Here is a 42842-nt window from a genome sequence, read left to right on the forward strand (position 1 = left end):
CCCCCGCTCCGGCCCCGAGCGTTCCCCAGACCGACGGCGGCGCCGCGATCGCCAACACCATCGTCGGCGGAGCCGGCGCGGTGGGTGACACCGTCAACGGAGTGGGGGACACGGTCGGCGGCGTCGTCGGCGGAGTCACCGGCCTGGTGCCCGGCGTCCTCGGTAACGGCGGATAGGGCGCCGGTGTCCACGCTGCCCTCACCGCTTCCTCCCACGGAACTCGCGGAGCTCGACGGCCCCCAACTGTCCGCTCTCGCACTGGTTCTGCTCGGCAGCGACCTCGACGAGATCGTGGTCGCCCGAGTACTCGACATCGAACCCGCTAGTGCCCGTGCCGCCGTGGACGCGCTCCGCGCGGACGGCTGGGTCGACGAACGGGACACGCTGGTTCACGCGGACCGCACGCATCTCACGAAGACGCTCGGCGAGAACCGGCTGAACACGCTCGCTCGCCGCCTGCTCACCCATCACGTCGACAGCGGAACGCTCACGCTGCCCGTCGCCCGCGCGGTCGCCGCGACCAGCATACCGAGTGACGAACTGAGCCGATTCCTCTGCGCCCAGGCCGGACTCGCCGAGCCGGCCACCGCCGTCGCGCTGTATGCCGAAGCCGGCCGGGCCGGCAGGCTCGGCGACACCGCCATCGTCGCATACGCCGAGGCCTGCGCCCTGAACGGCGACCTCGACACCGCGGTCGGGCTGGCCGATTCGGTCCTCGAACGGTCCGGCACCGTCGACGATGCGGAACTCGCTGCGGCGGTCAGGATTTCGGCCGCCGGCGCCGCGTTCTGCGGCATGATCGATCGCAGCGCCGAACTGTACGCCTGGCTCGGCGCGGACCGGGCCGGCGCCGACGCCTCCCTCGCCGCCTCCGTCCTGGTGGTCGCGGGGCGACTCGACGACGCCGAAGCCGTCCTCGCGACGAGCGCGGGCGCACCCCCCACTGCCGCCACCGCCGGCGCCGCACTCGTCGCGACCGGACTCGTCCAGTCGGTGACCGCGTCCGCAAACGCGGCACTGAACTCACTGACGCGTGCGCTGTCGCTGCCCGGTCGCGCGTCCCGGCCACGGGTGCTGCCCGACTCCCCCGCCGCGATCACCGCCCTCGCCGCACTCCACTGCGGCGAACTCGCCCACGCCGACGCCGTCCTCGCCCGGGCACGGGAAGCCGAACAGCCCGGCAGTGTCACCGCGAACCGGCATCAGCTGCTCACCGCCTGGACGTCCATGGTCCGCGGCGACCTCGCCGCGGCGCAGTCCCGGCTCGACGGCCTCGACGCCGCGTCGATGCGGCAGCGCGATCTGCTGTTCGTCCACGGCCTGCGCGTCGGGCTCTCCCGGCGCACCGGCGACAACGCGGCACTGCTGCAGGCCTGGGCGGGCGCGCAGGGCGTCCTCGCCGAGTACTCGGTGGACCTGCTGAGCCTGCTGCCGCTCGGCGAACTGTGGCTGACATCGATCCGGGTCGGCGAACCCGCCCGGATCACCCACCTCGTCGAGGACGCGCAGTCGTTGCTGCGGACGCTCGGCGAGCCGGCGATGTGGGGATCGGCGCTGCACTGGTACGGCGTGCAGGCCTCGATCCTCGCCGAATGCCCCGCAGACCTGATGCCCCACGCCCGCGCACTCGGCGAGGCCGCCAAGGTCAGCACGTACGCGTCCGGGCTCGCCACCGCCGGTCGCGCCTGGCTACGCGTGCTGCAGGGCGACATCGACGCCGCATCCGTCGAGGACGCGGCCCGCACCCTCGACCGGATCGGTCTGCCGTGGGACGGTGCGCGCCTCGCGGGTGAAGCCGCGCTGCGCGCGTCCGACACGAGGGTCGCGACCACGCTCCTGCAGGTCGCGAGGGCCCTGCGACAGCCGACGTCCGCGGGCAACGGCACCGACTCCGCGGTCGTGTCGAGCCCGAGCACGCCGGGGTCGCTCACCGACCGCGAGGCCGAGGTGGCCGAACTGCTCGTCCAGGGGCTGACGTACCGGGAGATCGGGGCACGCCTCTACATCTCCGCCAAGACGATCGAGCACCATGTGGCCCGGATCCGGCGGCGGCTGGGCGCCGGGTCGCGGTCGGAGCTGCTGTCGATGCTGCGTGCGATGGGCCACGGGTATTCCGCCGACTCCTGACCCGTGAGTACTTATTAACCGCGGGTGGTTGACAAGTACTCACGGGCGCCGAAGGCGCAGCAGCGCCCCGTGTAACCATTCGACTGCGGCAGGCGACACACTGTGCATGGTGCGATGACGCACTCCCTCGAACCGTGCCAGTAAGGATCTTTCATGACCACCGGAGTCGGACTCACCGTCGGCGATTCGGTTTCCACAGCGGTGGTGACCGCTTCCGGAACCGATGTGAGGACGATCGAACACCCGTCCGTCCTGTTCACGGCCCCGGACGGCACGGTTCAGCTCGGCGACCCCGGCACGGAATCGACCGGCGCCGTCCGCGACTTCCTCGCCCGCGTCGGTGAGCCCGCGGGAATCGAGTACGCGGGTTCGCTGACCCGCGCCGAGGACCTCGTCGCGACGGCGATGTTCTGCCTGTTCCGGGAGGCCGCAGACGGACTGTCGGGGACGGTGAAGGTCACCGCGACCCATCCGTCGGACTGGGCACCGGAGATCGTCACGAAGCTGCGCGAATCCCTCGACTACATGGGTCTGGGCGAGGCGACTCTCATCCCGGAGTCGGTGGCGCTCGCCGCTTCACCGGAATCCCCGGCCCACGGCGCGGCACTACTGGCGGCCGGGCTGGCACTGACCGACGAGGACACGAGCGCCGACACCGAGTCGATTCCGGTCGTCGAGGCCCCGATGCACACCGCGTACTCCGCCGTGACGGCGGTGCCCGCAGCCGCGGCCGCTGCCGCCGACGCGTATCCGCCCGCCGAGACCGAGGCGTCCGCTCCCGCGAGTACACCGACGCCACCCGCCAAGCGCACGAACCGTCGGCCGCTGATCATCGCCGGTGTCGCCGCGGCCGCACTGGTGGTGGCCGGTGGGGCGCTCGCGTTCGCGCTCACCGGCAACGGCAGCACCGCTGTCCCGACGATCCAGGACGCCCAGACCGCGTCGGTGACGACGTCCAGCGCACGACCCACGCAGGCTCCACCCGCGGTCTTCCCGACGGCGAGCACGCAGGAGGTGGCCGTGACGACGGAGGGTGAAGCCCCGGTCCCGGTCTCTCCCCCGCCTGCACCGGTGGAGACGACACCCGTGTTCGTGCCGCCGCCTCCGCCCTCGACGACGCCGGTCATCACCCTCCCCTCGATCACCACGGTCCCGCAGACCACTACGACCACGACCGCCGCGACGACCACGACGACGCCGCCGGAGACGACCACCACCACAACAACGACAACAACCACGACGACGACGATGAAGGAACCCGCGGCCGCGATCACCACCACGACCACGCCCGCGAAGCCCGCTGCGAAAAGTCCAGGTCAGTGAGGCTTCGGTCACACCTCCCCGACGGGCCGACCCGTCCGTAGCTTAAGGTGGGGCGCTGATACCCACCCCAGAAGGAATCCTCAGTGAACGGATTCCGTGCAGAAGGGATTTCATGCGTAACGTGCTGGCGCACCGCGCCGCTGTTGTAGGCGCCTCGGCAATGCTTCTTCTCTTTCCGTTTTCCACTGCCGCCCAGGCCGACCCTGTTACGCAGCCCGACACCACTCAGCTGAGCGCCGACAAGTTGCCGGCCGAACTCGTCGAGGCCATCACCCGCGACCTGAAGATCAGCCCGCAGGAGTACCTCGACCGCGCCGCGAAGGCACAGGAGCTGGGCAGTTACGCCGAGGACTTCCGGGAGCAGCATCCCGACGACTTCGCCGGGGCCTGGATCGGCCTCGACGGTCAGCCCGTCGTCGCGGTCACCACGGACGAGGCCGCCGACGCCGCAGCCAAGGCCGGGTACGACACCCGCATTGCGCCCGTGTCCGCGAACGGCCTGGAGAAGACCCTCTCCGACGTGAACGGCTGGATCGCGGGACTGCCGAAGGACGTGGCTTCCCAGGTCAACTCCGCGTCGATCGACGTCCTCGAGAACCGCGTCGTCATCGACGTCGTCAACAGCCCCATCGGCCAGGCGTTGAACCTGCCGACGCTGCTCGCCAACGTCAAGGTCATGCTGAGCCCCGGCGGCGGCGGTCCGGTGGAGCGGGGCCCCCTCGCCGGTGACACCTACATCACCACCGCGGGTGAGCTGCCGAAGACGCCGATCTCGGAGATCTCCGTCTGCTCGCTGGGCTTCAACGCCGTGGACGACAGCGGCCAGGCCGTGAACATCAGCGCCGGACACTGCAACCCCGCCGAGGGTCAGCCGTCGCCGGTGTTCCTCCCCAACCACCAGAACGTCGACGACAGCCAGCAGATCGGCGCGTTCTCGAAGTCGTCGGTGGGCAACCCGGCCGACAAGCTGGACTACTCGGTGATCAAGCTCAACGAGGCAGGCGTCAAGGCCGGTCTGGACCGTCCCGCTGTTCGCGGCGCGAACGGCACCACGCTGGAGATCACCGGCACCGCCCGGCCCGTCGTCGGCGCCCCGATCTGCAAGTCGGGTCAGACGTCGTCGTTCACGTGTGGCGTGGTGGCGGCCGATCACGTCGAGACGCAGCTGTTCGTCGCCGACGGTTCGAGCCGTGTGGTCAACGGTTTCGCCGGCACGGCCTGCACTCTCGCGGGGGACAGCGGCGGCGCCATCGTCACCGGAACCCTCGCGCTGGGTATCACCAGTGGTTCCAACGCCAGTGGCGCCCCCAACTGCACGGAGGCGAATCTGGTGCTGGCACCGGAGGGTGGCACCGCCAGCCTGGGCATCCCGGTCGCGGACATCGTGGACACGATCGGATCCGGGATGCGCGTGCGCACCATCTCCGACTAGTTCTCCACCGCTCCACCCTGTGCCCGGTGTCCGTTGCTCTCGGACACCGGGCACAGGTGTAATCAGGCGTGGTGTCCGCTTTTTCCTGCTGCGTCGTCCGCCGAGAGTGTTACAGGTGGGAATAGACGGGGCGAACCCATATAGTCGACTCCGACTGTGTACGGCCTTACCTGTCGGGGGGTCGTATTCGTATGCGCCCGCGAGGCAACTGCGAACAAACAAACATCAGAAAGGCCCCCATGCGAAGCTCCATCGCACGTCGTGCCGCCGTGTTCGGCTCCGCCGCGCTGCTGCTCCTAGGTCCGGTCGCCGCCTCCGCTCAGGCCGATCCGGTCGAGCCCGGAGTGTCCGACCAGGCCGCCAAGCTTCCCGCGGAACTGATCGACGCTATCCAGCGTGATCTGTCGCTGAGCCCGGACCAGTACCTGGAGCACTCCGAACTGGGCCAGAAGCTGGCCGAGTTCGCGAAGATCGCCCGCATCCAGTTCCCGGATGCGTTCGCCGGAACGTGGCTCGACAATGCCGGCACCCCCATCGTCGGGCTCGCCGACGGTGCGGACAAGGACGCCGCCGTCGCCGCGGCCGAGAAGGCCGGCTTCCAGGTCAAGGATGTGGCCCAGAGCGAGAGCAGCCTGCAGGCTCAGGTCAAGTCGTTCGACGGGTGGCTGGACACCCAGCCGCCTGCCGTCGCGGATCTCGTTCGCGGCGTGGCCATCGACATCGTGAACAACGATCTCGTGCTCCGTGCGGACAACGTGGGCGGGTTGCAGCTTCCGGACTTCCTGAAGGGCGCACGCGTCGTGCAGTCGCCTGCCACGGCCGCTCCGCTGCCGTCCACCGACCTCACCCCCATCGCCGAACCGCTCCCCGCCGACGCCCTGCTGGGCGGCGACGCGTACGGCTCGCTCGGCGGCGGAGTCGGACTGCGCTGCTCGCTCGGTTTCAACGGCACCGACAGCTCGGGCGGTCCGGTGAACATTACGGCAGGACACTGCGACCCCAACCGGGACGCTGCCGGCACCTCGGAGGCGTCGGAGGCGTTCTCCCTGGTCCCGGGTGGCACCGGTCCGCGGATCGGCACCTTCGCCAAGACCAGCCTGGACATCCACGACTACTCGATCATCCGGGCCGACGACAGCGCCGCACACCGGTTCGAGAACAACGGCGTCCGGGTTCCCGGCGCAGCACCGGTCGCCATCACGGGTACGGCCGACCCGATTGTCGGCGCCCCGGTGTGCAAGTCGGGTCTGACCACCGGTTTCACGTGCGGTGTCGTCACGTCCGTCGCGCAGACCGTTTCGGTCGGTGAACGCACGCTGGCCGACAGCTTCTCGACGAGCATGTGCGCCCTGCAGGGCGACAGCGGCGGCACGATCGTGACCGGCACGCTGGCACTCGGAATTTCGAGCGCCTCCAACGTCGGGCAGTACCCGATCTGCCAGGTCGCGGACGTCGTCACGTTCGTCCTCGGCGAGAGCCCCGAGTTGTTCGCCACCCCGATCAACGAGGTGCTGGCCGAGAACCCGGGTCTGCGCGTGCGCACCTCGTAACGCACTCCACCTGCGACAGCGGCCCGCTTCCCATTCGGGAGGCGGGCCGCTGTCGTCGGACGCGCACTCAGGCCGCGTTGGGCCGGACCGCCCGGGCATCCCGCAGGGTGGTGCCCCACCATTCGATCTGGTCGAGCATGTTCTTGACCGCACTCGAGCTGACTGCCGGGTCCAGCGGCTCCCCGTGCTCGTCGAACACCGCCCACGCACCGTGAAAGCTGACACTGTCGCGGACCGTGACCGCGTGGAGTTCCGCGAACACCAACCGCAGCTGTTCCACCGCACGGACCGAGGCCGACGTCTCCACGCGCACGATCTACAACCACTTCGAGGGCAAGGAATAGTTGTTCTTCGCCGTGATCGAGGACAGCGCGACGCGGGTGGCCGACAGTCAGACGGACATGATCGACCGGCACCTCGGCGAGGTGAACGACCTCGAGTCGGACCTCGTCGCACTCGGCCGTGAGTGGGTCACGATCCCGACCCAGGTCTTCGCGGACCACTTCGCCACGGCGCCGTCCCCCTCGGCGAACGAGGTGTCGGCCATCGTCACCGACGGGGTCGCGACCTTCCTCGACGGCTACCGAGCGCGCGGGAACTGATCAGGCGGTGGGCTCGGGCGCGGGCGAAACGAACGGCGTGTTGATGGTGACGAGGTACTGGATTCCGAGGATCACCAGTGCGGCGCCGCCCACGAAGATGGTTCCGGCCAGCCCGCCGGCGGCGAAACCCGCCAGCAGCCCACCGAGGCACCCGACCGGCGTGCCGATCACGGTCACGGCGAACAGGCCGCACCCGACCGCGAGACCCACGGCGCCGAAGATCACACCGAAGATCAGGCCGCCGATCAGCGTCGCGTAACCGAGGTAACTGTTGAAGTCGGCGAGCGCCGAGTCGTCACGCTCTTCCTGTGTGTCGAATCCGTCCTGCGCAACCGATTTCAGGGACGACGCGACGTCGGCGGGAACCTGCGGGGTGAGCGTCACCGTCCGCCCGTCGAGGTCGGCGTCGATCGGATAGACGGCGTCGCCGACCCGAATCGTGAGCGGCAGTGCGGCCACCACCGTGCCGCTGTCGTCCACCACCTCGATCGCTTCCCGGGTGTCGGTGATCCGGAAGGCGCCCGCGTCGATCGACGTGACGACGGACTCCCCCTCGGCGTGCGCCTCGTAGCCGATGTCCGACGAATCCTGCTGCGTCAGTGGAGCTGTGTGTGCGGTCCCGGCGGAGATCCCGAGGGCCGCGACGACGAGGAACGCTGCTCCGGTGACGGCCCGCAGGTTCCGTGCGAAGCGGCCGCTCATGCCGTGGGTTCCGGTGCGACGAACGGACTGTTGATGGTGTTGAAGTACTGAATGCCCAGAACCACCAGGGCGCCGCCGCCGACGACGATGGTGCCGGCGAGCGCGACGAGGGGCGCGACGATCAGCGCACCTCCGATGCACCCGGCCACCGGCCCCGCGAGGCCCAGGAACGGAATCACCAGCGCAGCCGTTCCGGGGATGACGCCGATCGCGCAGCCGATCGCGCCGCCGATGATGGCGGCGACGATCGCGGTGATCGCGCTCGTGATCCCGAGTTGCTGCTGGAAGTCGTCGAGTGCGCGGTCGTCGCGTTCCTGTTTGTCCTGCGGTGCGGCGACGTCGTCGAGGGTGAGGCGTTCCGACACGGGAACGGGGGTCGCGGCCGCCGGATCCATGTTCGGGACGAGCCGCAGGACGCGAGCGGACTCGTCGACCGCCACGGCGAAGGGATGCTGCAGGTCGTCGACCCGGAAGAAGGTGGGAATGGAGGCGACGACGCGGCCGCCGTCGTCGACCACGTCGACGGTGTCGTTCGCGGCGTTGATCGAGAAGGCGCCGGCGTCGAGGGTGGCCACAGCGGCGTCACCGTCGCGGGCGGTCTGGTAGTTGATGTTCGGGATGCCCTGTTCCGCACCCGGCTGGGGTGCGGCGGCCGGATCCGCGTATGACGTGGCCGCTCCGACGCCCATCGCCGCGACGACGAGCATGGAGGTGGCAGTAAACCGTCGGAGGTTCATCGAGGTCCGTTTCGAGAGCAGCGCTGTGACGGACGAAGGTTAGCCTAAGCATGGGATAACCAGGCAGGTCACCTCCGCGGGTGTGACGAGGTTCACTTCCGCGACGCCGCACAACGACGAACCGCCCGCCTCCGAAGGGAGGCGGGCGGCGTCTGAGGTACTGCGGGATGCGGCTACTTCACCCACTTCGTGGTGCCGGGCGGTGCGTTCAGCGTGTTGATCAGGTCGATACCGGCGATGGCCAGCGTGGGGCCGCCCACCACGATCGTGCCGAGAAGGGCACCGATTCCCGCGCCCGTCACGCCGAACGGCAGGCATCCAAAGACCGCGACCGGCGTCCCGACCACGCAGCCGACAGCGAATCCCAGGATTCCGCCCACGATGGTGCCGCCGAGACTGCCGACCGTCATCGCGATGCCGAGCTGCTGCTGGAACGCCGACTGGGCCCTGGTGTTCTCGTCGATCGACGCCACGTCGTGCAGCGCGATGGGCGTGATCCGATCCTCGGGCGAGATCGGCGTCGCCTCGGCCTTGTCGACGCTCGGCGTCAGGCGCAGGGTCTTTCCGTCTTCGGTGATCTCTTCCTCGAACGGGAACTGCAATCCGTCGAACCGGTACGCAAGCGGGAGGGAAACGACAGTTGCCCCACCCGCATCCTTGATCGCGACGGACTTCCCGTCCGATGCGAGCGCGAAGGCGCCGGCGTCGATCGTGGTCACGACCGTGCGGTCCTCGATGTGGGACTCGTATCCGATTTCGGTGCCGGGTTCGGCGACGGGTTCCGCGACCGCCACCCCGGACCCGGTCGCGAGCACACCCACCAAAAGTGCCGAAGTCGTAACGAAACGACGCAACTTCATTCCATCCCCTTAAGGTTTCAACCCCATCCGTTGCTAAACAGTAACTTGCGGCTGTGACAGATCCCAATTGAGTCTCGCCTCGAGAAAAGGGGCTCGCGAAATAGTCTGCGTAGGGTTATGAAAAATTGCGCCCAGAACGGCAGCGGGATCGAATTCCAAGAATTGCACCAGTCAGGGATGTAGTTATTCCTACACAAAGCGGGGAACCGGTCGGTTTCTTCTCCGCGGCCCCACGCACAACTCGGCCCCGCCGTGGGAGACTCGACGGGGCCGGGCGCTGAGGCGAGGCGCTCTACTCGTCTCTGTCCGCGTAGATCGACGTCCCCGGAGCGGCGTTGTACGTCTCCCACAGCTGGTATGCACTGACACCGAGGGTGGGGCCACCGGCGACGATGGTTCCGACGACCCCGCCGATACCGGCCCCAGTCACCAGTCCGGCGACGCAGCCAGCGGGAAGTGTTGCTATACAGCCGATTCCGGCCCCTGCAATCGTTCCGACCAGGCTTCCGACCGTGACGGCAATGCCGACCTGCGCACCGAACTGGCCGAACGCCCTGTCATTCTCCTCGCGGGACGCGACGTCGCGGAACGGCAGCGAGGGAACCGCGGGCGCCGCCGTTGCCGGAACAGGCGCCGCAGGAGCGGGTGCTGCCACTGGCCCCGCGTGCGAGACTCCGGCAGCAAGACCCATGGCGGCCACGGCAATGCCTGCCGTCACTGCAGCTTTTCTCACGATCATTGATGCCTCATTTCAGGAGCGTCCCGACGAAGTACTGGTGTGATCGAAGTGCACTGCACGGCCCCCCGTGCGGCCGCTGGCCAGGGCCGGAAAACACGCTCAGAGTAACAGCGGAATCACGGCCGAAATGTTCATTGACGAAAAATTCATCACGCCCGCAAGTTACCGATCGGTAGCAAATCAAGCGGGTGTAATTCGCGCGAATTACACGAGATGAATTACGTCACTCGGCCTGGTTATCGAGAGGACGGACGTGCGTACGCGGAATATTTGCCATCGTTATCCGGCCGCAATGCAACCGCGTCGAATTCGTGACGAAAACGACCTCTGAAGCCCTCTCACGAAGCCGCTCGGACGGCCTCTGGCGGCTGCCGGCCGAAGTTAGGGCGACCTTGGGTGAGCGCCGCAATTCAGACCCTTTAACGTGACGAACAGAAAGTCCGATTGTGGCATGCACCACATGCCCTATCGGCGCCCGAGCTGCAGAGATCCCGCCGAACACCGGTATGTTACCCACAGGTAGACTAATTAAGTTACTAGCGGGTAACTTAGCAAGCGTTAGGATCACGAGCAGTCCCGAGGTGGCCGCCCTGCCGCCCTGAAACGAAAGGCCGCGACATGAATGCCCTGACGATCACGTTGGGCACCATCGGCGTGCTGCTGAGCCTCGTATGTTGGTTCTCCTTCATCACTGGCGCATTGAAGATGGTCAACGTCGTCCGGATCGGCCAGTCGGCCCCGGACCGATGGCGCCCCTTCTTCCCGCGCTTCAAGCAGATGTGCGTCGAGTTCATCGCGCACACTCGCATGAGCAAGTTCCGCACCGTCGGCTGGGCTCACTGGCTGGTCATGGTCGGCTTCATGCTCGGAGCCATCGTGTGGTTCGAGGCGTACGGGCAGACGTTCGACCCGGCGTTCCACTGGCCGCTGGTCGGCAACACCGCCGTCTACCACTTCATCGACGAGATCCTGGGTCTCGGCACGGTCATCGGTATCACCACACTGATCGTGATCCGCCAGCTCAACCACCCCCGCGTGCCCGCCCGGCTGTCCCGTTTCAGTGGTTCCGACTTCAAGGCCGCGTACTTCGTCGAGGCCGTCGTCCTCATCGAGGGCCTGGGCATGATCTTCGTGAAGGCCGGCAAGATCGCCACCTACGGCCACGCCAACCCGTGGACCGACTTCTTCACGATGAACCTCGCGAAGCTGCTGCCCGCGAGCCCGAACATGGTCGCGTTCTTCGCCTTCGTCAAGCTGATGTCGGGCATGATCTGGCTCTACGTCGTCGGCCGCAACATCACCTGGGGTGTCGCCTGGCACCGGTTCGCGGCGTTCGCGAACATCTACTTCAAGCGTGAGGACGACGGCGACGTCGCCCTCGGTGCGGCCAAGCCCATGATGTCGGGCGGCAAGCCCATCAACATGGAGGACGCCGATCCGGATACCGACACGTTCGGCGCCGGCAACATCGAGGACTTCTCCTGGAAGGGCTGGCTGGACTTCACCACCTGCACCGAGTGCGGGCGCTGCCAGTCGCAGTGTCCCGCGTGGAACACCGGCAAGCCGCTGTCGCCGAAGCTGCTGATCACGTCGCTGCGCGACCACGGTTATGCGAAGGCCCCGTATCTGCTGGCCGGTGGCCGCAAGGACATGGGCGGCGACGAGGTAGGCCTGGTGAACGGTGACGGCGCCGTGGACGAGGCCAAGCTGGCTGCGATCCCCGAGGCTGCACGCCAGGAGGCCGAGCGCAAGCTGGTCGGCGACACCGTCGAAGGCGAGCTGGCTCCGGTCATCGACGCCGAGACGCTGTGGAGCTGCACCAACTGTGGCGCGTGTGTCGAGCAGTGCCCCGTCGACATCGAGCACGTCGACCACATCATCGACATGCGCCGCTACCAGGTGCTGATCGAGTCGGAGTTCCCCTCCGAGCTGGCCGGCCTGTTCAAGAACCTCGAGAACAAGGGCAACCCCTGGGGTCAGAACTCCAAGGACCGTCTCAACTGGATCAATGAGATGGACTTCGAGATCCCGGTGTTCGGCCAGGATGCAGACAGCTTCGAGGACTACGAGTACCTCTTCTGGGTCGGCTGCGCCGGCGCCTACGAGGACCGCGCCAAGAAGACCACCAAGGCCGTCGCCGAGCTGCTCGCCACCGCCGGCGTGAAGTTCATGGTGCTCGGCGCCGACGAGACGTGCACCGGTGACTCCGCTCGCCGCGCAGGTAACGAATTCCTGTTCCAGCAGCTCGCCATGCAGAACATCGAGTTGCTGAACTCGGTCTTCGACGGTGTCGAGCAGCGCAAGCGCAAGATCGTCGTCACGTGCGCCCACTGCTTCAACGCGCTCGGCAACGAGTACCCGGAGGTCGGCGGCCAGTACGAGGTGGTTCACCACACTCAGTTGCTCAACCGCCTGGTCCGCCAGAAGAAGCTGATTCCGGTCGCGTCCGTCGGTGAGGACGTCACCTACCACGACCCCTGCTTCCTCGGCCGCCACAACAAGGTCTACGACGCACCCCGCGAGTTGATGGAAGCCTCCGGTGTCAAGCTGAAGGAAATGCCCCGTCACGGCGAACGGTCCATGTGCTGTGGTGCCGGTGGTGCCCGCATGTGGATGGAAGAGAACATCGGCAAGCGCATCAACATCGACCGGGTCGACGAGGCGCTGGGCACGGATCCGAAGAAGATCGCGACCGGCTGCCCGTTCTGCCGCGTCATGCTCACCGACGGCGTCACGGCTCGCCAGGAGTCCGGTCAGGGCGAGGGTGTCGAGGTCGTCGACGTCGCCCAGCTGATGCTCTCGTCCATCACGCGTCTCGAGCCTGAGAAGCTGAGCGAGAACATCAAGGTCATCCCCCGCGAGAAGCCGGCCGAGCCGGCAGGATCGCCGGCAGCAGCCGAGGCCAAGGCCGAGGTAGTGGAGAAGGAGCGCGTCGAGGAGGTCGAGGAGGCCGCCGCAACGCCGGCCGCCACGGACGCTCCGGCAGGCAAGGGCCTGGCGATGAAGGGCCTGGCCAAGGCACCCGGGGCGAAGGCTCCCGGCGCCAAGGCACCCGGCAAGGGGCTCGGCATGGCAGGCGGTGCGAAGGCTCCCGGCGCCAAGAAGGCTGCTCCTGCTCCGGCCGAGGCTGCCGGTACGGAGGCGCCTACAGCGGAGGCACCCAAGCCCAAGGGCCTCGGCCTCGCCGGCGGCGCGAAGGCACCGGGCGGCAAGGGTCTGCAGATGAAGGGTGCCGCCAAGGCTCCCGGCGCGACGGCCGCCGCTCCGGCTGCCGAAGCACCGGCGACAGAGGCTCCCGCAGCGGAAACCCCTGTTCAGGACGCCCCCGCGGCGAAGCCGAAGGGACTCGGACTCGCGTCCGGCGCCAAGGCACCGGGCAAAGGTCTGCAGATGAAGGGCAAGGCGAAGGCTCCCGGCGCGAAGGCCGCTCCCGCGGACGCTCCCGCCGAGCCGGCAGTCGCCGAACCCCAGGCTGCCGAGCCCCCGGCTTCCGAACCGCAGGTCGCCGACACGTCCTCCGCTTCGGAGGCCCCCGCTGCCGAGGCGCCGAAGGCTCCCCCGGTGGCGAAGGCCGGTGGGCTCGGTTTCAAGAGCGGCGCCAAGGCTCCCGGAGCTCGCAAGGCCGCGGCCCCCAAGGCCGCAGCTCCGAAGGCCGAAGCACCCGCGGCCGAGGCTCCCGCAGCTGAAGCACCGAAGTCCGAGGCAACCGAGACCGCGGCTCCGAAGGTCGAGGAGTCGAACGGCGACGGATCCAACGGCAAGGCACCGGAAACGGTGAAGGCTCCGCCACCGGCCAAGCCTGGCGGACTCGGTTTCAAGGCAGGCGCGAAGGCACCTGGCCGGAAGAGCTAGCCGACAGCAGTGAACAGCGGCGCCCCCACCGATCACGGTGGGGGCGCCGCTGTTTTCCGTGACGGCCCGCGTTGCGCACGGCGTAACCTCCGACATGATGACTTCGGGCGCCGATCTCACTTTTCGCCGCGCCGCCACGTACACGGTGGCGGTCATGGGCGGTGCAGTGGTCGTTGCGCTCCTCTCGGTCGCGTGGATGTCGATCGGGTCCGGTGACTGCGCCGAGTCGATGATGGAGTGTGCCGGCGGAGAAAAGTACGTCCTTGTCTTCGGCCCACCCGCGTTGCTGCTCGTGGGCGGGGTCGGAGCTTTCGTGCAGACCTACCGGGTCTGGCGGGCCGGTGGCCGGTGGCAGGTCTGGCAGGGAGCGGGCTGGATGTTGTTCGTGTTCATGCTCATCTACGCCTCACTGTCGGCTGGCGCTCTCACCGAGATCTGACCTACCGTGGTCCGGCTCCGCCGCGGCCCGGCGTTCCGCCGCCCATCGGCTGGGCGGGTGCCGGGTTCTGCACGGTGTATTCCTGCACGGTGCCGTCCTGTGAAGTGTCGTCCTGCGCAGTCTCGTCGGCGGACGATGCCTGTTCGACGGACGAGGTTGTGGTGGTCGTTGCCGAGGGCGGGTCGTCCCGGCCGACCAGTTGGGTTGCCGCCGCTCCTGCGCCGAGGAGGACGAGCGCGGCGGCGCTTGCCGCAACCATCCATCCGCGGATACCGGACTTCTGTGTCTTCCTCACCGGCACACTGGTCGGCGCGACGCGTCGGGTCGGCGCCTCGGCCGATGCGGACGGGGGCAGCACGCGCGACGACGCTGCCGCCACGATCGGTCGTGGCGCCGCCGTTGGTTTCACCCGCGGTCCCGGTGCCGACATCACCCGGGAACCCGACTGTTGGAGCGATGCCCGTTCGGCGATGGCCGCCGCACCGCGGGCGGACGCGGTCGCCGGCTCGGGTGACACGACGAGTGGGACATTCACGGCCGTCGAGAGCAGTTCCGTCACGAGCGGGACCGCCGCTCCGCCGCCGAGGAGGACGACAGCGTCGACTGGGGTGCCGGTCTCGTCGAGGCGTTCGAGTTCGCGGGCCACCGTGTTCGCGGCGCGGGTGAGTGATCCGCGGATGACTTCCTCGAATTCGGAACGCATGACGCGTATCTGGCGTCGGATGCCGGGAAGCTCGACGGTCACCACGGCAGACGTGTCTTGCGACAACCGCTCTTTCGCACTCCGGCAGCGGGCGGCGAGTTCGGTCAGCGCGCCGCGGTGGGCAGGATCGTCGACGTCGAAGTCCGGGTTCGCGTTCTGGACGAGCGCGACCACATGTCCCATCAGCAGCCGGTCGGCGTGGTCTCCGCTGAAGTCGGTGCTCCGCGTCGATCGGACCACGCCGAAATCAGCGCCTCGCCTCGTGGCCAGGGTCAGGTCGAGGGAATGGGCTCCGACGTCGCACAGCAGCAGTGTCGAGAATTCGTCGAGTTTCTCGACCCGGGAGATCCATGTCAGTGCAGCAGTGGTTTCGGGAATCATAGTGATCGTGCGATTCTGCAAGAGGCCCCATCGTCGGATCTCGTCCTCGAGTTCCTCGACGGCGTATCCCGACCAGGCTGCGGGAGCCGCGACCACCACATGGTCGGGCACCGGGGTGCGGCAACGAATGAGGCAGTCGAGCGCGGTGGTCACCAGCTGCACGGCCGGGGTCCGGGTCCCGTCGTCGCCGATCACCGGAACGGGATCGCCGACCCTGTCGATGAAGTCACGAAACACGATGCTGCCCTGAGGAAGCGGTCCGCTGCGGTGCGGGCCGAGGGTGGGTGCGCTGCTCGACGACAGCGCGAGGTCGGCCGAGTGCCGCACCACCGTGAATCCGTCGTCCACCTGGTGCGTCGGCGATTCACCGTGCATCTGTGCGGACACGAACGAGTCGGAACCCATACTGATCCCCATCGATGTCCGCATGTCGTGATCTCCGTTCCGTGGTGACAGCAGGTGCCTTTCCTGCCGATCGAAACGCTAGACCGCCTTTCTGTGCCGACCGCTGTGTGCTTCATGCGATGTTCCTGTGTACGTGGCTTCGCGCGCCCCTAGGGAAGGTGCAGCGTCCTCCCATGGTGCGTTCGGTCAGCCGGTTCACCACCGAGGACGCCGATCTCCTGCTGTCGCCCCGGCAACGACGCGACCTTCTCGACTGTTTCGGCCTCTTCGGTATCCGGTTCGCGGTCAGGCTGATTCGCGCGGGCGCGACCGACGCGCCGGCACTGGCCCGCGAGCTGACGGCGCACAGTGGTCTCGAGGACCTTCGCCGCACACTGCATCTGCAGTTCGGTCAGCGCAGCACCGAACTGAAGGCACACTCGGCGCTCAGATCGCTGAAGGCCACGCTGGCCCGCACACCGTCGTCGGCGAGCCGCAGCCTGGGCAGCGCGGCCGATCGGCTGCTCGCAGACACCCACGTGTTCCGGGAACTGCGGGTGTTGTCGGGACTGCGCACCAGCGGTCTGCAGTTGCGGGACACGGCCGTCGTCCTGCTCGAGCGGGTGCTCGGCGGCGAGGGCATGTCGCCGCACACGCGGCGCGGTCCTGCGAGGCCATGCTCGCGCGCTGACGCTCAGCGTCGGGCGACTCGCCTGACCTGTTCGCTCACGATGTTGATTGCTCTCTCAGGGCCTGGTTCACGATCGGGCCGACGACGGCGAGAGCGTCGGGTGACGTCATCTGCCAATGTGTGACAGGCACGGCGTGGTTGTGCACTACCCCCGTGACCGCGTTCTCCCATCCGCGGGCCGCCCTCCCGCCGGTGGCATCGTCGGCCGCCGCGGTGAAGAACACAATGTCTCCGTCGAAGCATGCAGGCCGGTACTCCGACATCAACCTCGAGTTTCGGTCCGCCGCCGACACGAGCCGCCCCACGACCTTCTCGGTGTGCTCTACGGAGTGCCCGGACATTTCGGCCAGCGCGACCGCGACACCACCGAGGCTCGGGTCGGAGATGCGCTCGACTGCTGTCGCTTCGATACCGAACCCACCCAGCAACTCACGCACCGAGACATCCGTGGGCGACCCTTCCTCGACCGCCGTCGCGCCGGCGAAGCTGTCCATCATGGCCAGCAATTCCACACCCTCGCCGGCTGCCTGAATCCGGACCGCCATCGCATGGGCGATGACACCGCCGAGTGACCAGCCGAGCAATCGGTACGGACCGGATGGTCGGATCTGGCGGATCTCACGGACGTACCGGTCCGCAAGTTCGTCGAGAGACTCCGGAAGATAGCCGTCCTCGAGAATTCGACGGACTCTGGATGCCGTAGATCGGCAGATCAGGTTCGATGTACTGACGTAGACCCGAATAGCACCACGACAGTCCGACGATGGGATGGATACAAAACAGCGGCGCTCCCTCTTCACCGTCCGCTCGGATCCGAAGCAGCGGCCCGAACCCTTCCTCCACCGGACCCGTGGCTCCGTTCTCGATCCGAGCGGCCAATGCTTCGACGGCGGGATCCGTGAACAGCCACTGCAACGGAACTGCCGCACTCAGGTCTTGCTTCAATCGGGCGACGATCCTGGGCGCGACCAGGGAATTGCCGCCCAACGCGAAGAAGTCGTCATCCAGCCCCACCTGTTCGACACCGAGAATGTCGGTGAACGCCGAGGTCACGATTCGCTCGACGCGCGTCGTCGGCCCCCGGAACTCCCGCTTCGTGAACGCCGGGGCAGGCAAGGCGTTCCGATCCAGCTTGCCGCTCGCGGTCAGAGGCAATTCGTCGAGCACCATCAGCACATCCGGCACCATGTACTGGGGCAGCGACCTGCCGGCCGTGGCACGGACCGATTCCACGTCGATCAACCGACCCCCTGCGGGGACCACGTACCCGACCAGCTGCTGACCGAACTCGCCGTCGTGCACGATCACAACGGCCTGCACGATCGTCTGCTGCGCCACCAGCGCGGTCTCGATCTCGCCGAGCTCGATACGCAGCCCGCGCACCTTCACCTGAGAGTCCAGCCGACCCAGATACATCAGCTGTCCGCGTGGGTTCCACTTGACCACGTCCCCCGTGCGATAGAGACGCGTCCCTGCTGCCCCGAACGGATCGGCCACGAATCGCTCCGCCGTCAGCCGCTGGCGGCGATGATAGCCGCGAGACAGCTGCACTCCTGCCAGATACAGCTCTCCTTCGACCCCGATGGGCACCGGGTGGAGACGTCGATCCAAGACCAGTGCGGTGGTGTTCCAAACAGGTTCACCAATCGGGACCGATTCCCGCTCGAGTCCGTCGCATCGGTGGGACGTCGCAGTGACCGCATATTCCGTGGGACCGTACTTGTTGTCGAGACGAGCCTTCGACCGCGACGCACATCGCGCAGACAACTCCACCGGCAATTCTTCCCCACCGGCAAAAACACACCGCAACGAATCCGGTAGACACGCCTCCGGATCGGCCAGGAGCGCCGCCAGCATCGACGGTACGAACGCGGCCACGGTAACACCGGAGTCTTGCATCAGTGACAGCAGATAGTCCGGATCCCGATGACCGTCTGGACGCGCGACGATCATCCGGGCACCGACGGCCAGCGGAACCAGTAATTCCCACATCGACACGTCGAACGTCACCGGCGTCTTCTGCACCACGACATCGGAGTCGCCGAGCTCGTATTCGGCTGCCAACCAGGACATTTGGTTGACAATCGCGCGAAAGCTGACCGAAACCCCTTTGGGCCGCCCGGTCGATCCAGATGTAAAGATCACGTACGCCAGATTTTCCGGCCGTGCGGGCGTCACGACTTCGGACTCCCCAACCGGCTCGGACGAATACACCGACAAATCGAGGGCGTCAACGTTCAGCACTCGATTCCGGGACGTGTCGAATCCGTCTCGGGAGGTGGACAGGACGCAGACGGGTCCCGTGGTTTCCAGGATGTAGTCGTTGCGTGCCGGGGGTTGATCAGGGTCCAACGGCACGAATGCAGCACCCGCTCGGAGCACCGCGTAAATTCCTGTCACCAACTCCAGCGACCGGCGCATCCCCAATGCCACCAACGACTCCGGTCCTACACCCTCGTCGATCAATCTTCGAGCCAATCGGTTCACCCGAGCAGAGAACTCGGCATACGACAGCGACTCGTTGTCGTACACGATTGCCACCGCGTCCGGTGTTCGGGCCACCTGCGCATCGAATCCGTCGAGCAGCAGTCCATCCGGGACGTCGTGTCCCGTGATGTTCCACTCGCGCAGCATCTGACGCCGCTCGTTCTCTTCGACGATCGAGATGTCGCCCACCGGCATCATCGGATCATCCACCACCGCTTCGAGAATTCGCACGAACCTGCGCGCGATCTCGCGCACCGTCGCGCCGTCGAACACATCCGTCGCGTAGGACAGCCTTCCCACGAATCCACCCCCGCCATCTGCCGACTCACCCACAGTCATCGACAGGTCGAACTGCACCGCTTGCCGATCGACCTCCACCGGCGAGACCGTCAATCCCGGAAGCTCCACCGCCGGCCGACTGAAGTTCTGAAACGCCAACATCACCTGGAACAACGGAGAGAACGACTGAGACCGAATCGGATTCAGCTTTTCCACCAATCGTTCGAACGGAACGTCCGCCCGAGAGAACGCCTCGAGATCGGCATCGCGCATCCGCCCCAGTAGCTCCGCGAACGATTCGTCCGGCTGGTACTGCGCCCGCAACACCAACGTATTGACGAACATGCCCACCAGATCGTCCAACGCCGCATCACCACGGCCCGCGATCGGCGACCCGATCGCGATATCGGTCGCCCCACTCAGCCTCGCCAATAGCACCGCTAACGCCGCATGCACCACCATGAACGGCGTCGCACCCGCCTCTCGCGCCAGCGACACGAGACGCGCCACCGTTGCCGCCGGCACGGTGAAATCCACGCTGGAACCGAGGCCCGACCGCACCGCCGGGCGTGGCCGGTCGGTAGGTAACGCCAGCGCATCGGGCAGCCCCGACAACGCATCCAACCAGTACGCGATCTGCTGCGACATCAACGATCCCGGATCGTCCTCCGAACCCAGCACCTCCCGCTGCCACAACGCGTAATCCGCATACTGCACCGGCAACGGCGTCCAGGACGGCTCGTGCCCTGCGTGCCGCGCGGCATATGCCACCAACACGTCTCGGCCCATCGGCGCGGTCGAGAAACCGTCCGCGCAGATATGGTGCACCACCACCGCCAAGACGTGCTCGGACTTCGACATCCGGTACAGCGCCCCGCGCACCGGCACCGATTCCGTGACCTCGAAGCCCGCCGTGAGCAATGCGGCCACCCGCATCCGCAACTCTTCCTCGTCCGCGACCGGAATCGGCGTCAGGTCCATCGACACTCTCGACGCATGCACGATGCGCTGTGCCGGCCCCTGGGCCGAGTCCGGGAACACCGTCCGCAAGGCCTCGTGCCGAGCGAACACGTCGAGCACCGAAGCCTGTATCGCTGCCACATCCAGTTCACCGGACAGGCGGACCACAAGCGGAATGTTGTATGCCGCCGACTCCGGGTCGAACTGGTTGAGGAACCACATCCGCTGCTGCGCCAACGACAACGGAATCCGCGCCGGCCGCACCCGACGGGTCAACGCCGGCCGCCCACCTTCACCGGCATGCTGCTCGGCCCGCACCGCCAGCGCCGCCACCGTCGACGCCTCGAAGATCACCCGAACCGGCACACGGGTGTCCAACGCCGCACCCAACCGGGACACCACCTGCGTCGCAACCAACGAATTACCGCCCAACGCAAAGAAATCGTCGTCCAGACCGACCCGCTCGAGCCCCAGCACCTCCGCGAAAATACCCGCCACGACCTCCTCGACCGGCGTAGTCGGCGCCCGAAACTCCCGGACGACGAACGACGGCGCGGGCAACGCCCGTCGGTCGAGCTTCCCACTGGGATTCAACGGCAACGCGTCGAGCACGACCAGCACGTCGGGCACCATGTACTTCGGCAGCGATGTGCTCACCACCTCGCGTGTCGCCTCGACGTCGACGGTCCGCCCGCGGGACGGCAGCACATACCCGACCAATTGCTGACCGAATTCACCGTCGCGCACGACCACCACGGCTTGGTCCACCGACTCGTCTGCCGTCAGCGCGGTCTCGATCTCCCCGAGTTCGATTCGCAGGCCACGTAGCTTCACCTGGAAATCGGTGCGGCCCAGGTATTCGAGGTCACCGTTCGAATTCCACCGCACCAGATCACCCGTGCGGTACAGCCGCTCACCGCAGTCGGCGAAGGGATTGGCGACGAAACGTTCTGCCGTCAGCGCCCCGCGGGCGTGATAGCCGCGGGCGAGCTGGATTCCGGCGAGATACAACTCCCCCGGCACGCCTACGGGCACGCGGTGTAACCGGCGGTTCAGCACGAACGTGCGGGTGTTCCTGATCGGACTCCCGATCGGTATCGGACCCGCCACGCCCTGCAGGCAGCGATGCACGGTCGAGGTCACCGTGGCTTCCGTCGGACCGTAGGTGTTGTCCAGCACTGCCTCGGTGCGCGCGGCGAACCGAGCGGCCAACTCCGAGGGCAGCGCTTCTCCGCCGACCGAGACGTACCGCAGCGACCGCGGCAGCGCGAGCGACGACTCCGCGAGGAACAACGCGAGCATCGACGGCACGAATTCCAAGATCGTGACGTGCCACCGGTCCGACAGCCGCAGCAGGTACTCGGGGTCACGATGTCCCCCAGGCTCGGCAATCACCAATCGGGCGCCGACCTGGAGTGGATAGAACAACTCCCACACCGATGCGTCGAACGTAATGGGCGTCTTGTGCAACACTGTGTCGCGATCGCCGAGCGCGTAGCGGCTACGCATCCACGCAATCTGGTTGACCACCGAGCGGTGGCTGACCGCGACGCCTTTCGGTCGCCCTGTGGATCCGGACGTGAAGATCGCGTAGGCGAGATTCTCGGGCCGCAGCGGAGCCAGCCTGGACGCGTCGGTCACCGCCTCCGCGTCGAAGACCGACAGGTCCAGCATGTCGACTTCGACGGCGTCCAGCGCCGCCGGCAGGTCACCGCGGTCCCTGGACGTGGTCAGCACCACGACGGGTTTCGCGGTCGCAATCACGTACTCGGTACGGTCTGCTGGATGCTCCGGATCCAGCGGCAGGTATCCGGCACCGGCTTTGAGCACAGCGTAAATGCTCACCATCATCGCGAGGGAGCGACACATGCCCAGCCCCACCAGCGACTCCGGTCCTACCTCTCGTGAGATCAAGTATCGGGCAAGCCGATTCGCGCGAGAATCGAACTCGGCGTAGGTCAACGACTGTTCCTCGAACACCACCGCCACCGCATCCGGCGTCCGGCGTACCTGCTCGTCGAACAGCTGCACCAGGGTCCCGCCCTCGACAACCACAGCTGTGGCATTCCATCGATCCATCGCCGCACGCTCGTCGACGCTTCGCAACTCGAGCTCGCCGACCGGTATGGTCACATCGCGTGTGACCGCCTCGAGGATGGTGACGAGTCGGGTCGCGAACCGGGCGACCGTCGATTCCTGGAACAGGTCGAGCGCATAGACGATTGATCCCTCGATTCCGGTCCGATGCCCCTCGGAATCCGAGGCGTCGGTGAAGTGGAATTCGAGATCGAGTTTCGCACCGACGATGTCCGTTTCCAGCGGGGCGATCTCCAGGCCCGGCAGAGTTACCCTGGACCGGACGAAATTGTGAACCACCAGCAGCACCTGGAACAGCGCTGAATGGGCCGTGGAGCGCGTGGGATTGAGGACTTCCACCAGGCGTTCCAGCGGAACGTCGGGGTTGCCGAATGCGGCGAGGTCGACTTCCCGGACGTCGGCCAGAATGTCGGCGAACGACATTGCGGGGTCGACTCGGCTGCGCAGCACCAGTGTGTTGCCGAACATGCCGATGAGGTCGTCGAGTGCCGGGTCGCCGCGGCCGGCGATCTGTGTGCCGATGGGGATGTCCTCAGTTCCGCTCAGGTGGGCGATCAGCACCGCCAGCGACGCGTGGACGACCATGAAGAAGGTCGAGTTATATTCTCGCGCAAGCTGCTCGATACGCTCGGCCAGATTCGAACTCAGAGTGAAGCCGACCTTTGCGCCGCGCGGTGATTGTACTGCCGGACGCGGATGATCCGTCGGCAGCTCCACCATCTCCGGCAGATCTGCCAGAACCTCGGTCCAGTACCGCAGTTGTTCCGAGATCAGTGACGTCGGATCGTCCTGCGCGCCGAGAATCTCCCGCTGCCACAGGGTGTAGTCCGCATACTGCACCTCGAGCGGCGACCAGCCTGGCTCCCGTCCCTCACGCCGCGCGGCATACGCCACCACGATGTCGCGCGACATCGGCGCTGCTGAGCCGCCGTCACTGGAAATGTGATGCACTACCATCGCCAGCACGAACTCGTGGTCGTCGAGCTGGAACAGCCTCACGCGCAACGGAACTTCCCGGGCCACATCGAACCCGCGCCCCACGAAGTCGAATACGCGGGCATGTGCCTCCTCCGGAGCTACCCGCTCCGGCGCCACACTCAGCGGGAGCGCAGTTGTGGGGACGATTACCTGAGACGGCCCGTGGCCCGAGTCCGGGAACATGGTGCGCAGGGCTTCGTGCCGGTCGATCACGTCGACCAATGCTGTCTGCAGCAATTCGATGTCCAGATCACCGGAAAGCCGAATTGCCAGAATAATGTTGAAGGCCGCCGACTCCGGGTCGAACTGGTTGAAGAACCACATCCGCTGCTGCGCCAACGACAACGGAATCCGCGCCGGCCGCACCCGACGGGTCAACGCCGGTCGCCCACCTTCACCGGCATGCTGCTCGGCCCGCACCGCCAGCGCCGCCACCGTCGACGCCTCGAAGATCACCCGAACCGGCACACGGGTGTCCAACGCCGCACCCAACCGGGACACCACCTGCGTCGCAACCAACGAATTACCGCCCAACGCAAAGAAATCGTCGTCCAGACCGACCCGCTCGAGCCCCAGCACCTCCGCGAAAATACCCGCCACGACCTCCTCGACCGGCGTAGTCGGCGCCCGAAACTCCCGGACGACGAACGACGGCGCAGGCAACGCCCGTCGGTCGAGCTTCCCACTGGGATTCAACGGCAACGCGTCGACGACCATCACCTGCGACGGCACCATGTAGGTCGGCAGAGTCTCGCCCACCCTGATGCGCAGGGTCTCCGGGTCCAGGGCAGCCTCGGTATCGGGAACGACGTATCCCACCAGTTGTTCACCGGTGTGGGGATCGTGGCGCAAGACCACGACGGTCTGCGCGACTCCTTCGCACCTGCCGAGCGCTGCCTCGATCTCACCGAGTTCGATCCGCAGACCCCGCAATTGCACCTGTGAGTCGATTCGCCCGACGAAGTCCAGTCGTCCGTCTTTCGTCCACCGCACCAGATCGCCCGTGCGGTACATCAGTTCGCCGGAACCCCTGAAGGGATTGGCCACGAATCGAGCTGCCGTGAGTGCACCGCGGGCATGGTAGCCGCGGGCGAGCCCACTGCCCGACAGATACAGCTCGCCGATCACGCCGACCGGAGAAGGATGCAGCCTTGCATCGAGGACAACAGCTCCGGCACCCTCGATCGGGGTGCCGATCGTGATTCGTTCCTCCGGCACGAGCGGCTCGGTCATGGAGATGATGATGGTGGTCTCTGTGGGACCGTAACTGTTGAAGAAACGACAGGCGGGTGCGAACTTCGCGACCAACTCCGGTGGGCAGACGTCTCCTCCGACGACCACGGCCTGGAGTTCGTCGAGCCCGTCCGGGTCGACGATCCCCAGCGCCGCCGGCGCTGTGATGATGTGGGTGACCCGCTCGACGCGCAGCAACTCCGCGAGCTCGCCGCCACCGATGATCTCGGGTGGAGCGACAACCAAGGTGGCGCCGGCACTGAACCCCGCGATCATCTCGAATACCGACGCATCGAAGCTCGACGACGAGAACCTCAGCACCCGCGAGTCGCCGGTCAAGTCCAGTTCGAGGCGGGCGTCCGCACAGAACGACGCCAGCCCGGCATGGGTTACAACGACACCCTTCGGGACCCCGGTCGAACCCGACGTGTAGATCATGTAGGCCGCATTGGACAACGCGACCGGCGCACCGCGCTCGCCGTCTGTGATCTGTGCCGCCGAAACCTCGTCGCACAGATCCTGCACTTCACCCGCGGTGGGTACCAGCCAGGCAACCTTTCCCGGCAGCGACGTGGTCTCGGCGCTGGTAAGACCGATCACGGCCCCTGAATCGGCCAACATGTACTCGATCCGCTCCACCGGCAGTTTCGGATCGACCGGCACGAACCCGCCGCCCGCCTTCGCGACCGCCCACACCGCAACCACTGATTCGATGGACCGAGCGAAGGCCAACGCGACAAATGTTTCAGGACCGACACCACGAGAGATCAGCACTCGGGCCAGTCGGTTCGATCGGGAGTCGAGGTCCGAATACGACATCTCCACACCACCGCAGGTCAACGCAACACCCACGGGGTTCGACGCGACGCCGGCCGCCAGAATCTCCGGCAGCGTCCGTGCCTGCACAGGCAGTGGCTCAGGGGCCGCAGCCGCGAGCACCCGTTGCCGCTCGGCCGGACCCAGCAAGTCGACGTCGCCCACCGCGACGGACGGATTCTCGATGACCGCGTCGAGCACCCGCACGAACCCCTCGGCGATCCCGTACACCGTCGGAGCATCGAAGATGTCCGCCGCATACGACAGCCTCCCCGCATACCCGCCCCCGGCCGCCTCACTCAGAGCCATCGAGAGGTCGAACTGCGCGGCCTCCCACTCCACTTCCACCGGTGACACCGTCAAACCCGGAAGCTCCACCCTCGACGGCGCGAAATTCTGGAACGCCAACAGCACCTGAAACAGCGGCGAGAAGGACTGCGACCGCACTGGATTCAGCTTGTCCACCAACCGCTCGAACGGCACATCAGCCCTGCCGAACGCCTCGAGGTCCGAATCGCGCACCCGCCCCACCAGCCCCGTGAACGACTGACTCGGCTCACAATCGGCCCGCAATACCAATGTATTGACGAACATGCCCACCAGATCGTCCAACGCCGCATCACCACGACCCGCCACCGGCGACCCGATCGCGATATCCGATGTCCCACTCAACTTCGCCAACAGCACCGCCAACGCCGCATGCACAACCATGAACGGGGTCGCACCCTGCTCACGGGCCAGCGCCGCGAGACGCACCACCGTCGCCACCGGAACCGCGAAATCGACACTCGCACCCACCCCCGACCGTACCGCCGGACGTGGCCGGTCGAGCGGCAGAGCCAGCACGTCCGGCAGACCCGCGAGCGCATCCGCCCAGTACTCGAGCTCTTGCGAAATCAGCGACGTGGGATCGTCCTCCGAGCCGAGAAAGCCTCGTTGCCACAGGGTGTAATCCGCATACTGCACCGGCAGCGGGGTCCACGACGGCGCGTCGCCGGCTGTGCGCGTGGAGTAGGCGTGCACCAGATCGCGGGCGAGTACCTGGATCGACCAGCCGTCGATGCTGATGTGGTGCACGACCATCACCAACACGTGTTCGTCAGGAGCCTCGCACCGCACCAATGTCAGAGCGATCGGGATTTGCGTGGTCACGTCGAATCCGTGTGCCATTGCCTCCCGGATCCGTGTATCCAGAGCAGCGGCCGGGACGACGTCGGGCGCAACGTCGATCAGATCGCCGGTCGCGGCGTGATCGACCGGCAGCACGAGCTGAGACGGGCCGTCAGGGGATTCAGGAAACATCGTCCGCAGCGATTCGTGCCGTTCCAGGATGTCCGCGGCGGCCCGGCGGAGTGCGTCGACGTCGAGGGGGCCGGACAGCCGCAGTGCCGCCGCCACGTTGTAGGCACTCGACGTGGGGTCGAACCGATTGAGGAACCACACTCGGGTCTGAGCCAGGGACAGGGGGAGCCTGTCGGGCCTCGGGCCGGACACGAGCGCGGGGCGCGGTCCTGCACCGGCGTGCATCCGGTCGACGACGGTAGCCAGAACCCCGACGGTGGGCGACTCGAACAGCGACCGCACGGTCAACCCGGTGCCGAGCTCATTGTTGATCCGGGCGACCACACGGGTCGCGATGAGGGAGTTACCCCCGAGGTCGAAGAAATTGTCCGACATACCGATCCGCGAGGCGCCGAGTACGTCCGCGAGAATCTCCGCGAGGACGCACTCCGTCAGGGTGCCGGGCGGGACGAACTGCGCCGAACTCGCGAACTCGGGAACCGGCAGTGCCGTGCGGTCGAGTTTGCCGTTCGCAGTCAACGGCAGTTCCGCGAGCACGACCAGCGCCGACGGCACCATGTACCGGGGAAGCACCGTTGCGGCAGCGTCGAGGAGCGCGCGCACGTCCGGGGACCTCCCGGGCGCAGGCACCACGTATCCGGCGAGGTAGTCGCCGGTGGACCCGTCGTTGCGGGCCAGTGCCACCGCCTGTGCAACATCTGCGTGCCCGTGCAGCGCCGCCTCGATCTCGCCGAGTTCGATGCGCTGGCCGCGAAGCTTGACCTGGAAGTCCGTGCGGCCCAGGTATTCGAGCTGCCCGGTCGGCAGCCACCGAACAAGGTCACCGGTGCGGTACAGCCGACTGCCGTCTCGCACGGTTCCCGCGGCCGCGAGGGGGTTCGCTACGAACCTCTCCGCCGTCAGATCGGACCGGGCCTGGTATCCGCGCGCGAGCTGGACACCGCCGAGATACAACTCCCCCGCCACCCCGACGGGGACGGGACGCAGGCGTCCGTCGAGCACATACGTATGGGTGTTCCAGACCGGTGCTCCGATCGGCACGGTGGTCTCGTCCGGCCCGGTCTCGTAGTAGGTCACGTCCACCGCTGCCTCGGTGGGGCCGTACAGGTTGTGCAGCTCCGCCCCGCTCACCCGGTGCAGATTCGCCGCCGTCACAGGCGGCAATGCCTCACCACTGGTGAACACCCGGCGCAGCGAATTGCACCCATCGACATGCGCTCCGGCCAGGAATACGGCGAGCATCGACGGCACGAAATGCACCGTGGTCACAGATTCTGCGCGGATGACCCGCTCGAGATAGGCGGGGTCCCGGTGCCCGTCGGGCTCGGCGATCACCAGTCGCGCGCCGGTCTGCAACGGCCAGAACAACTCCCACACCGACACGTCGAATGTCACGGGGGTCTTCTGGAGAACCGCGTCGTCGTCGCTCAGTGGGTACCGATGCTGCATCCACAGCAGCCGGTTGACGATGCCCTCGTGCGGCACTGACACACCCTTGGGTCTGCCCGTGGAGCCGGAGGTGAAGATGACATATGCAGGGTTTCGGGTATGCAACGGCCCCACCCGGTCCCGATCCCGGATGGGGTCATCGGACAGCGCCGATACATCGAGGGTGTCGAGGTCGAGGGCCCGCACCTCGGCGGGCAGCGCGACGCGATCCGCGGTGGTGGTGAGAACGACGACTGGACCGGCGGTAGCCACGACGTACGCGATCCGCTCGGCCGGCTGGTCCGGGTCTATCGGGACGTACGCGCCGCCGGCCTTGATCACGGCGTAGATTCCCACCAGCATATCCACCGAGCGTCGCACCGCTACACCCACGAGCGATTCGGGGCCCACACCGCCGCTGATCAGGAACCGCCCAAGCTGATTCGCGCGGGCGTCGAACTCTGCGTACGTCAGCACTGTCCCCTCGAACACGACGGCGTGGGCGTCGGGCGTGTGGGCCACCTGCGCGTCGAACAGCTCGGCGAGGGTGAGGCGCGGTACCTGGTGTTCCGTTGCATTCCAGGAGTCGACCACCAGCTCCCGTTCCTTCGGAACGAAAAGGTCGACGTCGCCGACCGGTGTGTCCGTGTCGCGCGCAATGGTCTCGAGAATCCCGATCACGCGCGCCGCGAGTGTCGTGGCGGTATCGCGATCGAAAATTCCGTGCTGATAACGCAGACTCAGCCGCAGTCGAGGTTCGAGGATGGACAGCAGGGTGATCGGGTAGTGCGTGGCGTCACGCGCATCGAGAGCGGTCACTCGCATTCCCGCGATGTCGGTGTGCTCGTCGAATCCGGACTTGTCGACGGGGTACGACTCGAACACCGACAACGTGTCGAACAGGTTGCCCAGACCTATGCGTGCCTGGATGTCACCCAGTCCGAGGTAATGGTGATCGAGCAGGGAAACTTGCTCACCCTGGAGGCGGGTGAGTAGCTGCGCGCACGTCTCGTCCGGGTCCATCCGCACCCGCACGGGCACGGTGTTGATGAAAAGCCCCAGCATGCTCTCGACACTGGACAGCTGCGGCGGCCGACCCGACACGGTGGCACCGAACACCACATCACGACGGGAGAGCAACCGGGACAGCAGTATTCCCCACGCCGCCTGGACGACGGTGTTCATGGTGACTCCATGACGCGTCACCACCGTGTCGAGCGCACCGATCAGGGCCGCGGGCAGTGCGATGTCGACCTCACCCGGCACGCCGTGCTGTTCCGAGGACGCGTGCGGCGCCAGCAGTGTCGGCTCGTCGAGCCCCGCCAGCGCACGTTCCCAGGCGCGTAAGGACGCGTCCCGGTCGAGTGTCGCCACCCATTCCAGGTACGTGCTGTACTTCCGCGGCTCCGGAAGGGCGGGAGCGTCGTCCGCGGCATAGCGAACCAGCAACTCGCGCACCAGCAGTGGCATCGACCATCCGTCGAGGATGATGTGATGGTTGGTCAGTGCCAGCACGTGACGCTCGGGTGCGGTGCGGATCAACAGCAGGCGCAACAGCGGAGGACGGGCGAGGTCGAATCGGGCGACGCGGTCGTCGTCGAGGAGACGCTCGAGTTCCACTCCCGCCGCCGACCCGCACCCGGTCAGATCCACCTCACGCCACGGCATGTCTGCTCTGTCGACAACCAACTGCGCCGGGATACCGTGATCGTCGTACTCGAATGCGGCACGCAGAGTTGCGTGGTGTGCGAGCACGCCTGCGGCGGCACGGCGCAACCGCGCGGAGTCGACCGCGCCCTCGAGGTCGATGCGCAGTTGCGCGGTGTAGATGTCCAGCGAATCGGCGGCCAGCGTCGAGTGGAACAGCAGACCGGACTGCAACGGGGACAGCGACCAGATCTCTCGTAGCCCCGGGTACGAGTGTTCCCAACGCTCGATCCGACTCTGGCTCACCGTGACCAGCTGGCAATCGGACGGTGTCAGACCACCCGCGACGGGCTGAACCGTGTGCGCGGCAAGACCGTCGAGGGCGCTTCGCCACAGATCCGCAAGGGCTGCGACGTCGGAGTCGCGGATCACCCCGGTCGGATACGCGAACGATGCCGTCAATCGGGGTCCCTCGGGGCTGTCGACCACCATCGCGTTGATGTCGATCACCGCAGCCACGGCCATGCCGGATCCGCTCGCTGTGATCAGGTCCGGTGCCTCGGGGTCCGGCAGCCAGCCGAGATCCTGCAAGTCGCCGAGGTGTTGCACGCCCATGCGGCCCAGGTAGTTGAAACTGATCTGCGGCTCAGGAAGACCCCCGAGAATCGACCTCGCGCTCTCGTCGAGATGCCGGAGCAATCCGAATCCGACGCCACGGGCAGGCACCGCGACGAGCTGTTCCTTGACGGTCTTGATCACGACACCGGCAGCATGTCCACCCTCGAAGGCCCTGCCGAGTTCGACGGCCGGCAGTTCGAGCCGGACCGGGAAGGCGCTGGTGAACCAACCGACGGTACGTGCAAGATCCGCGCCGGCCACCGCCTCCTCCTCGCGCCCATGACCTTCCAACGTCAGTAACACCGAACGCTCGTCGATCCCGTGCGAGTGTCGCCACTGCACGACCGCCATCGCCAGCGCCGACAGGAGTCCGTCGTTGACGCCGCATCCGAACACATCGGGAAGTCGAGCGAGCACCGCATCGGTCACGGCGGGACTCACGTCGATGTGTACCCGCTCGGTCGTGCGCATCGTGTCGATTGCGGGCGCGATGGGTCGTGTGCCGATCTGCGGGTCAGGGCCGCTGAGAACCTCTCGCCAATAGGGCAATTCGCCTCTGTGCGCTCCTCGATCTGCCGCGTCCTGCAGTCCATATGCCCAGCGGCGGAACGACGTGCCCACCGGGGCCGGCGTCGGCGTCTGCCCCGCGCCCAGCTGCAGCCACGCCGTCGCGAGGTCCGGCAACAGCACGCGCCACGACACACCGTCCACCACCAGGTGATGCGCGATAACCAGCAGTCGGCCTGGTGCGCCCGCAGATTCGGAGACACACCACACCAGCTGGAGCATGATCCCGTTTTCCGGGTCCAGGCGGGCCGCAGCCGCCGCACACTCGGCGCTCACCACGTCGGTGAACGCGCGGCTGCCGGGTGCCGCCGCCGTGACGATCCTCGAAATCCGATCGCCGGCCGGCACGCTACCGGCAGCCATCGTTTCGAACGCCCAGGTACCGTCGCCGTCAGGGACGAACTTCGAACGCAGGGCATCATGGTGATCGAGCACCGCCGCGAGCGTCGCACTCAACCGATCCGTATCGACATCAGACGGCAAGGTCAGCAGCAGCGCCTGGAAGAAGTCGGCGAAGGGGCCCCGCTCGAGCATCGAGTACATGATCGGCGTCGGCGGGATACGCCCGACGCCGCCGCCCTCGAGCTCCTCGAGGACGACCGCCGATTCTGCCTCCACCGGCACCGCCACCGCGGCGATTCCGGCGATCGTCTTGTGCTCGAACACGGCCCGCGCACTGAAGCCGAGACCGAACTCCCTGGCTCGGGCGGCGATCTGCATCGCGACGATGCTGTCGCCGCCGAGCGCGAAAAGACTGTCGTCCACACTGACCCGGTCGAGGCCGAGTGCCTCGGCGACGAGACCCGAGAGCTGCTCCTCCGCCGGTGTCGACGCGGCGCGGAACTCGTGTTCAGTTGATCCGAAGTGTGGTTGCGGCAGTGCACTGCGGTCGAGTTTGCCGGCCGCCGTCACCGGCACGTGTTCGAGCCGCATTACCGACGACGGGATCATGTGGGACGGCACGATTTCGGCGACGCCCTCGACAATCGCGACCGGATCGAATTCACGACCGGTGTCGAGGCGCACGTAGGAGACCAGCGCCGTCGTGCCGCCCGCCGTCCGATGAACCACCGTCGCCGCGAAGTTGACGCCGTCCTGGGCGAGCAGTGCCGAGTCGATCTCGCCGAGTTCGATGCGGAAGCCACGGATCTTGACCTGGGTGTCGGACCGGCCGATGAACTCGAGCGTGTAGTGCCCCGCCCCGGTTCCCTGAGACGACCGCACCCAGCGCACCTCGTCACCGGTGCGGTAGAGCCGAGACCCCGGCTCACCGAAGGGGTTGGCCACGAATCGGTTCGCCGTCAGCCCGTGCCGATGGTGATAGCCGCGTGCGATTCCGGGGCCGGCGAGGTAGAGCTCACCCACCACCCCGGCGGGCACGGCGCGGAGCTTGCGGTCGAGCACCACGACGCTCGTACCCTGGATCGGGCGGCCGATGGTAATCGGTTCGCCCGGCGTCAGCGGCTCACCTGCGGTGATGATGATGGTCGTCTCGGTCGGCCCGTAACTGTTGGTGAAGCGGCACACCTGCCCGAACCGCTCCACGAGGTCGGGGGTGCACACGTCACCGCCGACCACCACCGCCTCGAGATGTTCGAGCCCACGCGGGTCGACTGTGTTCATCACCGTGGGAGCCGTGATGATGTGGGTTACCTGCTGTTCGCTCAGCAGGTCGACGAGGTCGCTTCCACCATGCATCTCGGGCGGGGCGACAACCATCGTGGCACCGGCGCTGAAAGCCTGGATCATCTCGAACACCGAGGCATCGAAGCTGGCCGACGAGAACCGTAACACCCGCGATTCGTGGTGAATGCCGAGTTCCGGGCGCGCGCCGGCCGCGAAGTTCGACAGACCGCTGTGGGTGACGACGACCCCTTTCGGAAGCCCGGTCGATCCCGATGTGTAGATCATGTACGCGGGGTGACGGATTGACAGCGGGGCGCGGCGATCGACGTCGCCGATCGTGGCGCTCCGCTGTCGTTCACAGCGTGCGCGCAACTCTTCGTCGTCGAGGACCAGCCAGCGAATTCCGTCGGGCAGTGTTGCACGCAGTTCGTGAAGCGTGAGCCCCACCAGTGCCCCCGAATCGGACAGCATGTGCGCGACTCGCTCGGGTGGGAGTTTCGGATCGACAGGCACGAAGGCGGCCCCGGTCTTCGCGACCGCCCAGAACGCGACGAGTGACTCCGCCGACCTGGGAAGACTCAGCACGACGAAGGTTTCCGGTCCGGCCCCCGATTCGATCAGTAGTCGCGCCAGTTGATTGGATCGCTGGTCGAGCTCGTGGTAGGTGACCTCCCGTCCCGACGCCCGAATCGCGACTGCGTCCGGTGCGGCGGCAACGCCGTCGGCCAGCAAGTCGGGGAGGAGCCGCTCCGGCTCTGTCTGCGGACCGCGACATGGCACGAGATCCGCGCGTTCGTCGGCGTGCAGCACGTCGAGAGCGGCGATGCGGTCGGTGGCGGCTGACGCGGCGAAGGCGGAAAAGAATTCGAGGAACCGGGCATGGTGACCGCGCAGCTCCTGTTCGGTGTACAGATTCGGGTTGGCCTCGAAGTCGACCTGCGCAACGTCGCCTGCGACACCGGGATAGATGTTCACTGCGAGGTCCTCCACCGGACCGGTGGTCAGCACGTGGAGCCGGCCGATCGACGGACCGAGCCGAATCTCGGCGTGGAACATCATGATGTTGATCGACGGACCGAAAAAGCCGCGACGCCCACCCAGGACGCCCGCATCACGTCGTATGTCCTCGTGCCGGTACCTCTGGTGACGTAGCGCTCCGGTCAGCGCCAGTTGCGTACATCTCATCAAGTCGACGGAGGTCGTTTCCTCCCCGACCGAGAGTCGGATCGGAAGGACGTTGGAGATCATGCCGCCCGAGCGGCGCAACCGGGAGGTGGTGCGTGCCGAGACCGGCAAGCTCAACACCACGTCGTCCTCGCCGGTCAGGCGGGAGAAGAATGCAGACACGGCGGCCACCGCGGCTGTCGCGAACGTCGCCCCGGGTTCCCGGCCGGTCAGACTCTGCAGTGCGGCTGTCGTGGCAGCGGACAGCGGTGCGCTGCTCACCAGCGACTGCGCGCCGATCTCGGCCGCCCGCCCGGCGAGGCTGATCGCCGGTGGGAGATTGCGGCTGCGCTCCGCCCAGTACGTGCGGTCCGTCTCGAACCGGCTCGAGGTGCGGTAGCGCGCCTCTTCTTCGACCACCTCCCGCAATCCACTCGCGGTGAACTCGGCCGGCGCGCGACCCTCGACCGCCGCGGTGTACAGCTCCGCGGCACGGTTCATGAACGTCATGGCGCCGAAGCCGTCGAGGGCGATGTGGTGAATTCGCGAGTACCAGAAGTAGCAGTCGTCGGCGACGCGCAACATTGCCGAACGGATCAGCCGATCATGGAGGAGATCAATCGGGTTGCTGCATTCGGCGCGCATCCACGCGAGAGCCGCAGCCCGCGGATCAGAGTCGGAACGGAAGTCGAGATGTGTCATCTCGAAGCCGAGCGACTCGTCCACCGTCTGGAGCGGCTCACCGTCCCACTCGACGATTCGGAGCAGTCCGGTACCGAGTTCCCGGAGTGCCGCGGGTCCGATCCGTGCGAGCAGGCCGATGTCGAGATCAGCGATACCGACCTCGACGTACTGAGCAATGACGATCGGAACGTCGCCCAGCAGGTGCTGGGCGAACCACATTCCACGCTGAGCGGCGGAGAGTGGGAACAGCTCGGAGGGCCGTGCAACATTCGCAATCACCGTGTCCGAAAGGACCGAAGTCGTATCGAAATCGTCCAGCGATGACACCCTCGGCCCTCGGCAATCCATATATCGACACTGAAGCGCGCGAAGGGGAACACCCATTTCACTCAGCTGCGGTTATCGACTCCTCTTTCCGACGCTACTCGCGGCCCAGCCGCCGACGCGATACCTCGCTCCGTTGATACCGCACGGTCTCTAATTCTCGGCGATCAGAGAAGAGCACAACAAATGGTTTGTTTTGTGCATCACACCGTTCGGATTCCGGGTGGACGGTCAGCCGTTGGGCGGCCGCCAGAGTTCGAGTCGCGGAATGTCCGGTGGCTCGAATCCCAATACCTGGCCGTAGAAGGACAGTTCGGCGTTGCGGGAACTGATCAGGGTGGCCAGCTTCCGGAATCCGTGCGACTCCCCCTCGTACTCGAGGTAGGCGTGCGGGATGCCCTTCTCCACGAGCGCATCCCGGAACCGTTCCGCCTGCGACGGCGGCACGATCGGATCGTCGAGCCCCTGCAGGAGCAGAACCGGGCAGTTCAGTCCGCCAACGTTGTTCAGCGGCGCACGTTCGGCGTAGAGGTCGGCCGCCTCGGGCAGCGGGCCGATCAGCCCGTCGATGTATCGGGACTCGAAGTCGTGCGTCTCCTTCACGAACCCGTCCAGTTCGGCCACCCCGAAGTAGGACGCACCGCACGCGAACACGTCCGAGGTGGTCAGCGCCGCGAGCACGGTCCACCCGCCGGCGGATCCGCCCTCGATCGCCAGCCGGCCGGGGTCCGCCATGCCCGCCTCGGCGAGGCCGGTCACCGCCGTCACCACGTCCTCGACGTCGACGACCCCCCACTGTCCCCGCAGCCGGTTGCGATACTCGCGACCGTATCCCGTGGACCCGCCGTAGTTCACGTCGACGACGCCGATTCCGCGGCTGGTGAAGAACGCGAACACGGGATTCAGCGAAGGCGCGACCCGCGACGTCGGTCCGCCGTGCACGAACGCCACATACGGCGGCAACTCCCCGTCCTCGCCCCGGTATCGCGGGTGACGCGGCGGGTAGGCGATCACGTGGACTTCGCGTTCGGCGCCCTGGAACGTCAGCTGCCGGGCCTCGGGCAGATATGCCGCCTCGGGAAGTTCGGTGACGGACAACCGGACGGTGCGGAGTGCACCCGTGTCGAGGTCGAGTTCGCGCAGGCCCGACGGGGTCTGGGCGCCGCCGGTGAGCAGCAGGATCCGGTTGCCGTTGCGGTCCCCGAGGCCGACGCTGGTGAGCCCGTCCAGCGGGATGTCCACGAGCGAACCGGTCGCGGGATCGAGGACGGCGAGGGTGTCGGTTCCGAATGTCCGCACGGTCAGGAGCGTGCCGTCGTCGCGGCGGGTGTGCCAGCGGCCGCCGAGCATCCACAGCGCGCCGCCGAAGTCGGCGTCCATCGGGCACAACGCGACCGGGTCGGGATCGTCGATGCCGACGCGGTAGAGATTCCACCAGCCGCTGCGGTCGCTGATCGTGTACAGGTCGGTGGGACCGACCCATTCCGGTTGCAGCACCGATTCCTCGGGACCGCCGAGAAGTGTCCGCACCTTCCCTGTCACGCGGCCGCCCTCGACCGCCACGACCCTGAGCTCGGTGCCGTCCCATGGCATCTGCGGGTGGTCCCACGCGATCCAGGCGAGGTGCCTTCGATCCGGGGACAGCTGCGGATTGGCCAGGAAGTCGGAGCCGGCGACGACGGACCGCACCCGGTGCGGGTCGTTCGCCGCCGACCCGTCCAGCGGAATCACGCAGATGTCGCGGGAGACGCCGCCGTCCGTGTCATGCATCTCGCGGACGGCCCACACCTCGCCGTCGATCACCGACAGGTCGCCGTACCGCAGCGAGCAGGGCTGCGGCGGCTCCGGTGTCAGCGGCACCGGTGTCCCGCCTTCGAGCAGGTACAGACGCTGATCGCTGAACTCGGCGAACACCAGGCGGCCGGCGTCGGTGACGGTCCAGGCGCCGCCGCCGTACTCGTGAACGCGGGTGCGGGCGTTCCACGGTGCGGGCAGGACATCTTCCGGTTCGTCGTCCAGACCGAGGCGCCGCACCGCGACCCGCCCGCCTTCGCTGGGCCGCAGTTCCGACCACCACACGTCGTCGCCCACGTACCGGCCGCCCTCGACGGGGTGGCCGCTGGAGGCGAGATCCGCCGCCGCGATCGGAGAGGGCCAGGAACCGTAAGGCGCAGAGGTCATCCGCAGAGGATATTCCGCCGTCCGCTACTCCGCAGGCAGCCACGCGCCGTGAAGGCCCGCCGGAACCCGGATCGGCAGCCGCACCTTCCCGATCGGCCCCGACCCTGGGTCGTCGGCGGGCAGCACGAAGAACCAGGACGACATGTCGCCCCGGTCGGTCCCGATCATTCCCCAGTACTCGTGCTCGGCGCCGGGCATGAAGATCGGCTCACCCACCGACACACTCCCCGGATCCTAGTGCGCCTCGGTGCCGCGGGCAGTGTCGAAGAACCACAGCGAATCCTGCCGTCCCTGGCTGCGGTCGAGTTTGCCGACGGTCGCCACCGTGCGGTGCCCTCGGGTCAGCTCACGGTCGTCGACTCGCGGGAACTCGACGTCGCGGTCGCACACCACCTCTCGCGTCACCCGTCCGCTGCCGGGGTCGACGACGGCGCGAACCAGCGAGCCGAGCGACGGCTCCGGAGCCTTCGCGAACCCACCGGGGTACGTCCACTCCACGTAGTCGACGCTCACCCGCCCGTCGGGCAGATCGAAGGCGTTCGCGAAATGCCACACCCAGTAAGCATCGTGCGTCGTCCACCGGACCGGACCGCCGTCGCGGGGCACCAGCGCGATCCGCGTGCCGTCCTCGGGCCGCCAGTCGAGCACGGACCCGCCGGTCAGCACGGCGGCGATGTCGAAGACCAGCGGGCACAGCATCAGAACGATGTAGCGCTCGGTGAGCGCCATGTCGTGGATCATCAGCGGGGTGTCCGCGCCCTCGACCGTCGTCGGTGTCCGCGCCACCGAGCCGTCGGGGTTCACCACCGACCACGTCAAATACGGGGCATCCAGCATGTAATTGAACAGCACCATCTGTCCGGTGACCGGGTCGATCTTGGGGTGCGCGGTGCTCCCCACACCCATGGCGCCGTCACAGTTCTCCCGCCCCAGCGTGCTCAGGTCGGCGGGGTCGAGGCGGAACGGCAGCGTGGTCTCGGCCATCGCGAGCAGCCGTCCGCCGTGCCGGACGATGTTGATGTCGGGCAGCTCGCGCGACGTGCCCGCGAGGTCGGGCCCCACTTCGTCCTCCGTCGGCGTGTAGAGATCGGTGACGCCGGGCCAGATGACGTGCCCGGCCTTCTCCTCCGCCTGCACCATCGGGGTTCGGACGAAGCGGTTGGTGTACCGGGCCGCACCGTCGGCGATTTCGATTCGGTGGGCCATGCCGTCGCCGTCGAGCGGATAGACGTACGTCCCGATCGGATCGAACCGAGGGTTGGGCCCGTTGCGCAGATAGGCGCCGTGAAGATCGGCGGGCAGCTCGCCGGTCACCTCGAGATCCCGGACGTCCACCTCCTCCCGTTGCGGCGCGAACACCCCGACGAGATGGCTGTGGTGCGCGATGTCGACGGGTCCGGGGCGACGGGATACCGGTGCTGACATGTGCATCATTCCCTCCGGGCGCGGTGAATGCGAGACGGATCCGACCCCCTCTCGAGGGTATGACGGGCACCTGCGCGGGCGGGGTGTTTCCACGACGCGACGGCGGTCTGATACCCACCAGTAGAAATCTGGTTGCCCGGGAGTGGGAGAATGACGCTCGTGAGCAACCCAGACCACGGCCATCACCGCATGCCGCACCGCAAGCTGGAGCAGTCCACCAAGCTTCAGAACGTGCTCTACGAGATTCGTGGACCGGTACATGCCCACGCCGCCCGGCTGGAGGCGGAAGGCCACCGGATCCTCAAGCTCAACATCGGCAACCCCGCGCCGTTCGGTTTCGACGCGCCCGACGTGATCATGCGCGACATGATCGCAGCGCTCCCGTACGCGCAGGGGTACTCCGAGTCCAAGGGCATCCTGTCGGCGCGGCGCGCGATCGTCACCCGCTACGAGCTGGTCGCCGGGTTCCCCGAACTCGACGTCGACGACATCTATCTGGGCAACGGTGTGTCCGAGCTCATCACGATGACTATGCAGGCGCTCCTCGACAACGGCGACGAGGTGCTGATCCCGGCACCGGACTACCCGCTGTGGACGGCGATGACGAGCCTCGCCGGCGGCACCCCGGTGCATTACCTGTGCGACGAGGGCAACGACTGGAACCCCGACATCGCGGACATCGAGTCGAAGATCACCGACAAGACCAAGGCGCTGCTGGTCATCAACCCGAACAATCCGACGGGTGCGGTGTACTCGATGGAGGTGCTGCAGCAGCTCGTCGACCTGGCGCGCAAGCATCAGCTGCTGCTTCTCGCGGACGAGATCTACGACAAGATCCTCTACGACGACGCCAAGCACATCTCACTGGCGACGCTGGCCCCGGACTTGCTGTGCCTGACGTTCAACGGCCTGTCGAAGGCGTACCGCGTCGCCGGCTACCGGTCCGGCTGGGTCGCCATCACGGGACCGAAGGAACACGCCGCGGGTTTCCTCGAGGGACTCGACCTGCTGGCGTCGACGCGTCTGTGCCCGAACGTGCCCGGTCAGCACGCCATCCAGGTGGCGCTCGGTGGGCACCAGAGCATCGAAGACCTGATCCTGCCGGGTGGTCGACTGCTCGAGCAGCGTGATGTGGCCTGGGAACGCCTCAACATGATTCCCGGTGTCTCCTGCGTGAAGCCGAAGGGCGCGCTGTACGCATTCCCCCGCCTCGACCCCAACGTGTACGAGATCTACGACGACGAGAAGCTGGTCCAGGACCTTCTACTGCAGGAGAAGATCCTGATGGTGCAGGGCACCGGATTCAACTGGCCGGACCACGACCACCTCCGCATCGTGACGTTGCCGTGGGCGCGTGATCTCGCTGTCGCCATCGAGCGGTTCGGAAATTTCCTCACCAGCTACAAGCAGTAGGATCGAGACACAGCAAGCGACACGCGCGTCGCTTGCGTGTCTCCTGGGGGAAAAGAATGGTCACCAGCACCCGCGCGCGTTTCGGACAGTTCGTCCATCGACGACGGCGTTTGCTGAACCTCACACAGGACGAGGTCACGGCCGCGGGTGGCCCGTCCGACGCAGCTCAGACGCGCGCCGAGAACGGGACCGGCCCGGATCCGAGCATCGAGACCCTCCGCAAACTGGACGTCGCGCTCCGCTGGGCTCCGGGCAGCGCGGCTCGCACTCTCGACGGTGGTCATCCGACTCCGCTCGAGGCGCTCGACGGGGAGGACCGGTCACCGACCTCGCGCCCGCTGACGCTCGGGCCGTCGGAGATTCCGCTGGATCTGGACACGATCATCGAGATCCTGGGGCCGCACACCCAGATCACCAAGCTGAGCGCGGCGCACCCCGAGGTTCCGGGGCTGGCCGAAGCGGCGGGCGAACTGAGCCGGGTGGTCTCGAAGATCACCGGCGCGTACGTGACGCGGTTGCTGGAAGTCAACGGAGGCCCGGCCGGGCCGCGCCAGCCGCTGGTCGAATTCGCGTTCGGCCACCTGCTCGAGGAACCGTCCACGGTCACCGACCCACGTGAACTGGAGGAAGCACGGTATCGCCGTTTCCTCTACGGCCGGGGAGACGGCCTCGACGCGGCCACCCGGGAGCGCTTCTGGCGTCGATGGGAGGACGCGGTGAAACTCGTGGCCACCGAGGATCCCGAACGCAGCGGAGATGCGGAGGTGAACGCATGAACGGCGTGCCGCTGTCGGTGCGGGTCAACCGCCTCTTCTCGCTGGCCCACGACCTCGACGGTCCCGAACCGGGCGAAGACACCGTCGCCGCGGGTGTGTCGCGGATACTCGGCCGTGCCGTCGAGCCGTCCGAGATCGAGTCCCTGCGCAGGAACGATCACCACGCGCCCGAGCCCGACGTCCTGCGGGCGGTCGCACAGCACTTCCACGCCCCCGAGCAGTACCTCGCCACCGATGGCTACCACGACTACGACACGCTGGTCCGCTTCAAGATCGCGGTTCGCGAGGCCGGTGTCCGGCACTTGTCGATGCGATCGCTCGACGCATCCGCGGAGCCGACCACCGCGGAGATGGAATCGCTGATTCCCCTTCTGGAGAATCTGCGGCGGAGTCACGGACCGGTGCCGGTCGCGGCCCCGGACCCTCGTCAGACCTGAGCGGGGACGCGCGCCGACGGGTCCGCGGGGCCGCCGAACTGCGGTAGGCGACGCGCCCACAGTTCGGCCGCCACGTGCTCGGCGTCCCGCCAGTGATCGGCGAGCCGGGCCAGCTCCCACGGTTCGCCGCCCGGCTGTGACGAGCCCGAGTACAACCCGGTGACCGGTGGGTGACCGGCCGCGCGAGCGAGGCAGGCGAGGTGCAGTCGGGTGGCCGCGGCTCGGACGGGCGATGCGGCCGGGTCGCCGACGTCGCCGGGCAGGTACCGGTCGACGACGAGAATCGCGTCGCGGATCTCGACCTCCATGCGATCCCGACGTGCACGCGCTGACAGAGCCCGGCGGTCCTCGGGACGTAATTCGAATACGACCTCGGGGACGGCCGCGGTGAGCGTCCGCCACACCGGCAGCAGTCGCCGGGCGGTGCGTCCGGACCGGTACCGCCGCAGTAGCACCCGCAATACGGGACCGAGCGCGATCACGGCACCGGCGGCGACAACGAGCAGGCGCAGGAACACGCCCGCCTCGGCGTGACTCTCGGTGACGGCGTCGTCGGCGGCGGAGGTTCGCATCACCCCGTCGATCATGACGACGACCATGCTCACCACCTCGAACACTGACAGCGCGATGACCGCAGCGAAGACCCACCGGTCCCGGCCCGACGCCGCGGCGCGGACACTCCTGATCGAGATTCCCGCGATGAGTAGCGCCGCAAGGAGGATCGGGAGCGCATAGGCGATACAGAACGCGGTGTATTGCCATCCGCCCGCCGCTTTCACTCCGACACCCTGCGCGCGTGCGGGGCCGCTGAGTACGATCAGCGCCGCGGCGGGCAGGACGGCGACGGCGAGGGTGACGGCGTGGATCCGTCGGAACCGGTCGGGACCGAACGCCCAGACCGAGAACAGGCTGATCAGCGATGCCGCGGTGAAGATGATGCACGCGTTGCCGAGCGGGCTCGAGATCCCGGCGCCGAACACCCCGTCCACGATGTCGCGTACCCACTGCCGGCGTAGGGCGACGGACAGGGATGCGAAGACGAGCGCCGCGTTTATCCGCTGCTCGGCAACCGTGGACCGGACGAAAACCAGCCGCAGCGCCGTGGTGCCCCAGATCAGTGCAAGGAGCGACCAGCTGACTAATCCCGGTGGCGTGTACACGGTCAGAAGGACCCGAGAATCCGGGAGGCGCGGGGGTCCATTGTCGCAGCGGACGTGTTGCCACCTCGGCGGGCCATGAGGAGCGTGGCCAGCAACTCGGCCTCGTACTCCTGTGCGCTGGAATAGTTCGATCGTCCGAGAGCCGTGACGCCGCTCGAGGGGTCGACCGACGGTGCAGCCGTCGGCAGCACCGTCGCGTCCACCGACCGATCACCGAGCGCGGTGCGGTCGTGGCCGAGCTCCATGTGCGCCAGTTCGTGGCAGATGATGTGGGTGGCGTGCACGTCCGACGTCCCTGCTGCGTACAGGATCACGTCGTCGTCGGCCCGTGCGAGCCAGAGTCCGGAATGACCGCCCTGGACCAAGGCCTGCGAGACCGGGACCAGGTGAATCGGACGGCCACGACGAGCTGCGACGCCGGCGACGAGCTGATCCCTGTTCCAGGGCACGGGAATAGCCATCTCCGCCACGATCCGGCGAAGATGGTTGCTGGATCGCGACTGCCGCGAGATTCGCACTGGAACACCTCCGAACGGCCATAATCCTAGGCCGTCGGGGTACGAGGTCACGACATGTGGGCGATTTCACCTACCCGGTTGACGAATGCCCCTACCGTGTCGGTAGATTGGCTACCGGCACCTCGAGTGCCTCGAGCACCTGTCGCCCCTCCCCCCCCCTGTGGGCGCCAGGTCGGTGGCGGGGTCAACCCCCCCTGTAC

Annotated in this window: 22 protein-coding genes and 1 pseudogene; 11 read left to right on the top strand and 12 right to left on the bottom strand. The window is 67.1% G+C overall.

The window, feature by feature from the left end:
• The first annotated feature begins 192 nt into the window (after nt 1–192).
• From G9373_RS31710 to G9373_RS31725, 4 genes are all read left to right on the top strand, one after another.
• Complete coding sequence (locus G9373_RS31710; RefSeq protein WP_206032827.1) at nt 193–2127, top strand: LuxR C-terminal-related transcriptional regulator; 1935 nt, start codon at nt 193–195, stop codon at nt 2125–2127.
• Between the two features lie 153 nt (nt 2128–2280).
• A complete protein-coding gene (locus G9373_RS31715; protein WP_167118770.1) occupies nt 2281–3450 on the top strand; it encodes a hypothetical protein in 1170 nt (389 codons plus the stop codon).
• Between the two features lie 112 nt (nt 3451–3562).
• Complete coding sequence (locus G9373_RS31720) at nt 3563–4882, top strand: S1 family peptidase (RefSeq protein WP_005238294.1); 1320 nt, start codon at nt 3563–3565, stop codon at nt 4880–4882.
• A gap of 239 nt (nt 4883–5121) precedes the next feature.
• Complete coding sequence (locus G9373_RS31725; RefSeq protein WP_167118773.1) at nt 5122–6432, top strand: S1 family peptidase; 1311 nt, start codon at nt 5122–5124, stop codon at nt 6430–6432.
• A gap of 67 nt (nt 6433–6499) precedes the next feature.
• On the opposite strand, the gene G9373_RS31730 is transcribed toward G9373_RS31725, so the two are convergent.
• Nucleotides 6500–6697 carry an FMN reductase gene (locus tag G9373_RS31730; RefSeq protein ID WP_240960857.1) on the bottom strand — a complete coding sequence of 66 codons (198 nt, stop codon included), beginning with the start codon at nt 6695–6697 and terminating at the stop codon, nt 6500–6502.
• Between the two features lie 79 nt (nt 6698–6776).
• Between G9373_RS31730 and G9373_RS31735 the strand changes: the two genes are divergently transcribed.
• Nucleotides 6777–7034: a hypothetical protein gene (locus tag G9373_RS31735; RefSeq protein ID WP_054248448.1), complete on the top strand. Its 258-nt coding sequence runs from the start codon at nt 6777–6779 to the stop codon at nt 7032–7034.
• Here the strand turns inward: G9373_RS31735 and G9373_RS31740 are convergent, their stop codons facing one another.
• From G9373_RS31740 to G9373_RS31755, 4 genes are all read right to left on the bottom strand, one after another.
• Nucleotides 7035–7736 carry a hypothetical protein gene (locus G9373_RS31740; protein ID WP_054248449.1) on the bottom strand — a complete coding sequence of 234 codons (702 nt, stop codon included), beginning with the start codon at nt 7734–7736 and terminating at the stop codon, nt 7035–7037.
• Nucleotides 7733–8473 carry a hypothetical protein gene (locus G9373_RS31745; protein WP_054248450.1) on the bottom strand — a complete coding sequence of 247 codons (741 nt, stop codon included), beginning with the start codon at nt 8471–8473 and terminating at the stop codon, nt 7733–7735. The genes G9373_RS31740 and G9373_RS31745 overlap by 4 nt, the downstream gene beginning before the upstream one ends.
• Nucleotides 8474–8646: 173 nt before the next feature.
• Nucleotides 8647–9333: a hypothetical protein gene (locus G9373_RS31750; protein ID WP_005238282.1), complete on the bottom strand. Its 687-nt coding sequence runs from the start codon at nt 9331–9333 to the stop codon at nt 8647–8649.
• A gap of 292 nt (nt 9334–9625) precedes the next feature.
• On the bottom strand, nt 9626–10072 hold the full coding sequence (locus G9373_RS31755; RefSeq protein ID WP_120659511.1) for a hypothetical protein: 447 nt from the start codon (nt 10070–10072) through the stop codon (nt 9626–9628).
• Nucleotides 10073–10690: 618 nt separating this feature from the next.
• Between G9373_RS31755 and G9373_RS31760 the strand changes: the two genes are divergently transcribed.
• Both G9373_RS31760 and G9373_RS31765 read left to right on the top strand, forming a co-directional pair.
• Nucleotides 10691–13924, top strand: coding sequence for a (Fe-S)-binding protein (locus tag G9373_RS31760; protein ID WP_133986315.1), 3234 nt, complete (start codon nt 10691–10693; stop codon nt 13922–13924).
• Between the two features lie 97 nt (nt 13925–14021).
• Nucleotides 14022–14363, top strand: coding sequence for a hypothetical protein (locus G9373_RS31765; protein ID WP_240960853.1), 342 nt, complete (start codon nt 14022–14024; stop codon nt 14361–14363).
• A 1-nt stretch (nt 14364) separates the two neighbouring features.
• Here G9373_RS31765 and G9373_RS31770 read toward each other — a convergent pair whose 3' ends face one another.
• Complete coding sequence (locus G9373_RS31770; RefSeq protein WP_240960854.1) at nt 14365–15876, bottom strand: Hsp70 family protein; 1512 nt, start codon at nt 15874–15876, stop codon at nt 14365–14367.
• Nucleotides 15877–16025: 149 nt separating this feature from the next.
• On the opposite strand from G9373_RS31770, the gene G9373_RS31775 reads away from it, so the two are divergent.
• Nucleotides 16026–16646, top strand: a complete 621-nt coding sequence (locus G9373_RS31775; protein WP_240960855.1) for a hypothetical protein — start codon at nt 16026–16028, stop codon at nt 16644–16646.
• On the opposite strand, the gene G9373_RS46905 is transcribed toward G9373_RS31775, so the two are convergent.
• The 4 genes and pseudogenes from G9373_RS46905 to G9373_RS31790 form a co-directional block, all read right to left on the bottom strand.
• Nucleotides 16558–17238, bottom strand: coding sequence for a thioesterase domain-containing protein (locus G9373_RS46905; protein ID WP_240960858.1), 681 nt, complete (start codon nt 17236–17238; stop codon nt 16558–16560). The two genes, G9373_RS31775 and G9373_RS46905, sit on opposite strands and share 89 nt — an antisense overlap.
• Nucleotides 17141–34756: a non-ribosomal peptide synthase/polyketide synthase gene (locus G9373_RS31780; RefSeq protein WP_240960856.1), complete on the bottom strand. Its 17616-nt coding sequence runs from the start codon at nt 34754–34756 to the stop codon at nt 17141–17143. Before G9373_RS31780 ends, G9373_RS46905 begins: the two co-directional genes overlap by 98 nt.
• A gap of 207 nt (nt 34757–34963) precedes the next feature.
• Nucleotides 34964–36913, bottom strand: a complete 1950-nt coding sequence (locus G9373_RS31785) for a prolyl oligopeptidase family serine peptidase (protein ID WP_167118776.1) — start codon at nt 36911–36913, stop codon at nt 34964–34966.
• Nucleotides 36914–36937: 24 nt separating this feature from the next.
• Nucleotides 36938–38338, bottom strand: a pseudogene (locus G9373_RS31790) (carotenoid oxygenase family protein).
• Nucleotides 38339–38488: 150 nt separating this feature from the next.
• Here G9373_RS31790 and G9373_RS31795 point away from each other — a divergent pair.
• Genes G9373_RS31795 through G9373_RS31805 form a run of 3 tightly spaced genes read left to right on the top strand, consistent with a single transcriptional unit; the run spans nt 38489 to nt 40964 of the window.
• A complete protein-coding gene (locus tag G9373_RS31795) occupies nt 38489–39751 on the top strand; it encodes a pyridoxal phosphate-dependent aminotransferase (RefSeq protein ID WP_005238257.1) in 1263 nt (420 codons plus the stop codon).
• 56 nt (nt 39752–39807) lie between these two features.
• Nucleotides 39808–40527 (top strand): helix-turn-helix domain-containing protein, encoded by a 720-nt coding sequence (locus G9373_RS31800; protein ID WP_005238256.1) that lies wholly within the window; start codon nt 39808–39810, stop codon nt 40525–40527.
• On the top strand, nt 40524–40964 hold the full coding sequence (locus G9373_RS31805; RefSeq protein WP_167118779.1) for a hypothetical protein: 441 nt from the start codon (nt 40524–40526) through the stop codon (nt 40962–40964). Before G9373_RS31800 ends, G9373_RS31805 begins: the two co-directional genes overlap by 4 nt.
• Here G9373_RS31805 and G9373_RS31810 read toward each other — a convergent pair.
• Both G9373_RS31810 and G9373_RS31815 read right to left on the bottom strand, forming a co-directional pair.
• Nucleotides 40955–42082, bottom strand: coding sequence for an MAB_1171c family putative transporter (locus G9373_RS31810; RefSeq protein WP_240960859.1), 1128 nt, complete (start codon nt 42080–42082; stop codon nt 40955–40957). The genes G9373_RS31805 and G9373_RS31810 overlap by 10 nt on opposite strands.
• Before the next feature lie 44 nt (nt 42083–42126).
• Nucleotides 42127–42585, bottom strand: coding sequence for an ImmA/IrrE family metallo-endopeptidase (locus G9373_RS31815; protein ID WP_206032826.1), 459 nt, complete (start codon nt 42583–42585; stop codon nt 42127–42129).
• Nucleotides 42586–42842 lie beyond the last annotated feature (257 nt).

The sequence above is a fragment of the Rhodococcus sp. A14 genome, assembly GCF_011603105.1.
GTDB lineage: Bacteria > Actinomycetota > Actinomycetes > Mycobacteriales > Mycobacteriaceae > Rhodococcus_F > Rhodococcus_F opacus.

Excerpts from the sequence above, each read along its gene's own strand:
- G9373_RS31805 (WP_167118779.1), top strand. The coding sequence starts at position 40,524 with ATGAACGGCGTGCCGCTGTCGGTGCGGGTCAACCGCCTCTTCTCGCTG.
- G9373_RS31715 (WP_167118770.1), top strand. The coding sequence starts at position 2,281 with ATGACCACCGGAGTCGGACTCACCGTCGGCGATTCGGTTTCCACAGCG.
- G9373_RS31745 (WP_054248450.1), bottom strand. The coding sequence starts at position 8,473 with ATGAACCTCCGACGGTTTACTGCCACCTCCATGCTCGTCGTCGCGGCG.
- G9373_RS31770 (WP_240960854.1), bottom strand. The coding sequence starts at position 15,876 with ATGCGGACATCGATGGGGATCAGTATGGGTTCCGACTCGTTCGTGTCC.
- G9373_RS31785 (WP_167118776.1), bottom strand. The coding sequence starts at position 36,913 with ATGACCTCTGCGCCTTACGGTTCCTGGCCCTCTCCGATCGCGGCGGCG.
- G9373_RS31815 (WP_206032826.1), bottom strand. The coding sequence starts at position 42,585 with ATGGCTATTCCCGTGCCCTGGAACAGGGATCAGCTCGTCGCCGGCGTC.
- G9373_RS31720 (WP_005238294.1), top strand. The coding sequence starts at position 3,563 with ATGCGTAACGTGCTGGCGCACCGCGCCGCTGTTGTAGGCGCCTCGGCA.
- G9373_RS31740 (WP_054248449.1), bottom strand. The coding sequence starts at position 7,736 with ATGAGCGGCCGCTTCGCACGGAACCTGCGGGCCGTCACCGGAGCAGCG.
- G9373_RS31775 (WP_240960855.1), top strand. The coding sequence starts at position 16,026 with ATGGTGCGTTCGGTCAGCCGGTTCACCACCGAGGACGCCGATCTCCTG.
- G9373_RS31725 (WP_167118773.1), top strand. The coding sequence starts at position 5,122 with ATGCGAAGCTCCATCGCACGTCGTGCCGCCGTGTTCGGCTCCGCCGCG.
- G9373_RS31765 (WP_240960853.1), top strand. The coding sequence starts at position 14,022 with ATGACTTCGGGCGCCGATCTCACTTTTCGCCGCGCCGCCACGTACACG.
- G9373_RS31755 (WP_120659511.1), bottom strand. The coding sequence starts at position 10,072 with ATGATCGTGAGAAAAGCTGCAGTGACGGCAGGCATTGCCGTGGCCGCC.
- G9373_RS31795 (WP_005238257.1), top strand. The coding sequence starts at position 38,489 with ATGACGCTCGTGAGCAACCCAGACCACGGCCATCACCGCATGCCGCAC.
- G9373_RS31800 (WP_005238256.1), top strand. The coding sequence starts at position 39,808 with ATGGTCACCAGCACCCGCGCGCGTTTCGGACAGTTCGTCCATCGACGA.
- G9373_RS31760 (WP_133986315.1), top strand. The coding sequence starts at position 10,691 with ATGAATGCCCTGACGATCACGTTGGGCACCATCGGCGTGCTGCTGAGC.
- G9373_RS31780 (WP_240960856.1), bottom strand. The coding sequence starts at position 34,756 with ATGGATTGCCGAGGGCCGAGGGTGTCATCGCTGGACGATTTCGATACG.
- G9373_RS31750 (WP_005238282.1), bottom strand. The coding sequence starts at position 9,333 with ATGAAGTTGCGTCGTTTCGTTACGACTTCGGCACTTTTGGTGGGTGTG.